Annotated in this window: 47 protein-coding genes and 1 pseudogene; 25 read left to right on the forward strand and 23 right to left on the reverse strand. The window is 70.5% G+C overall.

Annotated features, from left to right (window positions below):
* From ACFXMF_RS19530 to ACFXMF_RS19555, 6 genes are all read right to left on the reverse strand, one after another.
* A partial coding sequence (locus tag ACFXMF_RS19530; RefSeq protein WP_380020698.1) for a ferredoxin reductase occupies positions 1–589 on the reverse strand: 589 nt, incomplete at its 3' end.
* Positions 590–1,020: 431 nt separating this feature from the next.
* The gene (locus ACFXMF_RS19535; RefSeq protein ID WP_379989041.1) at positions 1,021–1,887 is read right to left on the reverse strand and encodes an alpha/beta fold hydrolase; all 867 of its coding nucleotides are present in this window, start codon (positions 1,885–1,887) and stop codon (positions 1,021–1,023) included.
* 50 nt (positions 1,888–1,937) lie between these two features.
* Positions 1,938–2,813, reverse strand: coding sequence for a VOC family protein (locus ACFXMF_RS19540; protein ID WP_360313470.1), 876 nt, complete (start codon positions 2,811–2,813; stop codon positions 1,938–1,940).
* Between the two features lie 21 nt (positions 2,814–2,834).
* The gene (locus ACFXMF_RS19545; protein WP_360313468.1) at positions 2,835–3,371 is read right to left on the reverse strand and encodes an aromatic-ring-hydroxylating dioxygenase subunit beta; all 537 of its coding nucleotides are present in this window, start codon (positions 3,369–3,371) and stop codon (positions 2,835–2,837) included.
* Complete coding sequence (locus ACFXMF_RS19550) at positions 3,364–4,659, reverse strand: Rieske 2Fe-2S domain-containing protein (protein WP_360313466.1); 1,296 nt, start codon at positions 4,657–4,659, stop codon at positions 3,364–3,366. Before ACFXMF_RS19550 ends, ACFXMF_RS19545 begins: the two co-directional genes overlap by 8 nt.
* Positions 4,660–4,695: 36 nt before the next feature.
* Positions 4,696–5,010 carry a hypothetical protein gene (locus ACFXMF_RS19555; RefSeq protein WP_379989042.1) on the reverse strand — a complete coding sequence of 105 codons (315 nt, stop codon included), beginning with the start codon at positions 5,008–5,010 and terminating at the stop codon, positions 4,696–4,698.
* A gap of 303 nt (positions 5,011–5,313) precedes the next feature.
* Here ACFXMF_RS19555 and ACFXMF_RS19560 point away from each other — a divergent pair, with 303 nt between their 5' ends.
* The 3 genes from ACFXMF_RS19560 to ACFXMF_RS19570 all read left to right on the forward strand — a co-directional run bounded on the left by ACFXMF_RS19560 (position 5,314) and on the right by ACFXMF_RS19570 (position 7,419).
* On the forward strand, positions 5,314–6,177 hold the full coding sequence (locus ACFXMF_RS19560; RefSeq protein ID WP_360313463.1) for a helix-turn-helix transcriptional regulator: 864 nt from the start codon (positions 5,314–5,316) through the stop codon (positions 6,175–6,177).
* A 120-nt stretch (positions 6,178–6,297) separates the two neighbouring features.
* Complete coding sequence (locus ACFXMF_RS19565) at positions 6,298–6,627, forward strand: S8 family serine peptidase (RefSeq protein WP_379989069.1); 330 nt, start codon at positions 6,298–6,300, stop codon at positions 6,625–6,627.
* A gap of 585 nt (positions 6,628–7,212) precedes the next feature.
* Positions 7,213–7,419: a hypothetical protein gene (locus ACFXMF_RS19570; protein WP_360313461.1), complete on the forward strand. Its 207-nt coding sequence runs from the start codon at positions 7,213–7,215 to the stop codon at positions 7,417–7,419.
* Positions 7,420–7,549: 130 nt separating this feature from the next.
* On the opposite strand, the gene dmpG is transcribed toward ACFXMF_RS19570, so the two are convergent.
* Genes dmpG through ACFXMF_RS19585 form a run of 3 tightly spaced genes read right to left on the reverse strand, consistent with a single transcriptional unit; the run spans position 7,550 to position 10,373 of the window.
* On the reverse strand, positions 7,550–8,554 hold the full coding sequence (dmpG, locus tag ACFXMF_RS19575; protein ID WP_360313459.1) for a 4-hydroxy-2-oxovalerate aldolase: 1,005 nt from the start codon (positions 8,552–8,554) through the stop codon (positions 7,550–7,552).
* Positions 8,551–9,552, reverse strand: a complete 1,002-nt coding sequence (locus ACFXMF_RS19580; protein WP_360313457.1) for an acetaldehyde dehydrogenase (acetylating) — start codon at positions 9,550–9,552, stop codon at positions 8,551–8,553. Before ACFXMF_RS19580 ends, dmpG begins: the two co-directional genes overlap by 4 nt.
* On the reverse strand, positions 9,549–10,373 hold the full coding sequence (locus ACFXMF_RS19585) for a 2-keto-4-pentenoate hydratase (protein WP_379989043.1): 825 nt from the start codon (positions 10,371–10,373) through the stop codon (positions 9,549–9,551). The genes ACFXMF_RS19580 and ACFXMF_RS19585 overlap by 4 nt, the downstream gene beginning before the upstream one ends.
* 69 nt (positions 10,374–10,442) lie before the next feature.
* Here ACFXMF_RS19585 and ACFXMF_RS19590 point away from each other — a divergent pair, with 69 nt between their 5' ends.
* Both ACFXMF_RS19590 and ACFXMF_RS19595 read left to right on the forward strand, forming a co-directional pair.
* Positions 10,443–11,204: an IclR family transcriptional regulator gene (locus tag ACFXMF_RS19590; RefSeq protein WP_379989044.1), complete on the forward strand. Its 762-nt coding sequence runs from the start codon at positions 10,443–10,445 to the stop codon at positions 11,202–11,204.
* A 273-nt stretch (positions 11,205–11,477) separates the two neighbouring features.
* Positions 11,478–11,939, forward strand: a complete 462-nt coding sequence (locus ACFXMF_RS19595; RefSeq protein WP_379989046.1) for a Tn3 family transposase — start codon at positions 11,478–11,480, stop codon at positions 11,937–11,939.
* A 219-nt stretch (positions 11,940–12,158) separates the two neighbouring features.
* On the opposite strand, the gene ACFXMF_RS19600 is transcribed toward ACFXMF_RS19595, so the two are convergent.
* Positions 12,159–13,127, reverse strand: a complete 969-nt coding sequence (locus tag ACFXMF_RS19600; RefSeq protein ID WP_360313449.1) for an NAD(P)-dependent oxidoreductase — start codon at positions 13,125–13,127, stop codon at positions 12,159–12,161.
* Between the two features lie 14 nt (positions 13,128–13,141).
* Here ACFXMF_RS19600 and ACFXMF_RS19605 point away from each other — a divergent pair, with 14 nt between their 5' ends.
* Positions 13,142–13,699 carry a CGNR zinc finger domain-containing protein gene (locus ACFXMF_RS19605; RefSeq protein ID WP_379989047.1) on the forward strand — a complete coding sequence of 186 codons (558 nt, stop codon included), beginning with the start codon at positions 13,142–13,144 and terminating at the stop codon, positions 13,697–13,699.
* 242 nt (positions 13,700–13,941) lie between these two features.
* Here the strand turns inward: ACFXMF_RS19605 and ACFXMF_RS19610 are convergent, their stop codons facing one another.
* Positions 13,942–14,235 (reverse strand): DUF1330 domain-containing protein, encoded by a 294-nt coding sequence (locus ACFXMF_RS19610; protein WP_379989048.1) that lies wholly within the window; start codon positions 14,233–14,235, stop codon positions 13,942–13,944.
* 188 nt (positions 14,236–14,423) lie between these two features.
* Between ACFXMF_RS19610 and ACFXMF_RS19615 the strand changes: the two genes are divergently transcribed.
* A complete protein-coding gene (locus ACFXMF_RS19615) occupies positions 14,424–15,326 on the forward strand; it encodes a LysR family transcriptional regulator (RefSeq protein WP_379989049.1) in 903 nt (300 codons plus the stop codon).
* 645 nt (positions 15,327–15,971) lie between these two features.
* The gene (locus ACFXMF_RS19620) at positions 15,972–16,181 is read left to right on the forward strand and encodes a hypothetical protein (protein ID WP_379989050.1); all 210 of its coding nucleotides are present in this window, start codon (positions 15,972–15,974) and stop codon (positions 16,179–16,181) included.
* A gap of 96 nt (positions 16,182–16,277) precedes the next feature.
* Here ACFXMF_RS19620 and ACFXMF_RS19625 read toward each other — a convergent pair whose 3' ends face one another.
* The 3 genes from ACFXMF_RS19625 to ACFXMF_RS19635 form a co-directional block, all read right to left on the reverse strand.
* Positions 16,278–17,024, reverse strand: a complete 747-nt coding sequence (locus tag ACFXMF_RS19625) for an HAD family phosphatase (RefSeq protein WP_360315300.1) — start codon at positions 17,022–17,024, stop codon at positions 16,278–16,280.
* Between the two features lie 328 nt (positions 17,025–17,352).
* On the reverse strand, positions 17,353–17,589 hold the full coding sequence (locus tag ACFXMF_RS19630) for a hypothetical protein (protein ID WP_379989051.1): 237 nt from the start codon (positions 17,587–17,589) through the stop codon (positions 17,353–17,355).
* Positions 17,590–17,847: 258 nt separating this feature from the next.
* Positions 17,848–18,513, reverse strand: coding sequence for a ScbR family autoregulator-binding transcription factor (locus ACFXMF_RS19635; RefSeq protein ID WP_379989052.1), 666 nt, complete (start codon positions 18,511–18,513; stop codon positions 17,848–17,850).
* A 181-nt stretch (positions 18,514–18,694) separates the two neighbouring features.
* Here ACFXMF_RS19635 and ACFXMF_RS19640 point away from each other — a divergent pair, with 181 nt between their 5' ends.
* Together ACFXMF_RS19640 and ACFXMF_RS19645 are read left to right on the forward strand one after the other, a co-directional pair.
* Positions 18,695–19,618 (forward strand): ScbA/BarX family gamma-butyrolactone biosynthesis protein, encoded by a 924-nt coding sequence (locus tag ACFXMF_RS19640; RefSeq protein ID WP_379989053.1) that lies wholly within the window; start codon positions 18,695–18,697, stop codon positions 19,616–19,618.
* Positions 19,619–20,818: 1,200 nt separating this feature from the next.
* Positions 20,819–21,289, forward strand: coding sequence for a hypothetical protein (locus tag ACFXMF_RS19645; protein WP_380017986.1), 471 nt, complete (start codon positions 20,819–20,821; stop codon positions 21,287–21,289).
* A gap of 535 nt (positions 21,290–21,824) precedes the next feature.
* Here the strand turns inward: ACFXMF_RS19645 and ACFXMF_RS19650 are convergent.
* Complete coding sequence (locus ACFXMF_RS19650) at positions 21,825–23,543, reverse strand: hydrogenase maturation protein (protein WP_379989055.1); 1,719 nt, start codon at positions 23,541–23,543, stop codon at positions 21,825–21,827.
* Positions 23,544–24,301: 758 nt separating this feature from the next.
* On the opposite strand from ACFXMF_RS19650, the gene ACFXMF_RS19655 reads away from it, so the two are divergent.
* From ACFXMF_RS19655 to ACFXMF_RS19680, 6 genes are all read left to right on the forward strand, one after another.
* Positions 24,302–24,631, forward strand: a complete 330-nt coding sequence (locus ACFXMF_RS19655) for a hypothetical protein (RefSeq protein WP_360315312.1) — start codon at positions 24,302–24,304, stop codon at positions 24,629–24,631.
* A gap of 117 nt (positions 24,632–24,748) precedes the next feature.
* The gene (locus tag ACFXMF_RS19660) at positions 24,749–25,228 is read left to right on the forward strand and encodes a PfkB family carbohydrate kinase (RefSeq protein ID WP_379989056.1); all 480 of its coding nucleotides are present in this window, start codon (positions 24,749–24,751) and stop codon (positions 25,226–25,228) included.
* A 39-nt stretch (positions 25,229–25,267) separates the two neighbouring features.
* A complete protein-coding gene (locus tag ACFXMF_RS19665; RefSeq protein ID WP_379989058.1) occupies positions 25,268–26,101 on the forward strand; it encodes a hypothetical protein in 834 nt (277 codons plus the stop codon).
* A gap of 4 nt (positions 26,102–26,105) precedes the next feature.
* The gene (locus ACFXMF_RS19670) at positions 26,106–26,483 is read left to right on the forward strand and encodes a GntR family transcriptional regulator (protein WP_379989059.1); all 378 of its coding nucleotides are present in this window, start codon (positions 26,106–26,108) and stop codon (positions 26,481–26,483) included.
* A 104-nt stretch (positions 26,484–26,587) separates the two neighbouring features.
* Positions 26,588–26,887 carry a hypothetical protein gene (locus tag ACFXMF_RS19675; RefSeq protein WP_379989061.1) on the forward strand — a complete coding sequence of 100 codons (300 nt, stop codon included), beginning with the start codon at positions 26,588–26,590 and terminating at the stop codon, positions 26,885–26,887.
* A 270-nt stretch (positions 26,888–27,157) separates the two neighbouring features.
* Positions 27,158–29,182 carry an AAA family ATPase gene (locus ACFXMF_RS19680; protein WP_360315322.1) on the forward strand — a complete coding sequence of 675 codons (2,025 nt, stop codon included), beginning with the start codon at positions 27,158–27,160 and terminating at the stop codon, positions 29,180–29,182.
* A gap of 70 nt (positions 29,183–29,252) precedes the next feature.
* On the opposite strand, the gene ACFXMF_RS19685 is transcribed toward ACFXMF_RS19680, so the two are convergent.
* The 3 genes from ACFXMF_RS19685 to ACFXMF_RS19695 form a co-directional block, all read right to left on the reverse strand.
* The gene (locus tag ACFXMF_RS19685) at positions 29,253–29,570 is read right to left on the reverse strand and encodes a hypothetical protein (protein ID WP_379989063.1); all 318 of its coding nucleotides are present in this window, start codon (positions 29,568–29,570) and stop codon (positions 29,253–29,255) included.
* Positions 29,571–30,225: 655 nt separating this feature from the next.
* Entirely contained in the window at positions 30,226–30,567 is a 342-nt protein-coding gene (locus ACFXMF_RS19690) for a fic family toxin-antitoxin system, toxin component (protein WP_379989065.1), read from the reverse strand.
* A gap of 32 nt (positions 30,568–30,599) precedes the next feature.
* Positions 30,600–30,812: a hypothetical protein gene (locus ACFXMF_RS19695; protein WP_360315326.1), complete on the reverse strand. Its 213-nt coding sequence runs from the start codon at positions 30,810–30,812 to the stop codon at positions 30,600–30,602.
* A gap of 365 nt (positions 30,813–31,177) precedes the next feature.
* Between ACFXMF_RS19695 and ACFXMF_RS19700 the strand changes: the two genes are divergently transcribed.
* Entirely contained in the window at positions 31,178–32,089 is a 912-nt protein-coding gene (locus ACFXMF_RS19700; RefSeq protein ID WP_379989067.1) for a hypothetical protein, read from the forward strand.
* A gap of 727 nt (positions 32,090–32,816) precedes the next feature.
* On the opposite strand, the gene ACFXMF_RS19705 is transcribed toward ACFXMF_RS19700, so the two are convergent.
* Together ACFXMF_RS19705 and ACFXMF_RS19710 are read right to left on the reverse strand one after the other, a co-directional pair.
* On the reverse strand, positions 32,817–33,170 hold the full coding sequence (locus ACFXMF_RS19705) for a VOC family protein (protein WP_379992606.1): 354 nt from the start codon (positions 33,168–33,170) through the stop codon (positions 32,817–32,819).
* Positions 33,171–34,125: 955 nt separating this feature from the next.
* Entirely contained in the window at positions 34,126–34,842 is a 717-nt protein-coding gene (locus ACFXMF_RS19710) for a chitinase (RefSeq protein WP_379992607.1), read from the reverse strand.
* 375 nt (positions 34,843–35,217) lie between these two features.
* Between ACFXMF_RS19710 and ACFXMF_RS19715 the strand changes: the two are divergent.
* The 8 genes and pseudogenes from ACFXMF_RS19715 to ACFXMF_RS19750 all read left to right on the forward strand — a co-directional run.
* Positions 35,218–35,496, forward strand: a pseudogene (locus ACFXMF_RS19715) (peroxiredoxin); the annotation flags it as partial.
* A 590-nt stretch (positions 35,497–36,086) separates the two neighbouring features.
* Positions 36,087–36,749 carry a hemopexin repeat-containing protein gene (locus tag ACFXMF_RS19720; RefSeq protein ID WP_379992608.1) on the forward strand — a complete coding sequence of 221 codons (663 nt, stop codon included), beginning with the start codon at positions 36,087–36,089 and terminating at the stop codon, positions 36,747–36,749.
* Between the two features lie 925 nt (positions 36,750–37,674).
* Positions 37,675–39,243, forward strand: coding sequence for an alpha/beta hydrolase (locus ACFXMF_RS19725; protein ID WP_379990344.1), 1,569 nt, complete (start codon positions 37,675–37,677; stop codon positions 39,241–39,243).
* Positions 39,244–39,915: 672 nt separating this feature from the next.
* Positions 39,916–42,735, forward strand: a complete 2,820-nt coding sequence (locus ACFXMF_RS19730; RefSeq protein ID WP_379990345.1) for a hypothetical protein — start codon at positions 39,916–39,918, stop codon at positions 42,733–42,735.
* An 83-nt stretch (positions 42,736–42,818) separates the two neighbouring features.
* Entirely contained in the window at positions 42,819–46,742 is a 3,924-nt protein-coding gene (locus ACFXMF_RS19735) for a hypothetical protein (protein ID WP_379990346.1), read from the forward strand.
* A gap of 361 nt (positions 46,743–47,103) precedes the next feature.
* A complete protein-coding gene (locus tag ACFXMF_RS19740; RefSeq protein ID WP_360315344.1) occupies positions 47,104–47,916 on the forward strand; it encodes a hypothetical protein in 813 nt (270 codons plus the stop codon).
* A gap of 658 nt (positions 47,917–48,574) precedes the next feature.
* Positions 48,575–49,354, forward strand: coding sequence for a calcium-binding protein (locus ACFXMF_RS19745; RefSeq protein ID WP_379990347.1), 780 nt, complete (start codon positions 48,575–48,577; stop codon positions 49,352–49,354).
* Between the two features lie 361 nt (positions 49,355–49,715).
* Complete coding sequence (locus ACFXMF_RS19750) at positions 49,716–53,129, forward strand: BTAD domain-containing putative transcriptional regulator (protein ID WP_379990348.1); 3,414 nt, start codon at positions 49,716–49,718, stop codon at positions 53,127–53,129.
* Here ACFXMF_RS19750 and ACFXMF_RS19755 read toward each other — a convergent pair.
* The 3 genes from ACFXMF_RS19755 to ACFXMF_RS19765 all read right to left on the reverse strand — a co-directional run bounded on the left by ACFXMF_RS19755 (position 53,110) and on the right by ACFXMF_RS19765 (position 56,910).
* Positions 53,110–53,994 (reverse strand): hypothetical protein, encoded by an 885-nt coding sequence (locus ACFXMF_RS19755; protein WP_379990349.1) that lies wholly within the window; start codon positions 53,992–53,994, stop codon positions 53,110–53,112. The genes ACFXMF_RS19750 and ACFXMF_RS19755 overlap by 20 nt on opposite strands.
* 40 nt (positions 53,995–54,034) lie before the next feature.
* Positions 54,035–55,960: a serine/threonine-protein kinase gene (locus tag ACFXMF_RS19760; RefSeq protein WP_379990350.1), complete on the reverse strand. Its 1,926-nt coding sequence runs from the start codon at positions 55,958–55,960 to the stop codon at positions 54,035–54,037.
* A gap of 461 nt (positions 55,961–56,421) precedes the next feature.
* A complete protein-coding gene (locus ACFXMF_RS19765; RefSeq protein WP_379990351.1) occupies positions 56,422–56,910 on the reverse strand; it encodes an SHOCT domain-containing protein in 489 nt (162 codons plus the stop codon).
* Between the last annotated feature and the right edge of the window lie 761 nt (positions 56,911–57,671).

Genomic DNA, 57,671 nt, shown 5'->3' on the forward strand with positions numbered 1-57,671 from the left:
AGGAACGACCCTCCCCGGCGCCGTGGCGCGAGCCCGGGCCACAGGTGTAGATCGCGGTGTCTTGGCAGGGGTCACCGAGTGCCGTGTCGAGGTCCATCGGCCCGGCCTCGTCGGCGGGATGCACGTGCACCCGCGAGGAGTCGAGCTCGTCGAGGAACGCCATCGAGGCCCGGCTGCGGCCGCCGTAGGTGAGCTTCCAGTCCAGTCCTCGGTACTCCGCGTCCCGAATCATCGGTATCAGCGGGGTGATGCCGATGCCGCCGGCCACGAAGCGGATGCGCGAAGGCGGGTCGAACGGGAAGTGGTTGCGAGGACCCGCCACGTCGATCAGTGCGCCGACGCGCAACCGGTCGTGGATGAACCGGGAACCGCCTCGGCCATCGGCCTCCCGCAGGACGCCGATGCGGTAGGACTTCCGGTCGTCCGGGTCACCGCACAGCGAATACTGCCGGACCGAGCCGTCGCCGACCGTCAGGTCGATGTGTGCCCCCGGTTGCCATCCGGGCAGGTCCTGCCCGATCGGATCCACCAGGATGAGGGAGACGACCCCCGCAGCCTCCCATCGGATCTGTCTCACCAACAACTGCATGATTCTTTCCTCCATTTCCCTGCTCAGAAGGTCACACCGATGGGATCGAGCCGCCGTCGACACGCAATGCGGTGCCGGTGATACAGCCCGCGCGAACTCGCCGATAAGGCAACCGCCGCCGCGTACTCGGGGGGATCTCCGCAGCGGCCCGGCGGGATGGAGACGATCCTCGCCCGGGCGGCAGCGTCTGCGGAGATGCCCTCACGCTCCGCGCGGGAAGCATCCAGCCGGGGGATACGGGGAGTGTCGATCCGGCCCGGCACCACGACGTCGGCGGTGACGCCGTGGGGAGCCGCTTCCCGCGCGCGAGCCTTGTTCCATCCGATCAGGGTCGACCGGAGCGCGTTCGGGAGCCTGCGGTCGAGGGCCGCGTAACTACGCCGCCGGACAGGTCCCGCGGTGTCGCCACAGAGGTGGTCGGATGCGGTGGTTCAGGCGAGGAGGAACTCGGTGACGACCGAGTCGTGTTCCTCGGGCTTCTCCCACTGCGGCCAGTGGCCGGCGTCCGCGATGCAGGCGTACTGCGCGTCGGGGATGAGCGAGGCGAGCTTGCGGCCGAACTCCGGACCGGTGCCGGGGTTGTGGTCGCTCCAGAGCACCAGGGTCGACTGTCGGATCCGGCCGAGCATCTGCGGGGTGATGCGGTGTGGAGAGTCGGACCGGAAGCTGTTCTGCATGACGTTCGTAAGGCCCTCGCGGGTTTCGGGGCGCTGGTAGAAGAACTGCCGCAGCGTGACGAGTTCCTCGGTGACGCGGTCCGGCTCGGCCATCAGCCACTCGAGCCGTTTGCGGACCGTCTCGCGGGTCGGGTCGCCGATCGCGGCGAGCGAGCGCGCCCGAAGGGCGTCGCCGGCCGCGAGCCGCTCCGGCGTGACGCGCCCATCCTCGACCTCGGCGCCGGCGGTCGTGTTGAGGATGATCTTTCCGACGCGGTCGGGGTAGTGCAGTGCCGCCCACATGCTCACCCAGCCACCCAGGGACTCGCCTTCGAGGTGGGCGGTGTCGGCACCGATCGAGTCCATCAGGTCGATGAGCTGTTCGGCGTAGGTCGGCACCATCTCGGTGGTGAACGGTCGGCCCGAGGAGAAGCCGTGCCACAGCAGGTCGATGGCGATGACGTGGAAATGCTTGCTCAACCGCATGATGTTGCGGCTGTACGCCTCGGCGTGGCCGCCGTTCCCGTGCATGAGGATGAGCGGCTCCCCCTCGCCGGCCTCGATGACACGGGTCTTGAACTCCTTGCCTCGGTACCCGATCGAGGCACCGACCAGGTCGTTCCACATGCTGTTCACGGACATCGGTCCGCCTCTCTTGCTGCGAGAACTCGACGATCGACCCGTCGAGTCGGTCAGTAACGCTGGTGTCCCCACACCTTGTCGCCGGTGTGGTTGGTGGAAATGTGCGTCGCGGGGTCGATCAGCAGACCGCCTGCGCCGTACTCGAGCCTGAAGCCGGACGGCGTCTCGAGGTAGGAAGAGATCATCCGGTCGTTGACGTGCCGACCGAGTCCGACCACCGGCTTGGCACCCGAGGCGTATACGCGATCCAGCGCTCGGCCGACCATGTCGATGTGCGTCGGCTCGAGCATCAGGTGGCTGACCGAGGGCGCCGCAGGGTCACCCTGGATCAGGGCGAGGCTGTGATGGCGCTCGTTGACGTGCAGAAAGTTGATCAGCCGCGGCGGCGCGATCAGGTAGTCACTGAGCCCGAATCCGAGGACGTCGCGGTAGAACTCGTTGCAGGCATCGAACTCGACGGTGCGGAGCACGATGTGGCCCACCCCGAGCGTGCCGGCGACGAACTCCACTCCCGCGGGTGAGTGGAACGGATCCGGATCGGCGCTCGGACCCCAGTAGAACTCCACCCGGTTGCCGTCCGGATCGTGGCTGCTGTAAAGCTCCGCGACCCCACGGTGTCGAGCCACCTGCGGCGTCTCCTCGACCACGTCGAAGCCGTGCGTCGTGAGATGGTCGACCAGCGCCGCGAGTGCGTCATGTGACGCGGTCTCCCAGCCGAGGTACGCGAGTCCCTCCTCGGCGCCTGCCGCGACGGCGATCCGCCACGAGCGCTCGTCCATGCGAAGGCGCAGTTCCGTCTCGGCCGCGTCGGCCGTGGATACGTCTTGGAGTCCGAGAATGCCTGTGCCGAATGTTCGCCAGTCCTCGAGTCGGGCGCTGGTGAATCCGACGTAACCGAGCGCGCGAATATATCGGTCCTGTTTCATGACGGGTCCCCTATCCAACGATCAGACGATGTCGGTCATGTCATAGGGCTGCACGTCGGCGTCGAGAACCACCGCGTGGCGGAGGATCTCGAAGCCCTCGCCCTTCCCGGCCAGGAGGTCGTCGTACGTGCCGGCGGCGTGGACCCGGGAGTGTCCGTCGAGGCCGGTGCGAACCAACACCACACTCGCCTTCACGTTGAGAGTGCCGTCGCTCTCGACGAAGACGCGCAGGTTGCCGATCAGATGGACTCGGGGCTTCCGCTGCATGCGCCAGTACCCGGACACGTAGGCCGCACGGACCTGAAGCGCGACGATCCCGCGCTCCTTCGTCAGGTACAGGCCCGTGTCGGTGTTCTCCCGATCCGTCACGGAGTACTCGGCGTTCTTGTGGAAAAGCCCCAGCCAGTCGCGGTAACGGTCCTCGTCCAGGCACGCCGCCCAATCGGCGTAGAAGGCACGCACCCGTTCCAGCAGGGCCGGGTCGTATGTGCGAGTGCCACTGGTCGGCGCCGTCGGCGGCTGCAGCACCTCATGCTCGAATACTTGCTGCTCACTCATGGACGAACCCCTTTTCCAACACGATGGGCTCTTCGTTGATGTAGGAATTCCAGAGCTTGTGGAAGCACCGCAGCGAGTACTCGTCGAACTTGTCGCCGACCTTGCCCGGCTTGAGACCGCGGCCCATGTGGGAGGTCTCGAGGCTGGTGCCCTGCAGTCCGCTCTGAGCGCGTACCGCCGCCTCGAGGTCGTCGGCGGTGATCTTGCCCCAGGAGCCCTGGGAATCGGCGCCGGTCTCCAGGCGGCGCCGGCGCTCCGCCGCCGACTCGCCGACCTTGCCCAGCACGATGAGTTCCACGACCGTGCTGTCCAGGCCGAGGGGAGTCGCAACCTCCAGGAAGATGCTGCTGCCGTCGGCGTCGTACTGCAGGTCGAAGTTCGGGAAGACCGCGAAGATCGTGTTGCCGTGACGGACGTCCCGCTCCCACGCCGCCAGTCGGGCTTCCTGTTCCTGGGCGGTATGGCCGCGACTGGCGGAGTCCTCGACCGTCAGCGTGAGGTTCTCACCCAGTTCGGCGGACAGGCCGGCGGCGTACTTCTCGATGTTGAAGCCGCCGTACGCCGGGAACGTCAGCATCGAGTGGCCGCTGGCCAGCTCGTAATTCTTGCCGGGTTGCATACCGCCGCGGCCGTCGGCAATCATGCGGTGCAGGAACTGCGGGTGATAGTTGTCCCGGAAGTTGTCGGTCCACAGCTTCCAATTGCCCGGGTAGTCCCATCGGGCACGACCGATGACCTCGGTGCCGTCCATGAATTCCCGGAGGTACCGCGCCGCCTCGCCCAGATAATCCTCGAAGTTCTCGACGGCCGGGTCGATGGCGGCGAAAACGAGTCCGGCGAACTCCGCGACCTTGACCGGTGTCAAGCCGTACTCGGATTTGTCGAGGCCCTCACCATAGGCCCGCGGGAACGGCACCCCGACGAGGTCGCCTTTGTCGCTGAAAGTCCAGGCGTGATACATGCACTTCACCGAACCCGGGCACGTGCCCTTGGCGCCGAGGAGTACCTCGACGCCGCGGTGGGTGCATGCGTTGTGGAAACCGCGAATGACCCCGTCGGTGCCGCGCCACACCGCAACCGGTTCTCCGGCGATCCTGGCCGTCCGGTAGCTGCCCGCCTCGGGGAGCTCGGAGGTATGGCAAATGAGCTGCCAGGTACGCCGGAAGATCTTGACCCGCTCCTCCTCGTAGAGGCCGGGATCGGTGTAGTTCCTCCGGGGCACGAGCATGGGCGAGGTGCGCGTGTGCTCGTCGACGGGTGGCGTCGGATGTTCTGCCTGCGCGGTCATGGGTTTGTCTCCCTTCGAGACAGTCGCATCGGGCTGTCACACATGTCCGAACCTCGCCGGGGCATCCGCGAGCGACGGTCCGGCCTCGAGCTCGAATGCGAGGTGGTTCGGCCGAGAACGAACTGCGGAGCGTGCGTCGAGCAGTTCGAGATCGTGGTGGGTGTTGCCGTTCGTGTAAGAGAACCCGCGTTCGCCTTGGCGATGGTGCACGCCCGCACCCGCGATATCGCGATTGAAAGCGCTGACGTTCACGAGATTCACCCGGAGCAGGTCGACGTGTCCGAGCCGCCGCGCACGAAAATGCGACGAACGGTCCAGGCTGTGCCCGAGGGTTTCTGCGATTGATGTCATGTGTGCTCACTTCAAGATCTCGCTCGGCGAAGACGGTGCTGTTTCCTTGCGCCGAGGATCCGGGACGGATTCGATCGTTCTGTGGTCGCGTAGACCGCGGTCGGTGCCCGGATCTCGTGTGCAGACAGATCTCGTCAGTTCAGGCGCCGAGGCGGTTGTGGTGCCGCACCGGAATCACCGGAAACTGGGTGGCTTTAGTGTGGCGGGAATTGCCCGCCGCGTGGCAGAGCCGGTCGTTACGCGGTCCAAGTAACGCGTACTGGCAGTACGTGTTCGGCCATCGCGGGCGTACAGTTTCGGACCATGGCAGCCGAAGACAGTGACCTGGGAGGTTTCCTCCGCTCCCGCCGTGCACGCGTGAACCCGACAAGCTTCAACGGTGCGACCGGCATCGGGCGGCGAGTACCCGGGCTCCGACGGGAAGAGGTGGCCGCGCTCGCCGGCATCAGCGTCGAGTACTACGCCCGCCTGGAACGCGGTCAGAAAGTGCGTGTCTCCGAGGCCGTCCTGGGCGCCATCGCGCGCGCCCTCGGCCTCAACGATCTCGAGGCCACGCACCTCCACGACCTCGCGCACTCCGTGGAGAAGATTCCGACGGCCGCCAGGGCACAGGATCACCACGGCGATGCCGTACGCCCGGCACTACAGGTGATCACCGATGCGCTCGGTCCGCTGCCGGCGTGGATCACCAACTACCGCATGGACTTCCTTGCCGGGAACCGCGAGGCCCGCGCGGTCTACGCGCCCCTGTTCACCAACCCCGAAGACAAGGGCAACCGGGCACGCTTCATCTTCCTCAACCCGGTCAGCCGAGCCTTCGAGTGCCGATGGGAGCGTGTCGCCGACGAGACAGTGGGAGCGCTCCGGTGGTACGCCACACGTCATCCCGACGATCTCGAACTCTCCAAGCTCATCCTCGATCTCAACTTGCGCAGCCCGGAGTTCAGGTCCCGCTGGGACGATCACAACATCGTCCACCATCGCTCGGGAGACGTGCATGTGAACCATCCGGCCATCGGTGACCTCAAGCTCCCCTACGAGCGCCTCGACGTCACACACGACCCGGGCTTGAGCCTGTTCATCCACGTGGTGGAAGCCGGTTCGACCCTCGCACGAAGGCTCGCCGCCTTGGTTGCCGACGGCTTCCCGGCATCCCCGGGAGTGTAGGTCGCGGACAGGCACGGCATCGGGTCCTCACCTCGATGCACGGGACGTCTTCGTGCGGATCACTCTCTCGGCGTCGCGACATCGAGTCGGGCCGACGCGCGACGCCCCCGCCGAGGCCGCATTTCACACGGAGGATTCGACACCGCCTCGCTCGAATCCGCCGCCCGACACGCCCTGCACCAGGGAAAGTTGATCATCGTCGCGAGCGGAAACGCCGGACGGGGAAGGGAGACCGTCGGCTACCCGGGTTCGTGTCCTGCGGTGGTTGCCGTCGCAGGCGTCGAGAGCACCGGCGACGGGACAGGCAGGACCGAGGCCCGGGACGTCGCGACACACGGCGCCGAAGTCGCACTCGGCGCGCCCGCCGCACCCGCACCCGCACCCGCACAGGCGATTCCGGTCGCGTGCGATCGGATTGCGGGTTGTGCACGCGGTGTCGATGCCGGGTGATTCGCCGGCTACGGTGGGGGCGGCGGCGTCTGCGCGCCCCGGGGGTTGTGATGGCCGAGCTCCGTCCGCCGTGGGACGCGCCGCGGGTGCCGCTACTCGCCGCGCGTGGCGATGTCGGGGATCTGGTGCGGATCGGACGGTTGGCGCGGAACTGGCGGCGGCGCGACATGGGTTCGATCGTGGGTTGCTCCGCGTCGGGGGTCTCCCGGTTGGAGTCGGGCGCGTCTACGGGCGTAAACGGACTCCCGGTTGGAGTCGGGCGGCGGGGACCGGGCGAACGCCCTGGAGCTGATGGCCGACGCATCCCCACACCCCGGCGCGACGTCGGCCCCGGGCGGGCGCCCTCGCACACGCCGCGGTCCCGTCCCGGCGCGGCCACGCCGTCGCCCGGGCCCGGCGGCCGGGCAGCCCAGCGGGGCACACCGACACACGGCGTCGCATCCGCGGGGACGACAGGCACGGCCGTGGCCCGCCGCCCCCACGAAGCACAAGGAGTCCTCGTGATGGAAACCCTGAGTGTCGTACATGCCGGAATGACCACACCGGGCGAGAAGACATCCCTCTCCGCGGCGGACCGACCCGACGATGACCACCCACCGCGCGGACATCGAACGGGACGCGCTGCGGGCGCTGGACACCAACACCGAGCCGTACCTGGCGATCATCACCCACGTCGTCGGCCGATCCATCCCGGTCGGGTGGTGTCGGCGCGCCCGACGCGGCCTCGCCCGCGAACACCGCGTCCAGCCGCTCGCGGTGACGCGGGCGATCCCGTCACGCAGGTTCTTGTAGTCCTGCACGGTGGTCACGGTGTCACCGCGCGATGTCCCGGAAGTCCCCGGTAACGTCCGTCCGTCGGCGCGTGTACCTTGCGAACACCGTTGCGCACCTTCGGTTTCGCGCTCCGGGGCCGTGCGGGCCGTCAGGCGGACAGGGTCAGGGCGATGTCGACGATCATGTCCTCCTGGCCGCCCACCAAACCTCGCCGGCCGCACTCCATGAGGAGGTCGCGCACGTCCACGCCGTAGCGCGCGGAGGCGGCTTCGGCATGGCGCAGGAAGGACGAGTAGACGCCCGCGTAGCCCAGGGTGAGGGTTTCGCGATCGACCCGGACCGGGCGGTCCTGGAGCGGACGGACCAGGTCGTCGGCCGCGTCCTGGAGGGCGAACAGGTCACAGCCGTGGGCGAAGCCGGACAGGTCGGCGACCGCGATGAACGCCTCCAGCGGGCAGTTTCCGGCGCCCGCACCGTGCCCGGCCAGCGAGGCGTCCACGCGGAAGCAGCCGTTCTCCACCGCGACCACCGAATTTGCCACCGAGAGCGAGAGGTTCTCGTGGGCGTGGATCCCGATCTCGGTCTCCGGCCGCAGCACGTCCCGATACGCCCGCACCCGGGCGGCGACGTCGTTCATGGTGAGCCGGCCGCCGGAGTCGGTGACGTAGACGCAGTGCGCGCCGTACGACTCCATCAGCCGGGCCTGTTCGGCAAGTGCCTCCGGCGGGGCCATGTGCGAGAGCATCAGGAATCCGGAGACGTCCATGCCGAGTTCGCGCGCCGCGGCGATGTGCTGCGCGGAGATGTCGGCCTCGGTGCAGTGCGTGGCGACGCGGACCGAGCGGACCCCCAGGTCGTAGGCGCGTCGCAGGTCGTGGATGGTGCCGACGCCGGGCAGCAGCAGGGTGGTCAGTCGGGCGCGCTCCAGCACGGAGGCGGCGGCTTCGATCCAGGCCCAGTCGCTGTGTGAGCCGGGGCCGTAGTTGAGCGAGCCGCCGGCGAGGCCGTCGCCGTGCGCCACTTCGATGGCGTCCACACCGGCCCGGTCGAGGGCGGCGACGATTCGCGCGACGTCCGCAGGGGTGATCCGGTGCCGGACGGCGTGCATGCCGTCCCGCAGGGTGACGTCCTGGACGAGGATCGGGGTGCTCACGAGGCGGCCTCCACGTGCCGGCGGGTGGTGCCGCGGCCGTTGTCGGCGTCCGGGCCGCGGGCCGCGTCGCGGGCCGCCATCCGTTCGCCGACGCGGAGCGCGGCCGAGGTCATGATGTCGAGGTTTCCGGCGTAGGCGGGCAGGTAGTGGGCGGCGCCCTCGACCTCCAGGAATACCGAGACCTGGTGGGTGGGGCGGTCCGTGCCAAAAGCCAGCAGGGTCTCCACCGGTAGGTCGGCGGGGACGGGGGTCACCTGGACCTCCTGCTTGAGCCGGTAGCCGGGCACGTATTCGGCGACGGCGGCGACCATCGTGGCCACCGACTCCCGGATCTCCTCCACCGTGTCGGGGCCGGGCGCGTGGACCAGCGCCAGAACGGTGTCGCGCATGATCAGCGGGGGCTCGGCGGGGTTGAGGACGATGATCGCCTTGCCGCGCCGGGCGCCGCCGACCTCGACGATCGCGGCCGAGGTGGTCTCGGTGAACTCGTCGATGTTGGCGCGCGTGCCCGGTCCGGCGGACTTCGAGGCGATGGAGGCCACGATCTCGGCGTAGGCGACCGGGGCCACTGCGCCGATCGCCGCGACCACCGGAATGGTGGCCTGGCCGCCGCAGGTGACCATGTTGACGTTGTCGGCGTCGAGATGCTGTTCGAGGTTGACCGCAGGGACGACGTACGGTCCCAGCGCCGCGGGCGTGAGGTCGATCAGCCGCTTGCCGTACGGCCGCAGCCGGGCCGCGTTGTGGACGTGCGCCTTGGCCGAGGTGGCGTCGAAGACGATCCCGATCTCGTCGAATCCGGGCATCGCGATCAGCCCCTCGACCCCGTCGTGGGTGGTCGGTACGCCGAGCCGGCGGGCCCGGGCCAGGCCGTCGGAGTCGGCGTCGATGCCGACCATCGCACCCATCTCCAGGTGTTCGGCGGTGCGCAGCACCTTGATCATCAAATCGGTGCCGATGTTGCCCGATCCGATGACGGCGACCTTGGTCCTGGTCATGAACCCTCCTCGTCGAAGTCCGGGCCGAAGTCGATCGCGACCGCGCCGAGCCCGGTGATGTCGGCGCGGACGTTGTCCCCGGGCGCCACGGGGTGCATCGGCCCCAGCGCTCCGGAGAGCACGAGTTGCCCGGCGCGCAGCGGATCGCCGAGGTCGCGGGCCTGCCGGGCCAGCCAGGCCACCGCCTCGATCGGGTCGCCCAGGCAGGCGGCGCCGGTGCCGGCGGAGACCACCTCTCCCCCGGCCGTCATGGTCATCCGCACCTCGCGCGGCACGAGTTCGTCGAGGCTCTTGCGGACCGTGCCCAGGACGTACGCGCCCGACGAGGCGTTGTCGGCCACGGTGTCGGCGAAGCGGATGTCCCAGTCGCGCACCCGGCTGCCGCAGATCTCCAGGGCCGCGACCGCGTAGTCGATGGCATCACGCACCTGGTCGAGGCCGAGCGGCCCGTCGGCGAGATCGGCGCCCAGTACGAATGCCACCTCCGCCTCGACCCGGGGTTGCAGCACCGTGCGGTACGGGATCACCTGGCCGTCGGCGTGGCCCATGTCGTCGAAGAGCACTCCGAAGTCGGGCCGGTCGACGCCCAGTTGCCGCTGGACGGCGGTGGAGGTGAGGCCGATCTTGCGGCCGACGACCCGGGCGCCGCGGGCCAGCCGGTCGGCGACGACGCGACGCTGGACGCCGTACGCCGCGGCCAGGTCGCCCGGACCGATGAGGTCGCGGACCGGGGCGCAGGGAATGCCGGTCTCGGCGGCCTCGAGCAGCCGTTCGGCGGCGGCTCGCACCGCGTCTTCGTCGTAGGGGGAAGTACTGGTCATGCCGGCATCGTCGCGGCCGCCGAGAGGCCACCACAATCGAAGCGTCTCGCTCAGCGATACACTGGGCGGATGCCCGCCGCCCCCGACCGCAACAGCGTCCTGAGCAAGGCGACCGCCATCCTGGAGGCGTTCACCGTCCACGACCGCGCCGTCCCGCTCGCGGAGTTGGTGCGCCGTACGGGCCTGCACAAGGCCACCGTGCACCGGCTCACCGGGGAGTTGGTGGCGCTGCGACTGCTGGACCGGCTGCCGGGGGGCTATCGGCTCAGCGGCGCCTTGTTCGAGCTCGGCATGCGGGCATCGGTCGAACGCGGATTGCTCGAATTGGCCATGCCGTTCCTCCAGGACCTGTACGAACGCACCCACGAGATCGTCCACCTCGGCGTGCGCGAGGGCACCGACGTCGTGTACATCGCCAAGATCGGCGGACATCGCCAGGCGCGCAGCCCCTCCCGGGTCGGCGGCCGGATGCCGATGCACTGCACCGCGATCGGCAAGGCGCTGCTCGCGTACGGCGACGACGACCTGCGGCGCACCGTGCTCGCCGGGCCGCCGGAGCGGCGCACCCCACACACCGTGGTCGCGCCGGGGCTGCTGTGCCGGCAGTTGCACGCCGTGCTGGAAAACGGCGTCGCGTTCGAGTACGAGGAGTCCGCAGTCGGCCTGGTGTGCGTGGCCGCGCCCGTCCTGGGCCCGGACGACGAACCCATCGCGGCGATCAGCGTGGCCGGGCCCAGCCCCCGCTTCCGCCCCGAGACCCACATTGCCGCGCTACGCGCTGCGGCAACCGCCTTGGGCGGCGTCCTCGCGCGCCGGGGCGCGCTGTCCTGACCCGTACCTGCCCGCAATCCGCCCGGGACGGCGGACCGTACGGAATTCGGACGGTCCGCCCCGGGCGGATGGGACGCACTCGGGGACCCTTGGGCGCGGCTGGTGTTCAGACGTTCCGGACGAAGCCCGCGACGAGCCGGTCGAATTGGGACACCAGCGGCGGGATGGTGGCGATCGTGCGCCGGTATGGCGAGCCGTGGATCAAGGTCTCGCCCGGCCGAAGCAGGAGGAGCCCGAGTACGTGGCCGCGATCAAATCCGAGATCGAGCGGCGTTGGGGAACGATCGATCTCTTGGATATCCTCGACACGCCGAGTTCCTGTCCGAGTTCACCTCGGTGGCAACCCGGGAGAACCTGCCGCGTGCCGTACTGCGCCGCTGGCTGCTGGTGCTGTTCGGGCTGGGGACGAGCATGGGCATCGAACGGGTGGCGGTGACCGGCAGGCACGGCGAGTCGGAGTCGACGCTGCGGCGGGTGCGGCACGTGTTCGTCAACCGGGCGAACCCGTGCGCGGGGTTGGTGAGGCTGGTGAACGCCACGTTCGCCGTCCGGAACGAGTCGTGGTGGGGCACCGGGGCCGCGGGGGTGTCCGACCGCCGCAGGTTCGGGTCCTGGTCCTCGAACCTGATGACCCGGTGGCACCAGCTGTACTACGGCCCCGGGGTGCTCATCCACTGGCACGTCGAGCGCAAGTCGGTGTGCGTGTACTCGCAGCTCGGCACGGTCACGCCGTGACGGTGACCGGGTATCACCACGCTCATCGGCAGCGGAATCAAAAGGGCCGTCGATCAACTGATTGCTGCCGCTCCGATCCCGGCCCGGGGACCCCACCCCCGCTGCGTTGCCAATCGACCGTCGATTTCGGACTGGACGGCCATGAGCGCAACAAGGCGGAGCGCCGCCGGCTCCTTGGGCCAGGGGCGCCGTTCTTCGATGGAGACCACAGGGTCTCGCCTATCGACGCTGCTGCTGCGCGATGGAGGCCCAGTCGTCCTCGCCGTGTCCGGCGGCGATGGCTTGCTCGAAGACCCCACGCAGCAGCTCACCCGTGGGCAGCGGGACGTCGTGTTCCTGCGCCGCAGCAAGGGCGAGGTGGAGGTCCTTGCGACCGAGGACGGTCGTGAACCCGGCCGGCCGGTAGCGGCGCTCGGCGATCAGCGCGCCATAGGAGGAGTACACCGGACCCGGGAACAGCGTCGAGGTCAGCAGCTCCACGAGGTGCCCGGAATCCACCCCGGTGCTCTCGGCGAGACTGATCGCCTCACCGAGGGATTGGATCGAACAGGCAATGAGGTAGTTGCCGAGGATCTTGACGAGGTTGGCCTGTTCCGGCTGGTCACCGAGGCGCCAGGTGCGGGAGCCGATCACGTTGAAGAACGGCTGCACCCGGTCGATCAGGGCGGGGGCGCCCGCGGCGAGAACATTGAGGGCCCCGGCTTCGGCGACGGGCACCCTGCCGAAAACCGGGGCCGCGACATAGCCGACACCGTGCTCGGCATGGATTTCGGCGGCACGACGGGCCAAGCGCGTACTCACCGTTGCCAGGTTGACGTGAACAGTGCCGGCCGGAGTGTCGGCGAGGACGCCGGGGTCGAGAAGGGTCTGGGCAACGGCCTGGTCGTTCGAGAGAACCGAGAAGACCACCGGTGCCTGGAGCGCATCGGAGACGGAAGCTGCTCGTCGGGCACCGGCGGCGACCAGCTCGTCCGCGGGCCCGTCGGAGCGGTTCCATACGGTGACCTCGTGGCCGGCCCGCAAGAGGTTGCGTGCGATGGGACGTCCCATCGCACCGAGGCCGATGACGGCGACGTCGCTCATGCGAATCTCCCCTTCGTTGAACCGTCTGAGACGGTTCAGATTCTGGCATGGGGATACGATCGTGTCGAACCGGCTGAGACGGTTCACTGGAGTGTTGATGGTCACGATGGAGGTCCGACATGAGCAAGGAAGCGCGGCGAGCCTTCCGGCTGGACAACGAGGTCCTGGCGTTCCGCTTCACCGCGACGGTCAGCGATCGCGCGAGCGACACTCCCGTGGAACGACTGCACGACCCCGCCCGGTTGGGGCTGTGGCTGGACGTCAACGGACTTGGCACAGGCAGCGAACTCACCTCGGCCGAACTGAGCCGGGCCCTTGAACTCCGTGAGACCATCTACCGAATCGGCGCCGCAACCGCACAGCGAACCAGCCCTGACGCCTCCGACATCGACACGATCAATGCCTCGGCCGCCGCTGGACACGCCACCATCGCCCTTGAAGGTGGCAACGCCCACTGGCGCCTGACCGAGACGGCTCCCGTCGCCGATGCCCTGGGCGTCTTGGCCAATGATGCGATCCAGGCCATCGGAGGCCCCCATCGCAGCCACATCAAGACCTGCGAGGGCTCCGGGTGTGCCGGCCTCTTCCTCGACACCAGCCGTGGAGCGAACCGCCGCTGGTGCTCCATGAACACCTGCGGCAACAAAGTCAAGAAGTCCCGCCTCGCCGCACGCTAGGCGCGGGCTCGCCGGGTTCGTACTCGCGCGAGCCTCGGCAGGGCTCGCGGACGGCACCATCCGCGAGGACGTCGGGCACCTGGACCGGATGCGGGCCTGGTTGGGTCGGCCGCCGTGGGATATGGAGCCAGCCGACGCCGACGGATGGTTCGGGAAGGTGCTGCGGGGTTCGCCGAGCGGCACCCGCCCGGCTCGCGCTCAGGCGCTGACCCCGGATGCTCCGCGACGGCCGGGCCCGCCGGTCAGTCGATGCTGTCGATGATGCGGAAGTCGCGCTCGACGCCGGCGGGGAGGGCCACCAGGGCCTTCTGGTATGCCTCGCTCTCGTATGCCGCGACGGCCTGTTCGAAGCTGTCGAACTCGATCAGGACGACGCGTTGCGTGATTCCGGCCTCGTGGGCGACGACTCGACTGCCGAGGGACAGGGTGCGCCCGCCCCCGGCCCGGACAGCCGGACCGGCCAGCTTGTCGTAGGCGGTCAGCGCCTCAGGGTCGGAAATGGCGGGGTAGACACTGACCCAGTAGCCCTTGGCCATGGAAACCTCCTGTGTTCGGCCGGACGCGTCCGACTTCGAATCGACACTCGGATCGATCGATCCCGCCGACCGGTACTGCGGTCGGTTGAATCGTCATATGCGCAGGTTAGGGCTCGATGTGCCATCGAGGGAAAGACCGGTGCGGTATAGACTCAGAACGGATCGTTATCAATCGGCAGGGAGGGCACGTGGCGCCGGATACGGTGAGCCTGCGCTACTTCCTGGTGCTGGCCCAGGAGTTGAACTTCACCCGCGCGGCCGCACGGATCGGAATCGCACAGCCCGCACTCAGCGCCCGGATGCGCCGATTGGAGGCGGAACTCGGTACGGCCCTGCTGGTCCGCAACACGCGTAGCGTCGTATTGACCACGGCCGGTGCGGCTTTGGCGGAGTCCGCGCCGCCCGCGCTGGCGGCACTGGACCGGGCGTGGGACACCGCCCGGAGCGCGGCGGCCGGTGAACTGGGCACGCTGCGCATCGGATACAGCCTCAGCACCGGGGCCGAGACGGCACCGGCCCTGGTGGACAGGCTCATTCGCGGCAACAGCGGACTCGAGGTCGGCGCGGTCCCGATGGCGACACCGGAGATCTCCCCCGCGGTCGCCGACGGCCGCATCGATGCCGGGATCACCCGCGGCGAACAGCCGGGCCGTGGTGTGCGCCGGTTCCTGCTGCGGCGTGAGCGCGTGGGGGTCCAGCTGGCGCAGCACCATCCGTTGGCCGAACACCCGGAGATCGAGATCGCCGAAGCGGCCACGTATCCGCTGCGACTCCCGGACCGTACGGCCAACCCCGTGATCCACGATCAGCTGTCCGCACTGTTCCGGGACGCCCGACCGCACCCCCGATTCCACACGCCCGCAGTCTCGTTCGACATGTCTCAGCGCGACCTGTGCGACGGGGTCACCCTCGCCCCGGCCGGCGAAGCCGCGGCCACGGCACAACCGGCCGATCTCACCTGGCGACCGCTGCGGGGCGCGCCCGGCCTGACGATCCACCTGGTCCTCCCACGCGAGCAGTCGCCACTACACCGCCGCATCCGTGACGTCGCCAAAACCCTGGCGCACGAGCTGCACTGGCTGCCGGACTGACGCGCAAGAAACAAAGCGAGACGGACGCCTGCGGTGGCGAGGCCGAAGACCCTGCGCCCGGCGGACTTCGCGGTGATGACGACGACTGCGGTCTTGCCGAATGTCCGACAACGACCTCGCTACGCCGGCGGGTCGGCATCCGATGATGGCCACGGGTCCGGTCCCCGAGTCGTACACCGCGGCGAAGACCACGAACTTGCCCAACGGACCCTTGGATGTCAGTCAGGCAAGTTCGCTCCGGAGTACTTGCCTGACTTGCCTGACTTGCCTGACCCCTGCCGGGCACCCTGGATGATTGATCAGGACGAGGAACCATCGCTCTCAGGCTCGGGCACCTCGCCCTGGTCGTCGCGACGCGACCTCGTTCGACGCAGTTCGACTGCCGGGGTAATTGCAGAGCTCAGAGCACTGCGGACGCCGGCAACCACCGAGAGGACATCCGCCACAGCGGGTCCCATCGGACAGAGTGCTCCGGCCTCTCGAAAAAGCCATGGCGAGGCTATGGACCACCGGAGGCGTGTCCGCCATCGCCATGAGCCAATTCCGTGCCGGGCCAACGCGATTCGTGCGCGGCACGTGCTCGAAGTTCGGTCTACCGGCAGCCGACGTAAGTCCTGACGTCGACGGGCCGAGGAAGCCGTCCGCGTGAGCGCTCCCTTGGGAGTGGGCGTTCCGCTTACGGCTCATGATGCCCCGGCACCTCTCCGCCCTTCTCCCGAACGCGGCCAACTCTTCGACCAGATCCTCTGGTTCGGAGAAGGCTTCTGCCGCGCGCACGCGGTCTCGTTCGCGGTGCCCGCCTTGCAGAGCGCGTGGCTCATGGTCGGCCACCCCGCGGCGCTGTACGCGGGGTAGCTCGAGCATGACCCGGGGATGTGGCCGCGCCGGGAAGCGGTCGGTCCTGCCGCGCCGGGCGGCGCCGTCGGGCGCGTCGGCGCTACCGCCGCGTGGTCACCGCGCCACGGCGGCTGCGGTTGCCCGGATTGCCCCGCCGGCCGCCGGTACGTACGACTCCGGCAGGCTCTCGCGGGTCGTGGCCCAGTGGAGGAGGTCGGCGTCGGCCAGCGTGGGCACCCACAGGTCGACGAGCGCCAGTTCCTCGTCGCGAGGGTCGGGACCCACACCCAGGACGCGCAGGCCCGCACGCGTCGCGGAGAGGATGCCGCAGTACGAGTCCTCCACCGCCAGGGTCACGGCGGGAGCGGCGCCGCAGGCTCGGGTGGCCGCGAGGTAGAGGTCCGGGTCGGGCTTGGGGCGAAGGTCCCCGTCCGGGACCAGGATGTCGACGAAGCGCGGGAGCAGTCCGGCGTGGGACAGCCCCGACTCCACCACGTCACGGGGACAGTTGCTCGCCACGGCAAGGGGTGCGAAGTGCGAGACCAGGCCCACGAATTCGGTCGCTCCGGGAATCGTCACGGGATCGGCCGCGACCAACTTGCGGAAGTGGTCGAGGAGTTGCTCCGTCACTTGGTCGGCACGGTCGGCCGACAGGCCCGCCACTTCGGACATGACCCGTCCGCATTCGGTGAAATGCAAACCTTTGGTGCGTTCGCCGAAGTCGCTCGGAGTCGTGACGCCGTATCCGCGAAGGACGAGTTCGCGCGCCTCCACCCAGTGGCATTCGCTGTCCATCAGGGTTCCGTCGCAGTCGAAAACGATGGCCGCCGGGGTCCAGGAGAGAAGGGAGTTGCCTGTCATCGATGAGCCGTCCGATCGAGAGGAGCGGGCCCCGAAGGCGCCCGCGCGAAGTCCAGAGGCGGCGGTGCGGGCACGTTCCTCCGAAGGGGCTCCCGCGTACGACGCCGGCCCGAAACATAACGATCATTACGCTAAGTCGAATACGCTTTGTATTCAAATATCCACATTGCGTCAGCGTGTCGCGGGTCGGCGTCGGCCTACCGGCCCCGGCCCCGGCCCCGGCCCCGGCCCCGATGCGAGCCGTCGAGCATGCGCGACACCGAGCGTTCCATCGCCTCGCGGGTGGCCGGGTCACCGAAAGCCGGCCCGTCCCCGAACCGGGTCATCGTCACATCGCCCCGTGCGACGCCGATGCCGGCAACGCGCCGAGGTCGAGGCGGCACCACGGGCGGACGTCGGCGTGCATGGTGCGGCGCATCATCCGCAGGGCCGCTCGGGCCGGTTCGGCGTCGATGTGGTCGACGGCGTCCTGTGCCACCGCCACCCGAAAACGTCGGATGTGGGCGTCGCACCGGGTCGCGGACTCCAGCGGGGTCTGATGGAAGTCCTTCCGGGAGCGCGGCATCACGGTCGACCGAGTCGCCCCCGGAACGGTGTGGACCCCGCTGATTCCCGCGACGTACCCCCGGGAACGGGATCACCTCCTTCGGACAACGGACTCCCGTGGGCCGCGCCGCGCACCCGGAAGAGATCGCGGCCTCCACGTGTTTCCTCGCGTCGAACCGGCTCTCCGGCTACTACTCGGGAGAGGTCCCGGCGGCCATCGGAGGAGGGACGTTGCCCGGCCGAACCGGGCACCGGCCCCACAACCCGTGATCCCCGGCTATTCGGCCTCCACGCGAATCCTCGGTGCGGCTTCGCCCTCGGCGGCGCCCGTCGCGCCGGCCAGGGCCTCCTCCGCGCGCCCCGGATCGGCAAGCAGGGCGGGCAGGAGCAGGCGCCACAGATCGGTCAGGTCGTCCTCGATGTCGGCACGGCCGGAGAGCGCGTCGGAGACGGTGTGCATACCGAAGAAGGCGTGGATGATCGAGCGGGCGGCCGCCGCCGGATCGACGCGCTCCGCCAACTCGCCCTCCTTCCGCGCCCGATCCAACAGCGCGCGGGCGTGGGCGATCCAGCCCACGAAGGGAGTCGGCAGTATCGCGTCGATGGCGTAGCGTTCTCCCCACAGCCGCGCTCCGCCGCGGACCACCGGATCGTCGCGATAGGCCCGGGCCACCGCGAAGCTCAGCCGCACCAGGCCCTCCAACGCGGGCGCGTCCGCCGGGCTTTGCCGTTCGATCAGCTCCGGCCAAGTGGCGAAGTGCGCCTCGACGACCGCGCGGGCGAGGGCGTCCTTGTTGGAGAAGTGGAAATAGATGGCGCCGCTGGTGAGCCCGGACGCGTTGCCGATGTCACTGATGCTCGTCCCGGCGAAGCCCCGCTCGTGGAACAGACGTGCCGCCGTCTCCAAAAGGGATTGGCGAGTCGTTCCTGCCCGTGCCTGCACGTGCCACCTCCGGCTCGGATATCTGCGTGGAAACTGGTGCTGTCGCGGCTCGTGTCCGCGGATGCCCGACGCCACACGACAGCACGTCGATCGCCGGCTGTTCCAGGCGCGTTCGATGCCGCGCGATGCACGGCGAGAAGACGACGTGCACCTTCCCGACCTGTGGGTTCTGCTTGTATTCATGACTACCTTTGGCGGCGGCGCGGCGTCCTCGGGGCTCTCGGTGAGACCGCTGAGCTGGTCGCGCACCGTGGCACGAGAGTCGGTACACCGGACCTCGGTGGCCGAGGTGTTGCTGACCGATGTGGTGCGCCTCGCGGAGGCGTCCTTTTTGACGGCGGCCCAATGGCCTCGCTCGCATCCCACGTTCCGGCCGGTCGGCGACGGCGGACACAGTCGGCTGATGATCGTGGAAACCCTTCGCCAACTGGGGATCTTCATCCCGTCGCAGTTCTTCTCGGTGCCCTTGGAAGCGCACTTTCTGATCAAGGACCTTTTCTACGGTGTCGACATCGCCATGGAGCCGCGTTTGCAGAGCGGCGCCACCGATATCACCTGTTTGGCGGAGGTCGACGACCTGCGCCCCGCCCACGACGGGCACGGACTGAGGGGGCTGCGACTGCGCATTCGCCTCTCGGCCGGCGTCACGACCTTCGCTCGCGCGGGAGGCAATGCGCGATTTCTGGACGCGGGTACGTACGCGGCTCTGCGCGGCGCGTACCCGAGACCGCAAGCGCCTCGACCGCGCCGTAGACCGACGCCGGAGGCGGTGGACGCGGTCCTGCCCCGCGACGTGCTGCTCGCACACAGCGACGGCGGGACCCTGGAGCTGGATCCGGCCGACCACCTGCATCCGTTCTTCTTCGACCACACCGGCGACCACGTGCCCGGAATGGTGCTCGTCGAGGCCGCCCGGCAGGCGATCGCGTTCCTGAGCGACGGCGAGTTGTTGCGGCCGACCGCGTTTCGACTGCGTACCCCGCACTTCACCGAGTTCGATCCGCCGGCCCGGGTCGAGTGCCTCCTGCACCGCGGTCGGCAGGCATCGTTTCGTTTCCGGCAGGGAGCGAGCCATACGGCCGCGGGCGCACTGCGCTACCGATGAGGCGCCGCCCGACACCGCGTGACCGCCTCGCCACCGGGAACGGGTGCCGAGGCACCATTCCCGGCTTCGAAACAGGGTCACGGCGGCCGTACGTCACGGGAATCGCCGGGCCCCGGAATGATTAACGCACCTGCGTTAACGTCCGCGACATGGAAAACGCGGCGGCCACCCGGCTCTGCGGGAAGCCCGTCGGCCACGGGCTAAAAAAGCTCGACGCGCGTGCCCTGAACCTGCCGGGTGGCACTCTCTCGCACTGGCGCGCCCTCCGACACCGGCAATCTCTCGCCCGGCTTCGCCACGTGCGCGCTCGCCGAACGCGAGCTGCGCCAAGGCGCCGACTCCGGCTCCGACTCCGACTCCGTACCGGCCCCGCCGGCAGGCCCGGGCATACGACCGAGCAAGCCCACGGGGCCGAGCCCGACGCCATCGCATTCGACGTCGAAGCAGCCCTGTTCGCGGGGCGGCCGTCGTTTCTCACCACGCCGCCGAACACCGCGACGAGGCAGGGCCGACGCGGCCCTGCCCATCGCCCGGCCCGTCACCGCAGCCAGGCGTGCGGTGACGGGAACGACCCCGGGCCGCACCGCCCCGGCACCGACGTCGAACGCCGGCTCGGCGAAGGCGAGATGCGCGATACCGGCATCCATTCGAACCGCCGACGCCCCGACGCCGTCGTGACTCGGCAGCCCACGCCTACCTCGCACCGATCGTCGTACGGGCTCGGCCGTGTCCTCCCGCCGCCGAGCCACGCCGCCTCGGTCCGGTGGGCCGGGAATCGGGGTGGGCTCTCGTGCGGCTGCATTCTCGGCGGATTCGCTCACGTCGTCGGATTCCGGACGGTATGACAGAGCGGATGCGACGGACGAGGGCTGAGGAGGGGTGGGGTGGCAGGCGTGCGCGCGGTTCTGTTCGTGCTGCTCGGCGGTGCGGTTCTGGTGACCTGGTGGCGGAGCAGGTATCCCGGAGGGTGGGCTTTCGCCTTCGGCGCGGGTTACGCGAGCGATCGGGAGGATCTGGCCCGGGCACGGCGGGAGTTGCGTGGCGTGGAGAAGGCGCTCGGCAGGTTGGAGACGGCCGCGCGGAAACGGGTCGAGGCGGAGAGCGCCCGGCACGACCGGCGGCTGGACACGCTGGAGCGCGGTCGAGGATCTTCGCGACCCGGGCCTGGGCGTGCACCGGAAGGAGCGAGTCGGGGAACTCGTGTTGTACGAGCACGCGGTGGTCTCGTCCCGCGCGGGGACGATTCCGCTCGCCGGCCTCCAGACACGCTTCGAGTCCGGAGCACTGACCCATTCCGTCTACCTGACGCGGCCCGATGGCAGGGTGCACCGGGCCAAGTACCCCCATCGTCATGCACCCGGTTCGGTGGAGGAGGCGGAGAACGTGCGGCTCTTCGACGAGGAACGGGTGCGCGACTTCGCGGTGGCGATCCAGAACGCCGTGGCGGCCGAGAACGATTTCCGGTCCCACCTGCCCGCGTGGCTCGAACGGAGGCAGGAAGAGTTGGACGAGGCCCGGCAGGACACCGCGGATCTGGAGGAGGCCCGTCGGCATCTGTCGCAGGTACTGACCGGTCGAGGCCGCGACAGCCGTCGGAAGGAGGCCCTGGCCGGGCTGAGCGAAGCGTGTGACCGGTGGCAGGAACTCACGGGGTGCCGGCCGTCCAGGTAACGGGACCCCGCGCCCGGACGCCCCGCCGGAGGCGGAATCCGGCCGAATACGCTTGCGAGGGGACGACGGATTCCCGCACGCCGCAATCGGTGGTCCCGCCGGCAACGACGTGGCGTCCATCCGGCGGGCGATACCGCCGCCGAAGTCGCGGACGGCGCCGTGCAGACGCGACGGTATTCGCGCCCGCCCGGCTGCCCCACCCTGCCCGACACCACACCCAGGGCACCGGCCGGGCGCGACCACGCGGTACAACACCGACGCCCCTCGGCGCCGCCCTCTCGCATACCGGTGGCCGCGTTCCGGTCCGGCTGGAAATGGGCGGTCGACATCGCGGAACGCCTGCTCCCCTGCCGCCGGCATACGGCCCGTCGACATCAACAGGTCCGCGATCGAGGCAGGTTCCACCGCTCAGCCGTCCTTGCAGCGACGGCCCCGCCCCGGCAGACGTCCCCGTCGGGGCTCGGCGGCACGCCTCGCCCCAAAGCGCCGAGGAGCACGTCGACGGCTGCCGGAGGTCAGGAAGCGGGCCTGCGGGTCAGCACGGTGGAGCGCAGAGCCGGGTGAGGTGGTCGGGGGTATGCAGCGGTCGGGTCTTGAGCACGAAGGCCCGGCGCAGCTCCGGGTAGCGTTCGCCCGGGCCGCCACGGAAGTTGCGGGCCATTTCATCGAGTTCGGCGGCGCGGTAGGACGCCAGCGGGCGGGTGCCCTCGTTCTCCTCGAGCCGTTGCTTCTTGCGACCCAGGCGGGCGGCTGTCGAGTCGGATGCGGCCAGTTCGGCGGCGTGACGGGCCACCCGGGTGCGGAACCCGGCCGGAGTGTCCCGGATCGAGGCTTCGATCAGGCCCAGGGACTCGGCCCGGGACGCGCTCAGCGGGAGGGCCTCGGTGGTCAATCGGTGGGCGGTCTCGGCGCCGACACGGCGGGGCAGGGTGTAGGTCCAGTACTCCGATCCGTGCAGGCCCATCAGCCGATAGTGCGGGTTGAGGACGGCCGCTTCGCGGCACCAGACCTCGTCGGCGGCCAGAGCCAGCATCAGGCCGCCGGCCGCCGCGCTGCCGGGCAGGGCGGCGACGGTGAGCCGGTCGGTCGTGGTCAGGACGGCCTCGACCAGATCGTTCATGGCGGTGATGTTGGACCATGACTCGGACACGGGGTCGGTGGCGGCTTCGATCACGCCGAGGTGGATGCCGTTCGAGAAAATGTCCCGCTCGGGGCCGAGCACGAGCACCGAGGTGGGCCGGGTGCAAGCGGCGCGGTAGGCGGCCAGCAGGCGTCGGCACTGGCTCGTGCTCATGGCGCCGCCGGGGAAGGAGAACTCCAGGAAGCCGACCGGTCCTTCCTCGGTGTAGCGGATCTGCGCGTACGTGGCGCGGTACGCGGCCTGCTCGGGGGACACCGGCACGTCCGGGACATCGGCCAGGTGCGCTGCCAGGACGTCTGCCGCCGGGAGCTTCCAGGCCGGTGGCGAGCCCTTCGCGCGGCTTCGTCGCAGTTCGGGGATCCAGACCGCGCCGTCGGTGGTGGCTCGGCAGATCGCCCCGTCGCGGGTGGCCAGGATCCGCCCCGGGGTCCCATCGCGGAGTTCGTCCTCGGGGTGACCGCCATGCAGGTAGTAGGCGGTGCCGTGGAGTTCGTCCAGGACTCCCGGGCGGGAGTCCGCCGCACGCAGTTTGCGCAGCACGGTCCGGGTGTCGTCGACGGCCCAGTCGATCCGGCGGTGGCTCTGGTCGTGGTACGGGCGCAGCCGGCCTCGGGCGTCCGGGGCGGAGGGATCGAGCGCCACGGGAGTCCGGTCCGGGTCGGCGAATCGTTCCACCGCAAGCAGCACTGCCTGAACCGCCGCCTCCGCGACCTCGCCGCGGTACAGGTCGCTCTTCGCCACTCCGGTCGGCATGCGGAACGGTACGGAGGCCCATGCGTCGCCGGCGTCCATCTCGGCGGCCGCCTGGAGCACGGTGACACCCCACTCCCGCGCTTCGTCGTGGAGCGCCCAGTCGAGGGACGAGGGGCCGCGGTCGCCGAGCGGTCCGGGGTGCACGATCAGGACGGGCCGGGCGGACCAGATGTCCTCCGGCACGGCGGTGGTCAACATGGGTGCGAGGACCAGGTCGGGGCTCGTCCGGTCCACCCCCTCCCGCAGTGCGTGCTCGCCGAGCGCGAGTTGCACGCAGACGGTATGGCCCAGGTCCCGCAGGACCGTGTGCAGGCGCTGGGTCAGACTGTTGAACGCGTCGGCGATCAGCAGGATGCGCAAGGGAACCTCTCCTTCGATGCCGGTGCGGTCGGCACTTCCTGCCCGCGCCTGCGGACAGCCTGACTCCCGGGGCACATCGGCGGGTCGAGGTGCCGCCGACCCGACCGGGGGCGTCCCTGCGGGAAGGGTGCTTCCGTGCAAGGCCCCAGGGTCTCGGACGACCCGCCGGCCATCACCGGGCGAAGGTGGGCCGCGCGGCTGCCGCCGCCGACCTTGTGCTGCGGTCCCACCGCAACGCCCGCAGCGGACATCCGACCGGCCACCCGCCGCGTGGGTCGTGCCACGGGACGCCCGAAGCCCGAGGACGTCGCCCGGGACGCTTCCGGGGCCGCACGCGTCGCAGCCGCGCCCGGACCGGCGGCGGTATGCGAGCGGTACGCGGCGTTCATGTCGATCACCGCAGACAGGCCCGACACCCTCGATCCCGCCTTCGCACCGGGAAGTCGGACCGCCGACCTGCGCGAGATCGTCCTGGACGACGCCCGCAGGGACGAACGCATGGCGCAGACGACCACCGTCACCGCCCGCCCCGTGCCCGGCAGGTCTTCGGGAGCGCCTCGGGCACCCGGCTGCTCCCCCGCGTCCTGGACAAGACGATCGAGACGAAGATGTCGGTGCCCGAGGCAAACCCGAAGGCGACCACTCCCCGGACCATCGCACTCCTGGGCGGGGAGGGGCCCTTCCGGGAGATCAGGACCACGTTCCTGGCGTGCGTCCTCGTCCCGGTGCCCGCCGCACCCGACGCTCCGGTCACGGTCGTGACCGGCGAACTGGGCCACGTGGGTGGTGTCCACGGCCTCGGTGACCGCCGTTCGTTCCCCGACGTGCGCGGTGAAGGCGTCGACGACGCGCCGCGAGCTCCCTTCGACACAACGATCGGTGTTCCGCCGGCCCTGCCCCGGCAGGTAGACGGCGGTGACGAGGGCGAGGAAGCGGGTGATTTCCTCGGCGGTCAAGAGATTTCGGATGCACCCCCACCTTCGATGGGCGACGTCGAGCGTGGGCCCGCCGTCCCCGGGACACTCGAAGGCAAGCCCCGAGAGCGCGAGTTCGTCGAAGCTCCGGCGTCGCCCGGCTATACGTGGTGACGGGACGCGCGAAGTGGGCGGCGTGTCGGTACCGGGTGTCGTCATGCCTCCTCGATAGCGCCCCCCGGTGTTCGAGCCCGGCGTGTCCCGCCCGGCGACATCACGTGTCGCGCCGACTTGCCCCGTTCGGAGCATCACCCCGCGGCCGCGGTGTACGCGGGTTCGGCACGTCGACGACCGCCCGACCGGCACACCTACTCCGAGGACCACCGGCCGGCCACCACCCCGGACATGGCGGTGGTCGGCTCCCTCGACGTCGGCCTCACCCGCCACAGGGCACGGCTGCCGAGCCCGGGCGAGACCGTGTCCGGCCGCAACCTGCTGCGGCCGACCGGCGGCAAGGGCGTGAACCGGGCGGTCGCGGCCGCCCGACTGGGCCGCCGGGTCGCGATGTTCGGCCGGGTGGGCACCGACCCGGCCGGCTCGTGGCCCCGGGAGGCCGAGGAAGCCGAGCAGGTCGAGCAGGTCGAGCAGGATGTCGGTGTCGCCGATCGCGGCGTCCAACGCGGCCCCGGCGGCGCGGAGTTCGTCGACCGCGCGGCGCGGGTGAGGCAGCCGCCGCCGACCGCCTCGTCGTTGACTTGTCGCAAGCCTTGACGCACCATGTTGAGGCAAGAGGTGAGACAAGGAGGCGTCATGCCGAAAGGAACGACTCCGAACAGTGCCCGGTCGATGCGCCCGGCGGATCTCGAGCGGGCCGGCGTGTGGCTGGCCGGGCACGGCCTGGCCGACGTCCGGCCGACACCCTTGCTGGCCATGCGTCTGGCGGTCCGGCGAGGTACCCGTCTGGCCGCCCACGTCCTGCCGGCGGCGTTCATCATCGTCGCGGCCCTCATCCACGTCACCCACCGGCCCGACGACACCGCGGCCGACGGGTCCTGGCCCTACCGCCACTGGTCGTTGCTCGCCCTGACGGCGGCGGCGGCCGGGCTGGTACTGGCCCAGTCGCTGCTGGACCGGTGGGTACGGCGGGTCGACCGGCGGGCCGGCGCGACGTTGCCGCGGCGGGCCGCCCACCCGGTCCGGCTCGGCTGGCGCACCGTTCTCGGCGGGCCGCGCGCCGCGTTCGCGGTCGCCACGTTCGCCGGCGCGACGGCACTGGCGATCGCCGCCCTGACGATGCGGGACTCCACCGCGCGCTACGCGGCGCTCGTCCTGCTCATCGCCCTGTGCGGGGTCGCGGTCGGCATGGTCGTGCAGTTGCGCCATATCCTGACGCACCCGGTCGTGGCCGACGACGAGGTCTCGCTGACCGCCGACCTCATCATGCGGGTCGAGGACGCCCGCGAGGTCGCCGCGCCCACCGTGGTGTGGTGCCTGCCGATCGCGTCGGTGTTCGACACCGCGCTCGGCTGGTGGAACGCCGCCTGGCTCGTCTTCGTCGTCCTGGGCGCCGGCACGCTCGCCCTGATCACGGCGCGGACCGCACCGAGCGGCACGGTGGCGCGGCACGCCACGAGCGGCCGGTGAACCGGTGATCGTCATCGACTCGGCCTCGCCCGTCCCGCCGTTCGAGCAGCTCCGTGCGCAGCTCGCCCGGCAGATCCGAAGCCACACACTGGCCGTGGGCACCCGCCTGCCGACCATCCGCCGTCTGGCCGCCGACCTCGGCCTGGCCGCCAACACCGTCGGCCGGGCCTACCGGGAGCTGGAGGAGGCAGGGCTGATCGAGACCCGCCGAGCCGCCGGCTCGTTCGTGGCCGCGGCCGGCGAGAAGGGACGCGAACAGGCACGCCGCGCCGCCGCCGAGTACGCCGCCGTCATCGCCGGCGCCGGCATCGACACCGACGAGGCCATCCGCATCGTCCGAGCCGCGCTGACCAACGGCACCACGACACCATCCTCGCCGTAACCGGCCGGATCCGCCGACGAGGTGACGTCCACCGCCGGCACCGACGGGTCCCGTCGGCGCCGGTCAACGTGTTCACCACCCATGCGGGCGCTACGGTGCCGGGCGTGAGCGAGACGACCGTGCACCGGATCAAGGTGACACTGCGGGAGATCCGTGTGGGCTCAGCCCTCTGCTTCACCGAACTTCCCTACGAGTTCGCGATGCCGGTCTGCGGCTTGTTTCGCTTGGACGGGGTCGACGGTCGATCCCGGCATGCCACCCAAGCGCTCGACCCACGCCGCGACGCGCAGGTGCTCCCGCCGGGCATGCTCCCGGCAAGCGAGGCAGGTGACTTTGTCCGGGCGCGGCGAGGTCATCGCGTAAGCCACTCGCACTCCGCATCGACATCGAGAAGGACGCAATAGTCCACTCCGATCGCGGCAGTAACCAAACGTCCGAGGAATTCACCCGACCACTGAGCCGTCACGACATTCGCCAGTCGGTCGGACGCGCCGGAGTGTGCCGGGGAAATTCGATGGGGCTTGGGCGGCCGAGGCCGACAAGTAAGTCAAGCCTTACTTTTATGGAGACTTATTTGCATAGTGGTGGGCCGAGCCAGGAGGTGGACGACTTTGCCACAGTTGAATGAATGTTCCGCATGGCAGGTCGAGGTGGAGCAGGCCCATGTATCGGCTATGTACAGGCTGCTCGACGAACGAGTGGCGGACGTGCGGGCCCGGTTGCATGACGTGCTGAAGTCGTCGGCCGACAGCGTGGGAGGGATGTACGCGCGCGATGTCGCCGCAGAGCGCCTGACAGGGCATGTCAACCGGCTCGCAGGGGCCGAGGAGGGGCTGGTGTTCGGCCGGATCGACGGCGCGGACGGCACCGTCCTGCGCATCGGACGGCTGGGCCTGCACGTGGACGACCGGGAGCTGCCGCTGCTCGTCGACTGGCGGGCGGAAGCGGCGCGGCCCTTCTATACGGCGACGACGGTCCATCCGATGGGGCTGCGGCGGCGCCGCCACCTGCGGGTGGAAGAACGCGTTGTGCGTGCGGTGAGTGACGAGTTGCTGGACGGATCCGCGCCTACAGCCGGCGACATCGTCGGCGACGGCCCGTTGACGGAGGCGCTGGAGGCGCGGCGGACGGGGCGGATGCGTGCAGCAGTGGCAACGTTGCAGGCGGAGCAGGACGCGATTGTTCGTTCCCCTCATCGAGGGGTGACGGTGGTCGAGGGCGGACCGGGCACGGGCAAGACCGTCGTGGCGCTACACCGGGCGGCGTACGTGCTGTATACGTTCCCGCGCGCCGCCAGGAGCGGTGTCCTGGTGCTCGGGCCGACCGCGCGGTTCCTCGACTACGTCTCGCGTGTACTCCCCTCGCTCGGGGAGAACGATGTAGTCCTGGCGACGTGCGGGGAGCTTGCCGGAGTGGTGCCCGCCGCTGTGGAGCCGTCCGATGTTGCACGGCTCAAGGGCAGCTCCGTCATGGCTGAGGCGCTCAAGGACCTGGTGCGCTCCCGCCAGGCGCCTCCGGGCTCCCGGGCCGCCGTACGTGTGGGGCAGGAGTGGGTGCGTTTGACGAGCGGGGATGTCGCGGCGGCCCGCGCGTCTGCGGTGGCGAGCGGCTTGGCGCACAACCGTGCGCGGGAGGTGTTCAAGGAGCACCTGATCGGCACGGTCACAAGCACGCTGGAGCGTGCTGCCACCGAGGCCCTCGCGCACATCGACGCCGAGATCACCGACGGCACGAGCCTCGACCTCGATGCCGCGGCCGAGGCCGACCTGCGGGCTCTCGGCTTCGATGGCGTGGCAACCGTCGATCCGGCCGAGTTGTTCGATGCGGAGGCGCTGCGCGCGAACCTCATGGGCGACGCCCACACCGAGGGTGTGGTGGAGTCCTTATGGCCACGGCTGCCGCCCGAGACGGTGGTTCGGGACCTGCTCACGGATGCCCTCACCGCAGCCGTACACCTGCCGTCACTCACCGATGACGAACGCGCTCTGCTGCGCTCGGCCGACGCTCCGTGGACCGATGCCGATGTGGCGCTGCTGGACGAGGCGGCGAACCTGGTGGACGGGCCGACGGGCCGGACGTTCGGGCACATCGTCGTCGACGAGGCCCAGGAACTGACCGCCATGCAATGGCGGATGGTGCTGCGCCGATGCCCGGCCAGGTCGATGACGCTGGTGGGCGATTTTGCCCAAGCGGGCCCCGCGACGACAGCGAGCGGCTGGGCCCAGGCGCTGGGACCGCATCTCGGCACCCGGTTCACCGTGCACACACTGACGGTCAGCTACCGCACGACCAAGGAGATCCTGGCCGCCACCCGGGCCCTGCTCGCGCGGATCGCCCCCGGCAGCACGCCGAGCCGGTCCATCCGCCACGGCGAGCCTCCCCGCAGCCTCACCGCATCTCCGCACACTCTCGCCGCGACCGTGGCCGGGGAGCTCCGGGCCCAGGCCGCCGCCAATCCGGGCGACCTGCCGGCCGTGATCTGCGCGGACGCTCGACTCGACGAGCTGGCGTCGGCCGGCATCACGGAGTGGGCGCGGCTCGTACCCGCATCCGAGGCGCGCGGCCTGGAGTTCGATATGAGCATTGTTGTCGGCCCACAGGAGATTATCGAGGCCCGCCCCAGCGGCGAACGTGATCTGTATGTCGCTTTCACACGTGCCACCAAGAGGCTCTGTTTGATCGCCGTCCGCCCCGGGTGAACACCACGCCTCATGACGGCCCTTGAGGGCGTCACGACTTACTGACCTTTGCGGATCCGATGGTCGTCGTTCATTGCGTCAGGGAGGTTGCCGCGACGAAGCCGTTGACGAGTGCGGGGCGATGCTGGATGCGCCGCAGGCCTCGGCGGGCGACGGTGACGAACTCGTCGAGGGTACGGGCGCCGAGGTCGGCCGGAGGTCCGTTCTTCAGCTGCGCCCAACTGCCCTCGACCGGGTAGAGGTCGGGAGAGTACGGCGGCAGGACGACCGGGTCGGCCAGTCGACCAATACGATCGGTGGCCGAAGGTCCGGTCGACGTGGAGGCGGCCTGGCGCTGGTGGGACGGGCAAGGCCGCCCCGCCGTCCGCGACTTCGGCCTCGCGGTCACCGTCGATACGAGCGCCGACGGGGCCGTTGTCGGTCAACAGGCGTGGTATGGCGAGCGGAACCACCTGCTCGCCGTGCAAAGGATCACCGCGATGCAGGACATGTGGCCGTGCATCCGGCCCGTGTCCATGAAGCGGGCGGGTGCGGCGCGGGCCTGGTCGGCCGTGGCGTCGTCTCGGGCAACAGCGTCGACGAGTTCGAGGGGGCGAGCAATTCGATCGCCCCATCTGCGGCTTCGTCCAGGCGCGGGCAGGAGTGGCAGTGGGATCGCCTGCACCGTGGCGTACGCACCGGGGGCCGCCCCGGTCCGCGACGGCATGCCACCCGACGTCCGGCAACATTTCGACGCGGGCAGGGACCGGATCACCGCGGATCCGTACGGCCCCGGCTCCTCCGCGATCGGCGGCCATCGCGACTGTCCCCACGTCTCGCGGACAGCGTGCAGGCGCTCGCGAGAGTCCCCGATTCCGGTTCGCGTTCCAGGAGCCGAGCCGAGGTGAGGTGAGGCGAGGTGAGGCGACCGTCGACCAGGGCTGCCGACCCGAGGTCGACCGGTGGACGCACACCGCGGAACCGTCCACCACATCCACTTCATGGCGTTCCCGATCGTGTCCCCGCTGGTGGCCCGACAACCGAAGACGGATTCGAGGGACGACTCAGTCGGTGGTGTCCCACGTCTTGAGGACCGCCGCGACGCTCGCCGCGGTGGAGGACGCGCTGGTCAACTCGTCGGCGAGCGCGGTGACTCCGGCCTGGGTGAGCTTGATCGACAAGCCGCATGCCGCGAGGTAGCCGTGGGCCACCGCGACGGCCACACGCAGGTTCGAGTGCTCCAGCCAGCGCATGCGGCCCAGGCTGTGCGCGAGCGCTGCGGCCTTGGCGTAGGGGCCGTGGTAGACGTCCTGTCCGGCGATCACCGCCCGATGCCGTTCCACGGCCGCGACCGGGACCCCGTAGTCGTCCGGGGCCGGATCGTCGCGCCCCGCGCGACGTGCCACCTCGAGGATCCACGCCAGATCCACGCCCACACTCACCCGCGTGCCTCGATCTCGTCCAGCAGGTCGCCGTAGCCGTCCAGGACCTCCTGGGCGCCCGCGAGGAACACCTCGCGCAGACGCTCGTTGTCCGTGCGGATCAACTGTTCGACGTACTCGTTCACCGGCATGCGCCGTGTCTCCGCAGCCTGCCGCGCCATTTCCGCCGCGGCCTCCTCCAACCGGAGGTTCACCTGTGTCTTCGCCATGACCCGCAAGCTACCACCTGATAGCAGCACGGGGAATCGGGAACGAGACACCTCGGCCCCGAACGCACACGTGTCACCACGGTTTCACGCTTGCGGCTCGACGAAGATCACCCCACGATGCGCTCGGCGTGCCCGGTCCGTGAGCCCGCACGCACGACGAACGGGGACGGTGAACGGCGATGCGATCGTCATCGGGAATCCCGGTACTACTGTTGGCCGTCGCCCTGAGCGGGACACTCGGCGCGTGCACACGCACGGAGGACGGCAACGGCGTCGAGGACGGCGTGACGATGGTGGCGGTGCCGGTGAGGCGGGCGACGCCGAGAGCCTCGCGACGGAGGGCGGCGCGGACACGGCCGGCGTCGGTGGGGCGCCTCGGGCGCACAGGCGCGGCCGGAGCGCCCGGGAGACCACGTGCGCCGCAGCCGTTACCTACCGCGAGCGCGAAGAAGACCTCGAAGTACCCCGCGCGCAAGGCGTCGCGCGGTTCGGACCCGGTCCCGTACATCAACCAGGGCGCGGAGGGGATCGGGCTGTTCGGCATCGAGGGGTCCAAGCCCGGCGCCGCTGCGGCGGGCGTGTTCCTGAGCCACCGCGTCGTCAGGCCCGACCAGTCCGGCTACGGCCGGATCCTGGGTCAGGCGATGTTCAACAGCAAACGCCTGTACGCCGCCATCGTCACCCTGGGCCTGGACCACGGGGACATCGTCGTCGCGCCCGCCCAGCGACTGCCCGCCGAGCGCGAACACCCCCACGACGAGAAGGCCCTGCGCGAGCAGTTGCGGTTCATCCACGACCGCATCGTGGTCAAGTCCAACGAACAGATCCTGGCCGACCCGGAGGCCATGGAACTGCCCGCCGAACTGGGCTCCGACCAGATCATCATCGGCTACGCGTTCAACGCCCGGATCGACGGGAAGCCCAACACGAGCCTCGACAAGGCCAACCGGCTCAACCGCAGGATCGTCGAGATCCTGAACGTGGCCCCGGCCAAGGCGGGTGCCAAGGGCCTGGTCGCCCCGAACGACCAGCCCGACGTCATCCTCAGCAGCTCGGCATTCGAACGGAAGCTGTACAAGAACCACTACCTGGCTCCCCTGCCGGCCCGCCTCGGTGTCCAGGACGACCCGAGGATCGACGCGGTCGACTACCTCGTCTCCTGCACGATGGACCCGTGGGTGACCGACACCTCGGAGGGTGACTTCATCGGCAAGGTCCTGCGCCCGGCGGTGGCCGCGGGTGTCCGCAAGGCGATCGCCGAGATCTTCCACAAGTAGACCCCACACTCCGGACCCGTGCCCGCCGCCGGGATCGGTCGGCGGCGGGCACGGGTCCGGGCGACGGACGTCCGGGTCGGGTCGCAACGGTGTGGGCGCGGCGGAGGCAATGGAGGTCCCCGACGTCGGCACGGTTCCGAGGGCCTGGGCCGCCCCCGCGCTTGGGCGGGGGCGATGAACAGCACAACCCCACCGCAGACGACGCACCACCCAAGTGCGGCGCACGGCCCTCCCCCATCGATGCCCGGCTCGCCGCCGAGCAGAGCGGAGGCCCCACCTGGCCCACGTACGTGGGAGACCACGAAGTGGGGTGGAAGGAACCGCAGTCCGACGGCCGCCACGTCCTGATGCGATCCGTCGATCCCGCCACGCCGCAGGAGGTGCTGCCCCACGGAGCCTGAAACGTACGCAGCCGGGTCATCGACTACGGGGCGGGACTGGCCGGCCCTGCCCGGCAGAAACGGCAAGCCCACGACCGTCGTCTTCTCCGACTTCGACGACCAACGCCCGTACTCCCACCGGCTCGGTCCGCCGGGCCGGAACGCGGACCGACTCGGTTCCGTCCGCCGTACGCGGTGACTCCATCGGCCGGAGCAGGTCAGGCTGGGAAACGGCCATCGCGTCACCTCTCAACGAGCTTCGCTACTCGCAGAGTTGCGCAATGGCCGCCCCATGACCAGAGACATGCCGAGATCGCCGCCACGCCACTCGGCCCGACACCGTCCGCTCAGCTCTTCCGCTCACCCAGGACACAGAATTCGTTGCCCTCCGGGTCGAGGAGGGTCACCCAGTGCTGCTCGTCCTGCATAGTGCCGGCGCGCCGGGCACCGAGGGAGAGCAGCCGGGCGACCTCGGCCTCCTGGTCGTCGGGACGGAAGTCGGGGTGGAGGCGGTTCTTCGACGTCTTGCCCTCGGGGACAGGCACGAAGAGCAGCCCCGGCATCCGGTCCGGCTCGGGCCGGATCTCGATGATCTCCTCGGATTCGTCGACCACTACCCAGCCGAGAGCCTCGGCCCACCAGCGCCCGAGGACGATGGGGTCGGAGGAGTCGACGATGATCTGTTCCCATTCGAGTGCCATGGGCGTGAGCATAAACAGGGTCGGCCGACTGCCGGGGCTGGGGGGTGACGGGCGTCGACTGCGGTCCGGTGTGCGGATCGCGTCCCCCGGTGGGGTGTAGCGGCGCGATGTGGTGGCAGCAAGTCGCGAGAAGTGATCGCTGCTACACCACTCCAGCGGACACCACCGTTGCCGGCATGTGGTGGGGAGTTGGCGATGTTGTTCTCGGCGCTGTCGGTGAACTGCACGCGGTACCGGGGGCCACGTGGTCTCCTCAGTGTGGGGGTGGGCCGGTCACCAGGCTGCCGTCGGCGTCGACGACACACACCGGTGTTGTCGCCCCGCCGGACGCGTCCCATGGCCTCCTCGGCCTCCGCGTGGCCCTCGGGCGGCAACGCCCAGTCCAGGACCACGCAATGCACCAGGTGCTCAAGGGGGTGTCGTGCGCGACCTCGTCGAAACCGAGGCCGGATCGAGGACCGCGCGGGGGTCGGCCCCCGGTTCGGCCGCCGGTGTGCCTCTCCGCGCTTCGGTCCTCCGGAAGCGCCGCGCGGATACCGCTCAACGTCCCCGGCAACGCGACGACTTCCCCCCGCACCACGTGCGTCCACTCCGCATCGACCATGGCAACCCGCGTGCCGGCGCCACCGCGAAGGTCGGTGGACGGCGCGGGTGGGGCGTGCCGATGTCGGCGTTCCCGCGTCGGCATCGCGCCCCGTGACGGCGGGGCCCGCCCTCGGCGACGATCCGACGCAGGTGCGTGGGCGGGCCCGGCGGGGCTCCGTCGAGGGCGCGCGGTCGACACGGCAGGGGCCGAATCCGGCGGACCTCGCGGCGGCGCGAGAGCGCGGCCCGGTCCGGTCCCGGTGGCCGGCGGCTCGGTTCCCACGACAATGCGACCGGCAGACACCGTGCGGGCGTTGCGGCGCTCCGCGGCGCGGAGTCGATGGTGCGGGGCGGGGTCGTCGGTCGGTCTTCAGCAGGAGAGGTTGCCGCCGCCGACGTCGGTGCCCAGGATGTCGACGAACTGCTTGTACAGGTTGATGCGGTCGTCGCGCTGGTCGGGGTTCTTGCCGTCGCATTCCAGGGCGCCGTTGATGCTGCGGATGGTCTCGCCGAATCCCTTGTCGTCGACCATCGCGTCGTGCGGGGTCGTGCGTCCGGCGCCGCTCTGGGTGTTCCAGAACCACAGGCCGGTTTTCCAGGATGTGGCCGGGTTCTTCTCGACCTGCCACGGGTCGTGCAGGAGGTCGATGCCGAGGGCGTCGCCGGCGGCCTTGTAGTTGAAGTTCCAGCTGAGTTGCAGCGGGCCGCGGCCGTAGTACGCGGATTGTCCGGCCGGGCATCCGTAGGGCTGTGATTGGTCGCAGTAGTGCGGGTAGTCGGCGGTGTTCTGCTCGACGACGTACCTCAGGCCGCCGGTCTCGTGAGCGACGTTGGCGAGGAAGGCCGCCGCCTCGCGCCTGCGGACGGCGTCGCTGCCGGAGGCGGCGAACCTCGGGTAGGCGCCGAGGGCGTCGACCAGGCCCTTGTGGGTGTAGAAGGGGTTCCGGTTCGGGAACATCCTCTCGAACTGGGCCTTGCCGACCACGAAGGAGTCGGCGGCGGACGCCGGTGTCGTCGGTACGGTCGCGAAGAAAGTGCCGACGACGGCAACCACGGTCGCCGTCGACAGGGCACGGAAGAACTTCATGGATCCTCGGATCGGAAGTGGGCGAGTAGCGCTCCGGGAGCGAAGCGGCGGCATCATCATGACCACCGGATCCGGGTCGATCGCACGAACACGCTGAAATACCACCCGTTTGCTTCGCGCTCACCCAACCGCCCACAGAAGCCGCACACTTCCCGAGTCTCGAGGCCGTCTCGGGTGCCCGAGCGAGATCGGGCCCGACGGGAGGACACCCGAGAGGGCGTTACGTCCGTATTCGGCAGCAGCCTTGTCCTGGTTGGGCCAGGGAGCCTTGGCGGGCAAGACGCCCGAGGCGAATGTGGGTGGCGTTCATGCTCGAATCCCCGGTGAGCGGGCCGAGTTGTCGTTCCGTTCGCGAACCCTGAATGCATGGTCCCCGTGTCGTGGCCGGCACGCGCCGAGACCCCGAACCGGAAGACCGGCCCCGAGGAACCGATCGCCGCCGCCCACTCCGCCTGCTTCTGCACGGGTCTCGCCCACTGCCCGACCGGTGCCGACACGCCACCCACCAAACTCGACACCAAGGCCGACGTCACCTTCCAGCCGGGCACCGGCGTCACCGGCACCCACCTGACCGTCGTCGGCCGGGTGACCGGACCGGACCAAGGCGCCTGCACCCAGGGCGGCGAAGCCGACCGGCCCGTCGACCGGGCCCTTGGCCGGAGTCGGGATCAGTCCCACGGCCACCCTCGCCCGAGGCCGGATCCGAACCGAACGAGCACACGCTCCGACCGGCCCCGCGCGGTTGCCGCCCCGTCGAATGATCCAACTCCGCACGGGGCCAAAGGGCTTCGCCCGGGCACGCCTCGCGTCGGCGCGTCGCCGAGGGCGGCCGGCGCGCCTTGGGCGACCGCCGTTCCGCGTAGCCCACGGCGCCATCGGGGCGCTTCCCGCCGGACCCGATCCCCGGCGTGCCCGCACCAGCCGTCCCGCCGGCTTCGGTGGCACCACCGGGCGGCGTCGGACCGGGCCGCCGCTCACCCGCCCGCCGGCCCGCGATCGCCAATGTCGGAAGGCCGGACCCCGACCGAACGGCAAGGTGTCATGTGCACTCCCGTCGGGCAATACGGCGGCGGCCAGGCACGAAGTGATGGACCGGGTGCCACTCCTTCGGGTGATCCGGGCATGTTCGACCGGCTGGTGGAGCAGGCCCGTAATGGGTCGTTCGCCGTACCCGGGCCCGGACGTCCGGGTCACCCGCGGCGGCGGCCCGGTTCGTCCGTCACGGCAATCCCGGAGGTATGCGCATGACAACCGATGTACAGGAGAGCTTCTACCGTCGGATCGACGCGGTTCTGCGGTCCCGGAACGACGGGCACATCGCCTGGTTCCTCAAGGACCGGCAGTACGTGCGTTACGACCTGAAGGCCGACAAGGGGGTGAGCGGGCCGAAGGAGATCGCCGGGAACTGGCCGGGCCTGCCGGACTCCTTCACCCGCGGCGTCGACGCCGCGCTGAACCGCCGGGACAAGCCGACCGTCGGCTACCTGTTCAAGGACGACCAGTACGTGCGCTACGACCTGGAAGCCGACGCCACCGCACCGGGATACCCCAAGAGCATCGCGGACGGCTGGGCGGCCCTGCCGGCGCCGTTCAAGCTCGGCATCGATGCCGCGGTCAACCACCAGAGCGACCCGGAGATCGCCTGGCTGTTCAAGGACAACCAGTACGTCCGCTACAACGTCGCCCAGGACAAACTCCTGGCCGGCCCCAAGCCGATCAAGGGCAACTGGCAGGGCCTGCCCGACTCCTTCACCCGCCGCATCGACGCCGCCGCACCCCACGCCACCAACCCCACCAAGGTCTACCTCTTCAAGGACGACCAGTACGTCCGCTACGACTTGCAGGCCGATCACACCGACCCCGGCTACCCCAAGGCCATCCGCGGCAACTGGCCCTTCTTCGACTGAGACCGGGGAACACGGGCGGTGACGGCCGTGGAGACCGCCGCCACCGCCCGACCGGGACCGCACCACGAGCTCGAACCACCGCCCGCAGCGCGAGAACCCCACCGCCGACCGCAGGGACTGCGGCGCGCGTAACAGGCAGGTCCGACACCACCGACCGGCCCCCTCCCCGGCCTTTCAATGGACGCCGCCGCCTACCGGGACCAACTGGAGTCCGAGGACTACTGGTTTCGAGACGATCCACCTTTGGGTCGACCGTCGTCCGAACACTCTCGCCGGCCCCCGCTCGCCACGAGAACTCGGGGGCCGGCGGGGACCGGGCACGGTCGGCGCCGGCCGGCACCACGCCGACGCCGACCACGCACCCGGGGCCGGGACGGCCCGGACGATCGGCGGAAGGGTACGGGCCGGACTCTCGGTCGCGGTACTCGACCCGGAAGCCCCCTCTCCGGCCTCGGCGTGGGGCTGCGGCGCCGGAGCGTTCGTCGGCTCCCGTTCGGTGAACCCGCGCCCCGCCCGGGCGGGGCAGGTTGGTGGCGAGACTCCAGATGGCCCTGGCCGGCGGCATCGCCGGGTCGGCGGTTGCCACCAATCGGGTCGTTCCGTCCGGCCCCACCAGCCCAGCGTCGCGTCGGCGGCCCACCAGGTCTCGGTGCGGCCGTCGCGGAACGTGCGGGGCACCGCGCGCCAGTGGCCGGGATCCCGCCGTCCGCCCCAGGTCGGGATGCGGGCGCGGCGTCGACGGGAGAGTGGGCCTGTTCGGCGTGTGCCCGGATCCCGCGCCGTGGCTTCATTTTCGATCGAGGTCGACGGGCCGACCCGGATGCCCGTGGACGCGGGCGCAACGGAGTCGGCCGGCCGAGTGCCCTCGTACCGGCTTCACTTCGGGGGTAACGCGGCGCTCCATCCTTCTCTATGGTCTAGACCTATGACAAGACGATTAGGCGATGCCATCCGCGGGGTTGTGGTAATCGCGCTCACGGCCACGCTGACCGCCGCCATCCCGGCCGAGGCCGCCCCTGCACGACCGCCGACGCTCACCTGGACGACCTGTCCGCCCGATCCCAACGGCGCGCCCGTCGACCCGCGACTACGATGCACGACGCTGCGCGTACCGATGGACTACCGCGCCCCGGCCGGCCGGACCATCGAGATCGCGGTGTCCCGACTGGCCACGGCCAAGCCGGGACTGCGCCGCGGCATCCTGCTGCACAACGCGGGCGGCCCCGGCGCGGCGAGCCTGAACCGGCCGAGCACGTCGGTCGGCCTCTATCCGCGGGACGTCCTGGACCGCTTCGACCTGATCGGCTTCGACCCGCGCGGTCTCGGCCACAGCACGCCGATCACGTGTGGACGCACCACCCAAATCACCAATGAGCGCCTCTTCCCGTTCCCGGCCCCGGACGGATCGATCGCGGACAACGTGGACTTCGCCCGTGAGCTGGCGCGAGACTGTCTCGCCAACGGCGGCGCGCTGCTGCCACACGTGACCACGGCCAACACCGCGCGAGACATGGACCGGATCCGGATCGCCCTCGGCGAACGCAAGCTCTCCTACCTCAGCGCTTCCTACGGCAGCTACCTGGGAGCGGTGTACGCCGAACTCTTCCCCGACCGCACCGACCGGATCGTCCTCGACGCCAACGTCGACCCCAACGTCACGTGGCACGAACGATGGGCGTCCTGGGACCACGGATTCGACACGCGGTTCGGGGACTTCGCCGCCTGGGCGGCCGAACGGCACGACACCCTCGGCCTCGGAGCCACACCTGCCGCCGTACGCCGTGGCTACCTCGACATGGTCGAGCGTCTCGATCGCTCCCCGGTGCAACACCCCGGAGCGGGTCTTGTCACCGGCAACCTCTTCCGAGCCATCTATCAGGCGTACTCCTACCACACCCTCCAGTTCCCGGAAGTCGCCGCGTGGTGGCGGTTCCTCGCCGGCACCGGGCCGCCTCCCCAGTGGGGCGAGTGGCCGAGCACGCCCGGTATCCCCCGGGACAACGACACGGCCGTACTGCTCGCGGTGACCTGTGGAGACAGCCGCGCCCCGCGCGACATCGCCCACTACCGGCGCGAAGTCACGGTCAACCGGGCCCTGTTCCCGATCCTGGGCGGCATGGGTACCAACATCTGGCCATGCGCGTTCTGGCCGGACCCGGTCGAGCCGGCGGTGCGGATCACCGACCGCGGCACGACCGACATCCTCCTGCTCCAGACCACCCGGGATCCGGCCACGCCCTATCCGGGTGCGCTGAGCATGCGCTCCGCCCTGGGCAAGCGGGCGCGCATGATCACCGTGGACGGCGGAAACCACGGCGCCTACGACCCCGAGGCGCCGTCCTGCGCGGTCACCCGAGCGCACGACTTCCTGAGCACCGGAGCCCTGCCCGCGCGCGACCTCTTCTGCTTCCACGACCCGGCTCCCGCACAGGACGGGAACCGGCTTCCCTACGCCACCCTGCACGCGAATCGCCCACGGATCGGCCCCTTCTGACCCCAACTCCCCGAGTCCGCCTGCCACGTGCCCTCGACCGGGAATCCGAGCGGCTCCGCCGGGGGCACGACGCGGCGGAGGCGGCCGACGACATCGTCCGGGGCGTCGGCCTCCGCCGTCGTCGGCCCACGCACCATGGACCAACCGGTGGATCCGAGGGACGGTGCTGTGGATCGGCGTGATCCTGGCCGGCATCGGCTCGGTCACCGCCGCGCCGATCCCCCGGTCCTGCGCCGAGTCGGCGACGAACGACCCGTCCCGGAGATCCCGATCGGCGTCCGACCCCGCGGGCGCGCCCTCCCCGGACGCCGGGCCCGCAGGCGCACACGTCACCTCGGCCGCGCCGACCGGGACCCGGCCCGGCGGTCACCGCTGCGCGCCCCGGCGGCGTTGTCCACACGCCTTCCACCGAGCCGTGCGGCTTCTCCCCCGACGCCGGAACGGCCTGCCCCGCTCGCTCGTCGTGACGCCATGAGCAGGTCCCCCGTCGCTCGTCGACCGAGAAGGTTCCTGAACGCCACGGTGGACGCGGCGGCATCCGGGCGCGCGCGGCCGGCTCACAAGATGCGTGTGGGGGGCGGGTTTGTCAGGCTGGAGAGAGGTCACGCGCGCCGCGGCGGCCGACGAGCGGCGAGGTGCGTCCCCGGCCGGTCGATCGGAAGGCGGGCAGTCATGACTGCCGACCCGTTCAGCATCCTGCGCATCGAGGACATGCTCGTCCTGGACGTCGAGGTGGTCAACCTCGAACGCGAGGGGGCACGGCTGGTTCGCGAGGACCCCGACGCACCGGCGTTGCTGCTGGTGCGGCTGCCCTCCCAGCACGTGAACGAAAGCGTGCTGTCCAACGGGCAGTTCCCGGAGACCGTGGCCGCCTTCGCGGCGGCACCGAGCACGTTGGTGTTCCTGCTCCCGGACGGGGAGGACGGCATCGACCTGACCATCGACGCACTGCTGGACTGGAACCGGTTGACCCCGTCGATCGCCCCGGCCAACCAGCCGCTGGACGACCCGAACCAAGCGACCGTGATCGGCGGACTCCCACGTACCGCCATCGAGTTCCCCACCCGCGTGCTGCTGGGCCACGACCACGACGGTTCGCCGTTCGCGTGGTCGGAGCCACTGACCGAACCGGTCACGCTCGACGGGCGGGCCGAACTGTGGCACGTCGAACTGCACGGCGACAACGGCGGGCCGGCGCACCTGAAGGCGTTCTCCACGCCGTCCCGACGCCCCGAGCGCACCGGCATGCCGCTGGGCCGTTTCATGCCCGGCGAGTTGCTCGTCCGCTCCAGCCTCGACGCGTTCGTCGACGTGGACGGGACTTCGCTGCGCCGGCCCCTGCTGGCCGACCCGTTCATGCTCACGCCGCTGGGCGCGACGGTGCACATCAGCGGCTCCTGGCCCAAGGCGCCGGAGTTCCTCGGGCTGAGTCTGGCCGGCTACGAGCAGATCTCCTCGCTCGGACGCGACGAGTTCGTACACACCGTGCGCCAGGGCTTCCTCAGCAGCGGTCACCGGGCGTCCCTCGTGGAGACCACCAAGCGGTCCTACGACGACCCGGGCGACCTCACCTCGGTCGCCTACCTGCGCAAGGAGGCGCACATCGTGGTGGACCAAGCCGAGGTCACCTACGGTGCGGAGGCCGGCTACGACCGGCACGAGGGACGGCAACTGCCGTTCCGGTCGATCCGGCTCACCGACCTGGTCACGCCGGCGATCGATCCGGGGGAGGGCGCGTTCTGGGTGACCGTCGGCGGCGTGCCGTTCCCGTTCCACGCCACCGCGACCGATGCCGAGGACCGGCACGTGAGCATGGACATGCCGCTCGTGTTCGCCTCCGTCGATGCCCTGGACCGGATGGCGCAGGTCTACAACGACCCGGCCACCGCCGACCGCGCGAACCTGGGGCTGGGCGGACAGACGGTCGCCCTGGCCGAGAACCCGAGCGCCGACGGCAGCACCGGCATGCCCGTAACCTCGGCGCGCTTCGCCCTGACACCGGCGTCCGGGCACCCGGCCCGGGCGCTGCCCGCCATGGTCGACGCGGTGGCGCGGGTGCCCGCAGTCGAGCAACTCACCGGTCTGGCCACCGAAACCGCCGTGCGGCTGCACGACGCCTACCTCGAACAGGGCCTGGACGGCCAGCCCACCGGCGCGTTCCTGCAACTGGTCGACGCGCTGCCGATGAACCTGTCCGCCGAGAAGGCGGGCGGTCTGGCCAAACCCAGCATGGCCGTGCAGGCCGTCACCACCCGCGCGGGGCTGCTCGCACCACAGTTCCTCGGCGCGGCGGGCGACGCGGTGGGAGTCGACGCCGCCGCGTTGACGCGGATCTTCGGCGGCACGAAACTGCTGGGGCCCATCGATCTGGCCGCCCTGCTCGCGGACGTCCCGGCGACCTCCGTCGCGGAGTTGCGCGACCTCGGCGAGGACGAGATCCGCCGCCGGCTCGACGGTGTCTCCCAGGAACTGCTGCCGGTGCCGCTCATGCGGATCGGAAATCTGCCCGACGGGTCCGGCTCCGAACTACGGTACGTATGGAAACCCCGGCTGAGGAACGACCTGCCGCTGCTGGATCTGGGCGACGCGGCGCTCGTCCTGGAGGCGACCACCGTGCGTTCGCCGGACGCCCTGAGCAAGTCCGCGGTGCGCGGCGAACTCAGGCGCTTCGCCTTCGAGTTCGCCGACATCGTGCGCGTCGACTTCGAACGCCTGACGTTCACCGCGCGCCCGGGCAACAAGCCGGACGTCACCGCCGCGGGCGTCGCGCTCACGTTCAGGAACGACCTCGAATTCGTCAACCGGCTCCGCGAGGCGCTGCCCGCGAACGTGTTCGGCACCGGCGCGTTCGTCGACGTGACCACCTCCGGCGTCACCGCCGGCTATTCGCTGACCCTGCCGACGCTCTCCCTGGGCCTGTTCAACCTGAGCAACGTCGCCCTGTCCGCACGCCTGACCATCCCCTTCGACGATCGACCGGCGCGGTTCCGGTTCGCCGTCTGCGAACGGCAGAACCCGTTCAACATCAGCGTGTCGCTGTTCGGCGGCGGCGGCTTCTTCGCTCTCGAAGTGAGCACCCGCGGCATCGAACAGATCGAGGGTTCCCTGGAATTCGGCGGCAACGCCTCGCTCGACCTCGGCGTGGCCAGCGGCGGCGTGCACCTGATGGCGGGGATCGCGTTCCAGATGACCGGCGACGCGGTCGCGCTCACCGGATACCTGCGCTGCGGCGGCTACCTGTCCGTATTGGGCATCGTCAGCGTCACGGTCGAGTTCTACCTGGCCCTCGCCTACCACAAGAACAACGGGATCTGCGAAGTGGTCGGCCAGGGCAGCGTCACCGTGAGCGTCCGCGTGGCGTTCTTCAGCAAATCCGTGAGCCTGTCGCTGGAGCGCCGCTTCGCCGGATCCGCCGGCGACCCGTCGTTCGCGGACTGCGTGGATCCCGACGACTGGGACGAGTACTGCCTGGCCTTCGCCCCGACCCCGTGAACCCGCGCCGCGGCCGGACCGATCCGCCGCGCCCACTCGATCCGAACCGCACCCCCGGGTGACCCCGCCAGGAAGGCAGGCCCATGACGACCACCCAACACATCCAGTGGATCGTCCTGCCGGCCGGTCTGTCCTCCGACGGCACGCAGGCCCGCCTGTCCGTGTTCGTGGGACCTCGGCTGGCGAGTGACGGGCCCGGCACGCTCGCGGCGTTCCCGGACTTCCTGGACTGGCCGGCGCGGGTGACCGACGCCACGTTCGCCCTCGCCCTGGCGGACGCGTCCGGCACCCCCGACGGCGAGACTCCGCTCGTACCGCTCACGCGCACCGGGCCGCCGCCCGATTCCGCGTTGTGGCAACTGTTCTTCCCCGCCGACACCCCGGTGGAGCAGTTCGAGTTCGACGACCACCGGCAGAACACCATGGTGACCTACCCGGCCCGCGAACTCGCCGACACGACACGCCGGTCGTTCGCGGACACCGCGGCCGAGTCACCCGACAGCATGCCTCCGAGCCGACACATGAGCAGCCTGGCCGGGTTTGCCGCCGCCGCCGACATGCCGAGCACCATGCTGGGCATGCGCGAGAACATCGTCACGCAACTCGCCGCCGCCGACCGGCTGAACGTCGAGCAACCGGGCGAACTGGTCCGGCCGGACCTGAGCCCCCGGGAGGCGTTCCTCGCCTTCCACGAACCGCAGCCGCAGGTCCCCGGCCTGCTCGCGGACGGTGGCCCGCACATCGCGCCCTCACCGGAGGTACCGCGCGTCGACTTCCACCAATTGATGTCCTCGCTCGGCGACCACCCCACGCTGCTGCGACGCCTGGGGCTGGTACTGGACTTCGTCACGCCGGTCGGGCAGTTGCCGGCCGCGAGCGGCGAACTGACCGTCTTCCTCGTACCCGGCTGGGAACCGCTGCTCGGGCCGGACGCGTCGCACGATCACGCCGCCGCGACGCGCTACGCCCTGGCCCCGGGCCAGGGATTCTGCGCCGCCGCGGAGGGCGCCGACGCGTTCGGGCCGCCGGCGCGCGGACTCCTGGCCCTGCCGGAGGACCAGTACGCCATCGAGCAGGCCGACATCGACGGCGTCACCCTCAAGTTGCTGGCCGCCGCCGTGGCGACCGGCACGGACGATGAGGCCGAGGCCGCGCCGCCGACGGTACGCACCAAGGGGCTCACACTCGTGCTCGACGACCGCACCCAGCACGTGCACGACACCTTCCAGCGGGCCGCCGAGCGGCAGGACACGCTCGCCGGGGACGCCACGGTGGTGCTCACCGCCGAGGACCTCGTGCGCGGACACCGCCTGGACGTCTTCGACGAGCGTCGGCAGCAGTGGTTCTCGCTGCACGAGCGCGAAGTCACCTACGATCGGGCGGGCAGCCCCGGCGACCACCTGGACACCGCGTCCGACGAAGGATTCTTCCAGCTCAGCCTGGCCACGCCCACCGCCGCGCCGGGCGCCGGGCCGCGCGTACACGTGCACGAACACATGATCACCTGGGACGGGTGGGCGTTGTCCGCACCGCACCCGGGCAAGGCCGTGGCGAACGGGGACGGCCCCGAGCGCGTCCCCAACGCGGCGGCCACGACACTGCCGTTGGAGATCGAGAGCCGGGTGCGGCCGGGCTCGCTGCCGCGCCTGAGGTTCGGGAACTCCTACCGGGTCCGGGTGCGCACCGTGGACTTGGCGGGCAACGGGCCGACCCTGGAGGAGGCCGACGGACTCCTCGATCAGGACGTCCTGGTGCTGCCCGCCTCGGGCGGACCGGTCTTCCGCAGGTTCGAGGCGGTCCCCGCGCCGCTGCTGTTGCCGCGTGTCGCGTTCACCGAGGGAACCTCGGCACACCGCCTGGTGATTCGCAGTACCGCCGATCTTTCCCCGGCGCAGTACGCCGAGACGTTCAACGCCTCGCCGTTGGTCTCCGGCGGGACCCATGAGCCGTATCACGAGGTCGACGAGCGGCACGTGGTCGCGCCCAAGGCGTCGCTGGAATGCGTCGAGCGGCACGGCAGGCTCGACGAGGCGATCGGCGCGGGCGACGCCGACGCCCGCCGGCGGCTGTACCGGATCGCGTCGCGGGAGAGCGGCTCGCTCGACGACGCCTCACTGCCCGGCATGGCGTCCGTGACCTATCCGTCGGCGACCCCGGACGGGGCATCGGGCCACTACGTGTTGTGCACGGGCGAGACGGTCGAACTGCCGTATCTGCCCGACCCGCTCGCCGATGGTGTGGTCTTCCACGAGCTCCCGGGCATGCCGGAGCGTCAGGCGTTCGAGGTGCCCTGGAACGGAGCGGCCTGGCATGCCCCGCAATCGTTGCGCCTGTGCATCCGGGAGGGCAGCGGGGCACCCGTCTTCGACCCGTCGACCCGGGTGCTGACCGTGCTCCTGCCGAAGGCGACGGTGGCCACCGTGCGGGTGTGCTCGCGGGTCAAGGTCAACGAGAAGACGATGGGCATGCTCAAGTGGTGCCGGGACGCGCTGGAGCCCGATCGATTCGAGAGCGTGATGGTCGCCGCCCGGGCCAACCGGCACTGGATGTTGACCCCGTGGCACGAGGTGACGCTCGTACACGCCGTGCAACGTCCCCTGACCGCACCGGTGTTGACGCTGCTCGACGAGTCCGACCGACCGCTCGGGGCGACCGGCGAACATCTGGTCGGCTCGCTGGAGCTGAGCGCGGCGAGTACCGAACGCATCGACATGATCGCTTCGTGGAGCGAGAACGTGGACGACCTCACCATGCCGGGCCCGAGCGTCCTCGACGTCACCGCCCCGGTCTTCCGGCTGCCGCTCGCCGCCGCCGTCCCGCTCGACCCGGTCGCGACCGAGAACTCACCGAGCACCCTCGACGGTGACACCCTGACGTTCGACACCGCGGTGGCCGAGGAGCTCGCCTTCTCGGTGCCGCCGGACCAGCCGGCGGCGACACCGGTGCCGGCCAAGTGCGAGTTCGGCGACACCAAGCACCGCGAGGTGACCTTCACCCCCGTGGCGACCTCCCGGTTCGGCGACTGTTTCCCGCCGGAGTTCGCCCAGGACACCGACCGGGAACTGCTGAGCGTGCACGGCGATCCCGTCACGCACACCGTGCGCAGCAGCGCCAAACCTGCGGCGCCGCACGTGTCGGGCACCTTCCTCACCCTCGGGTTCGAGACCTCCGGAAGCCTGCCGGACGGCCTGGTCAGACGGCGGCGCGGCGGCGGCTTTCGGGTCTATCTGTCGCGGCCCTGGTACTCGTCGGGGGACGGCGAGCTGCTCGCCGTGGTGTTGGGCGTGGAAGGGGACGAACAGCCGCCCCAGGCGCACCCGTTCATCACCCTGATGGGACGCGACCCGATCCGCGCCTCCGCACCGGTGTTCCTCCCGTCCGCGAGCAACTTCCCCGGCGCACAAATCACTTCGGACGTGGCACTGCCCGAGGTCTTCGACGGATTCACCGTCACCGCGGCCGGGTTCGAGCCCACCTTCGACGGACCGTCCGGCCGCTGGTTCTGCGACATCGACGTCGACACCGGGGACGGCTACCTCCCCTTCCTGCGGCCCGCGTTCGCCCGCCTGCAACAGCGCTCCCTGGAAGGTTGCCAACTGTCCCCGATCGTCCTCGCCGACACCCTGCGGCTGCTGCCCGAGCGCACCCTCACCGTCACCGGCACCGACCCGCTGACCGTGCAACTCACCGGGCCGACCTACCACGACGACAACAGCCCGCCCACCGTGCGAGCCGGCCTCCAACTGCGCGACCCCGCCGTCCCCGACCCCGTCCTGGGTTGGCTCGACCTCGACGAGACCGTCACCGAACTCTCCGCCGACGACGACACCAGCCTGTCCCCCACCTACTCCGCCGAAATCCCCCTCCCCAGCCCGCTCCCGGACCAGCCCCTGCGTCTGCTCGTCGTCGAAAGGGCCGTCATGCGCTCCGACTTCGCCCTCGACGAGTTCGGCCCCACCGAGGAAAGCCCGGTCTACGCGGACGCGGTGGAGCTGCGATCCGGATAGGCCCCGGCACACCGGCCGGTCGCTCGCGCGGGCACCGGCACGCGCGGGGGGCGGCATCGGGCCTGCGGGGCACGCTCGCGCGAGTGAGGCTCTCGGCCCTCAGCCGGCGTGAGGCTGCATCGTCGGGTGCCGCGGAGGATTCCCTGACCCATGGGACCTGTGGGACCCGTGGGACCCGTGGCCGGGTCGACCGCCGTGAGCGTCCGCAGCCTGCATCACATGACGAGATCGGGCCGCGGTCGGCGGCGGCATCATCCGAATGGCACGTTAGGTCGACGCGACAGCGGTAACCGGGCATTACGCGGCTCCGCCTTTTCGGACGCCGACCCACCACGTGGAAACCGTTGGACGGAGACGGCCGATGCCGGATGTATCAGTGGACGAGAAGCAGCGGATCAAGAACCTCAACGCCCGCATGGCGAACGTGGACCAGAATCTGTCCGCGGAATGCACCGTCATCGCCGGGGGCCTGGGACTGCTCGGGCTGGGGCCGCAGGCCGGGGCGTTCGCGGTGGGCGCCGGGCTGTTCCGGCTGCTGGCGAGCTACCGGCAGTCGGTGGCCAACGATCCGTCGCGCGACGACTTCGACCAGGTGTGGATCAGTGCGGCGGAAGTCGACGAGAGTGCGCTGCCCGCCGACGAGCCCGTGCGGTCGCTGCACCGCGCGGGCGCGCACGTCCTCGTTCTCTCGGATCAATTGTGGGCGCTGCTCACGGCGATGGAGCGCCATGAGGGCGCGGTCGGCGCGGGGGACACGAATGCCGCGGACACCCAGGCGGACGCGGTCCGCCGGAATGCGAACGCGTGCGCATCCACGCAGGACGCACTCGCGGGGTTCGGGTCGGACCTCAACAACATCTGGGCCACCGTGCACGCCACGAACGGGTTCGATTGGAACGGGATCTCCGTCGACGACGCCCGACAACTGTTCACCGCGTCCTGGGGTGACCCGCCCGCCTCACCGGAAGCACCGCTCCAGGCGCTCATCGGCTGTGTAACGGGCACCGCGGACGATGTACTCACGCCGTTCGCGGACACGGGCCTGTCGGACCCCATCCTCGGGATGACCGAGCGTCCCGCCGAACCGACCGTCCTGTTCGACGACGGCTCCGCCACGGACTTGGCGGACCTGTCCGCCGCCCTGCGCAACCTCGTCACCGACTCCAACGCGTGACGAAGGCACCGACGCGGACGACATGCCGGGGAGCGACAGTCGGCGTCGGTGCCCAGGTTCGATGTGGGTGCCATGCCCGCCGGTGGGGAAGTCGGCTCCGACACACGGGTTGCGGAGTGTTCCACCGGCAGCGTGCCGGTTCGCCGACCGGCTGCTCCCGACAGGACAGACCTCGTGCTCTCGGGGGAACGCGGGCACATCACTCGACCGCCCGCCGTGACAACCCTCCTGCTCCTGCTCGTGGCCCCTGCGACATCGCGCCGGCCACCGCCCCCTCCCGGTACGGCCGCAGGTTCGAGGGGTCGGCGTTGGGTCCTCCGAAAGCGCCGGGCAACTTGCAGGCCGCTTGAACCGGCTTGAAGCGCCCGTTGCACCGCGGTGCGTTCCGGATCCACGGCGGCAGGGCGACCGTCTCGGACCGGTGACCGGCCTGCGATCCGACACGTAGCCGCCCGGACCACGACCGCCGGCATGCGGGCCGGCGCAATCGAGCCGCAAGACGGGCAGCGGATGCTTGTTGCGTGAGCCGAGGACCGCGCCCCACCGTCTGCGAACGCGCTGGTGGGGGATGGGCGTTGTCCGTCCTCGGCGGCACCCGTCCCAGATCCACCGGGTCCTGCTCGGCACCCGGAGCGGGTCGATCATCCTTTGGAGAATCATGCGCGTCCGCGCTTTCACCGCTGCCCTGTCGGGAACTCTGACCGTTTGCGCCTTCGGCGTCGCGCCGGCGCACGCCGGTCCCCTCAGCCCCACGACGATCATGGCCGTCACGGTCAACAATGGTCAGCCCATCGTGGTCGGCACCGCCACGAAGACCGTCAGCGCCGCCGTGCTCGGTACCAACGACTCCGGGATCGGCGCCGGGATCGTCTCCCTCTGGCACGGCGCCACCGACTACACGCACCGGGACGCCACCCTCTCGGATCCGAACCTGGGCGTGTGCTTCTCCCCCGGCGCCTTGGGGCACTGCACATCGACGATCGACATCACCCCGGCCCCGGGCACCGACAAGGCGCTGTACAGCAACTCCCTCGCCGGAACGTGGAAGGTGGCGACCTTCGTGTGGGGCAACAACCATCAGTTGGGCTACTCGTACCAGTACTCCACCGTCCAGGTGCTGAGGCAGGCGAAGCTGTCGGCCGACGCCGCTCCCGAGCCGGCGCACGTAGGCCAGACGATCAACGTCTCCGGCAGGCTCACCCGCGCAAACTGGGAGACCGGCACGGACGCGGGCTATGCAAACCAGCCTGTGAAGCTCCAGTTCCACAAGACGGGGAGCACCGGCTTCGTCACTCTCAAGACGGTGACGACCGGTTCGGGGGGCGTCCTCAACACCACGGTCGAGGTGTCCGCCAACGGCTCCTACCGGTTCGCGTTCGCCGGCGACGCCACCACCTCCGCGGTTCAGTCGGTCGAAGACGTCGTCAACCTCGATTAGCAGCCGGCCGCAACGGCCGTCTTGCCATCCACCGATGCAGGGCGCCGTCGGCGGGGCGGCCGCCCCGCCGCAGTTGCCGACACCGCGCATCATCGAATGTCTCCGCCCGTGACGCCGAGGATCTGCCCGGCCGCTCCGAAGCCGTCATCCGTATCGCCCTGACCCCGAGCCCCACGGTCCGCCGCCGCACCGGCGAGAACACCGCATTCCGGCGCGATCCGACACCTCCTGCCGAACAGCGCGTTTCGGCGGTGGACACCGGGAGGGAACGACCTCCGGCAGCTCGCTGCCCCGTGCTCGAAACGGTCGCAGCCGTTGGCTCCTGTGGCGTGTCACCATGTGTGGATCACGACAGGGGGCGATGATGCGAGACGGGCTGCAGATCAGCGTGTTGGGCGAGGTGAGAGCCACGTTCCAGGACCAGGTCGTGGATCTGGGAGGGCTTCGGCAGCGCGCGGTGCTGGCCCTCCTGCTGGTGGCCCGGGGCGGGATCATCACCAGTGACCGGCTGGTCGACGGGGTGTGGGGCGGGTCGCCGCCACCGAGGGCGCAAGGCGCGCTGCACGCGTACGTCTCGCATCTGCGACGCCGGCTCGAACCCGGACGGGAGGCCAGGTCCCGCAGCGGCTTCATCGTCAGCGAGGGCTCCGGCTACGTCTTGCGGATACCGGACGAAGCAGTCGACGCGTGGCGCTTCGAACAGTCACTGCGGCATGCCGCCACGATCACCGACCCGGCCGAGGCGGTGGCGGTTCTCGAGGGCGGACTGGCACTGTGGCGAGGACCGGCGTTCGCCGAGTACTCGGCGGAGCTGTGGGCCCGGGGGGAAACGGCACGGCTGGCGGAGTTGCGCGAGGTGGCTCGTGAGCGGCTGCTCGCCGCACGTCTCGAACGTGGTGAGGACGCGGTCCTCGTGCCGGAGATCGAGGCACTGATCGCACAGGACCATCTACGCGAGGAACGCTGGCGTCTGCTCGCCCTCGCCCTCTATCGCTCGCACCGGCAGGGCGACGCGCTCAGCGCGTTGCGGCGCGCCAGACAGGTCCTTGCCGAGGAACTCGGGACCGATCCCGGCCTCGCGCTGCGCACCCTCGAAGCGGACGTTCTCGCCCAATCGCCCGCGCTCGACCGGCCTGCGGCTCCCGGATTCGCACACCGAGAGGCACCGGCTGCGGCCCCGGTGGGGACGCGAATACGGCCGGCCGCAGCCCGATCGGCTTCCCAGGGCGCGGATGTCCTGGTGGACCGGGACCGGCAGTTGACCGAACTGGGCGACTGCCTGGCCGGTGCGCTGAAGGGCAGGGCCGGCCTGGTCCTCGTGGAGGGCCCGGCCGGTATCGGCAAGAGCCGCCTGCTCGCCGAGGTTCGCCGGCTGGCCGCCGAACACGAGGTGCTGACGCTGACCGCACGCGGCAGCCAGCGGGAGAAGGACTACGGCTACGGTGCCGTGCGCCAACTCCTCGAACGCCTGGTCGTCAGACGCGGCGGCGAACTGATGACCGGAGCCGCCGCCGCGTCCACCGCGGTCTTCGACCCCGACGCAGCCGACCACGGCCACCATCCCGACAGCTACGCGGTCCTGAACGGCCTCCACCAGCTGACCCTCAGGCTCGCCGCCGAACGCCCCCTCCTCCTGGCCATCGACGACCTGCAGTGGTGCGACACCGGCTCGCTCCGCTTTCTGGCCCATCTCGCGGGCCGCCTCGAAGGACTCCCCATCCTCATCGCCGTAACCCTGCGTACCGGCGAACCGCACCACGACGGGGAGCTGTTGGCCGAACTCGCCGACAACGCCGCCGCCCTGCGGATCCATCCCACTCCGCTCACGCCGGCGGGCGTCGCCGATGTGGTCCGCGACGCGCTGGGCGAGCCTCCCGACGCGACGTTCGCCAACGCCTGCCATCGGGCCACGTCCGGCAACCCCCTGCTCCTGCGCCAGTTGGTACGGGCGCTCCAGTCACGCGGCATCCGGCCCGAGGCCGCCGAGGCCGGCACCGTCATCTCCGTAGGGTCCAGGGCCGTCTCCCAGCTCGTCCTCAGCCGCCTCGCCCGACTGCCCGCCGACGCGACGGCCGCGGCCCAGACGGTCGCCGTCCTCGGCGACGGCGCGACACTGCCCGACGTCGCCGCCGTCATGGACGTGTCCGAGAACGAGGCGGCGGACGCCATCGCGCCCTTGGTCCGCGCCGAAATCATCCGCGACCACTACCCGTTCGGCTTCGTTCACCCCCTCGTGGGAGACGCCGTCTACCGGGACCTGCCGCCCGGCGAAAGACAACTGCGGCACGAGCGGGCCGCCCGCATCCTGCACGCCACAGCCTCACCCCCCGAGCAGACGGCGGCCCACCTGCTGCTCACCCCGCACCGCGGCGACCCCTGGGTCGTCGACATGCTGTGCACAGCCGCCCGGGAAGCCGCGGGCCGCGGTGCCGCCGACGCCGCCGCCACCTACCTCACCCGCGCTCTGCGGGAGCCGCCCAGTCCCGCCCGACAGCCCGAGGTACTCCTCGAACTCGGCCGCGCCGAGACCCTCGGCAACGGCCCCGCCGCCGTGGAACACCTGCGTCAGGCCTACGAGACGCTGACCGACCCGCCGCGCCGGGCCGCTGCGGCGCTGCTCCTCTCCCGGATCCTGGTCTTCGCCGGCAGGCAGGGTCAGGCGACCGAGTTCGCCCAGCGTGCCGCGGCCCGGCTGCCCGCCGAACTGAAGGACGAACGGCAGGGCCTGCTGGCACTGGAGCGGATGAGCGCCTACATGCACGGCCTGGACCGGCAGCCGTGGCGCAGCCCGCAGGACCGCGTCGTCGACGGCGGCGGGTCCGGCGCCCGGATGCTCGCCGCCTACCTGTCCTGGGAAGCGGCCCAGGACGGGAGTGAACGCAGCGGGGCCGTAGCGCTCGCCCGCTCCGCCGTCGCCGACCGGGTACTGCTGGATGCCGGGGAAGAGCTGCTCTGGTACGCCGCCGCCGTCGTCCTGCACCTGGCGGACGAGGAGGTCGGAGAGCTGTGGGGCGCGGCACTGGCCCGCGCCGACGAGCGCGGCTCGCTGTTCTCCGTCCTCTCGACCCACATGTGGCGGGGTTTCACACAGTGGGACCAGGGAGATCTCCGAGGGGCGCTGAAGTCCCTCACGATCTCCGTGGAGCAGCACCAGACCTGGGGCCTCGCACCCGGTGCCTCGCGAGGCTGGGACATCCTGACGGGAGTTCTGCTGGATCTGGGCGACACCGCAGGTGCCCGCGCGTGCGTGGATCGCATGCGCGCCTTGGCCGGGGATACCGAGGGCGACCTCCTCACCAGGGAGACGCAGGCCAGGGTGCTCATCGCGGAAGGGCGTCATGACGAAGCGCTCGCCGGCTTGGACGCCGTCCGGCAGCTGCGGCCGTCCGTGGTCAACCACGCCTGGCGGCCGTGGGCGCCGCTGCGCGTCCAGGCGCTGGCGGGTGTCGGCGAACGGGCCGAGGCGGAGACCCTTGCCGGGGAGCAACTCGCGCTGGCCCGCCGCTGGGGCGCGCCGAGCATGGTGGGTCGGTCCTTGCGAATGCTGGGCGAGCTGCGCGGTGCCCACGGGGTGCCCGAACTCCGGGAGGCGGTGACGCTGCTCGCCCCCGGACCCGCCCGTCTCGAACATGCCCGTGCCCTGTACTCCCTGGCGGTTCACGGCCCCTCCCGGGAGGCCGAGGCCGCCTTGCGCCAGGCGTACCCCATCGCTGAGCGCTGCGAGGCCGCCGGCCTCCTCCGGTCGATCGGCGACCTCATGGGCAGGCGTAGGTGAAGGTGGCCGACGCGTCTGTCGGGTCGGGCGACAGGATCTCCAGGGTGGCGGTCGCCTGCACGGTCCCGTGACCCTCGAAGGTCCAGCGCAGGACGACGTCCGTCCGGTGCGCGTCCTGGGCGACCCGCTGCCGGAGAATGCCGGAAACCGTGCCGTCGCTGCGCTTCCAGCGGTAGTTCACCGTGCCTTCACGGCCGTTGGTGTGCAGGGTGCCGACGACCGCGGCGGTGCCGTCGCAGGCCGGACCTGCGGCATCGGTGTGGACGGTGGCTCCGGTCACGGCGAGCGCTGGCGCGGGTGCGTACCGCTGCCAGGCGAGGTAGGCCACCACCGCGATCAGTACGACCGCCGGCAACAGCCAGCCGCCGAGGACGCCCCTGCGCGGTCGACGTCGGCGTGGGAGGTCCTGCGGCCTCGGGGCCCGGGACGCGGTGCCGTGCCAGACGCTCGCCATCCGGCCGTCGGCGGTGTCCGTCAGGGTGGGCACTCCGGGGCCGAAGCGGGGCGCCTCCTCCGACCCCGGTACGACGGGTACCGGAGCGTGGGGTGGGGCGGCGAGGGCAGCGGGCGTCAGTCGTACGGTGCCGACCTCGTCCGCGTGCGGAAGGCGCACCGTTGCCCCAGGTGAGACCGGTACCGGAGCGTGGGGTGGGGCGGCCAGGGCAGCGGGCGTCAGTCGTACGGTGCCGACCTCGTCCGCGTGCGGAAGGCGCACCGTTGCCCCAGGTGAGACCGGTACCGGAGCGTGGGACGTGGCGGCCAGGGCAGCGGGCGTCAGTCGTACGGTGCCGACCTCGTCCGCGTGCGGAAGTCGCACGGTGCTTTCCTCGGGGCTGTCCTGAGGCGTTTCCTGAGGTGTCGTCATCCGGCACCCTCTCCTTCGTACGGCGTGGATCCCCGGACTCTCAGCGGGGCGGGTTGCAGCCGGAGGGCGCCGAGACGGTCACGAAGGCACCGTTGCCGGAATCGGCGGCGGGGCTGGTCGAGACCTTGACACCGAGGTAGGGCGAGCGTTCCGGGGTGATGAACCTGTGGGTGTACCTGCCGGGGACCTGTGTGCGCCCCTTGGGAAGGGCGACCGCGTCGGTGGCGACCACCGTGCCGACCGCCCTGGCGGAGGAACCGGTGAACCAGGTCAGGTTGAGCGTTCCGTCGGCGGCCCCGTCGGTCAGTACGGTCACGGAAGCCACCAGGACGCACCCGGAGCCCAGCGGACCGCTCGCGTCGATCTTCACGGAGACGACATGGAGTCCCGGCGCCGGGGTCGTGGGCGGCACGGTGGTTCCCCCGCCCGAGGTACTGCCGCCGCTCGTTCCCCCCGAGGTGCTGGTGCCCCCGCCGCTCGTTCCCCCCGAGGTGCTGGTGCCCCCGCCGGACGATCCGCCCGACGGTCCGCCCGATCCGCCCGACGGCCCGCCCGAGATGCCTCCCCCGGTGGAGCCGGAACCGGACGAGTCGCCGCCTCCCCCGCCACTCGACGAACCACCGGGGAGGTCGTTCGGGCCCGCGGGGCCGTCCGTGCCCGGCGGCGCCTCGCCCTGGGCTGACGGCTCGTCAGTCGCCTCCTGAGCCGAAGCGGACACACCGGGTGCTCCGGTCGCCGACGGCTCGTCGCTCGCGGCTGTGCTCGCGGAAGCACTGCCGGATGGGGAACCGGACGGGGAACCGGACGTCGAGGGGCCGGACATCGCCACCGGTTGGTTCACCGGGTGATCGCTGCCCACGGCCACCGCGGTCATGGCGAACCCACCGAGCAGCAGCGTGCCGGCGGCCGCCCCGGCCAAAGCCTTTCCTTTGCGGCTCAGCGGCGGACGACTGCGTTTGCCCCGTTCCAGGCCGCGCCCGGGGCTGGGGGTGACGCTTGAGCCGGGGCCGAGGTCGGTGGTGGCCAGCGCGGTGATGCCCGAGGCGCCGCCGGGGTTCGCCCAGGGGAACAGCAGGGGTAGCAGGGCCGCCAGTGCGGCGAGTTTGCGCTGCCCCCGTTCCTCCCAGTCCTCGCCGTAGGCGGCTGTCGCCACGGCTTCGAGTTCGGCTACGAAGTCCGCAGCGGTTGCCGGACGTTTCCCGGGCGTCTTGGCGAGACCGCTGCGGATCAACGGGCGCACTCGCTCGGGGGCGAGTGCGTCCGGGACGGGCGCCCCCATGTGCTGCATCGCCAGTTCCTTGACGGTGTCGCCGGCGTACGGCTTGGCGCCGGTGAGGCACTCGAAGAACGTGGCGGTCGCCGCGTACACATCCGTCGCGGGACTCGCCGGCCGGCCGGTCCACTGCTCGGGCGCCATGTACATGGGGGTACCGGCCGATTCCCCGGCTTCCCCACTGGGCACCGCGATGCCGAAGTCGACCAGCTTGGACGTCCCGTCGGCGGCGATCAGGACGTTGTCGGGCTTGTAGTCGCGGTGCACCACCCCCACCGCATGGGCGGCGGCAAGGCCGAGCAGCGATCCCTTGAGCACGGCGAGTGCCGCCTCGGGCTCGGTGGCGCCCTCCTGCTTGAGCAGCGCGCGGAGCGGAATACCGTCCACCAGCTCCATGACGATCGCCGCACCGAAGGACGTCTCCACGTACTCGTAGAACTCGACCACATGGGGGGACCGAAGGGTGCCCAGCAGCTTGGCCTCGGCACGGAACCCGGCGAGGAACGTGCCGTCGCCACGCAGCCGTTCCGAGAGGAACTTGATCGCCACCGGCGACCCGGTCCCGTCATGTCGGGCGAGCATCACCCGGCCACTCGCGCCCGAACCCAGCTCCCTCGACGGCGTGTACCCGGGAACCATCCACGGGTCCGCGCCGGGTCCGTCGGCCGCGGGGAAGACCTGCGGCCCGCTCATGCGACACGTCCGGCCGCGGCGAGGCCGCCAAGGAGCCCCTCGGACACGTGGGAGCCGCACACGCGCGGGCCGTGAACGGGCGCTCCCTGAAGCACGCCGCCGCGGTGGGCACCGACGACCGCCGGATTCAGCATTTCTTTCGTCCTCCTTCTGTCGGATGTACGTGAGCTGCTCTCCGTGCACATGCTTCGCTCTCGGTCTTGCGGCTCACTTGCATCCGCTCCGGAACGTCCGGAATTCCGGACGGTTCGGCTCGGTGGGCATGCCCTGATCGGCGCTTGTGGTTGCATTCCCGCCCCGGCACTTATTGCTGCGTTCCGGTCACGATCCGGAAATGATCGTGCAGGGCATATTCCGGGCGCAGTCAACATTGCGACGTCCGTCTTTCGGCGTACGGTGACAGGGCCGAACCGGCGATGGCCGGTACCGGCGCCACGGTCCGCCGTGGGAGGCGGAGCCCGTCAACGCCTGCCCAGGATCCTTGCCTTGCCCCGCTCGAATTCCGCAGGCGTCAGGGCACCCGAGATCAGCAGCGCCTGCAGCCGTTCGAGTCGCACGAGTGGATCGCCGGTCGGTGCCGGAGGCTCGCCCGCAGAGGCCCGGTGGGGCCGCAGGAGGCGGAACATGCCCGCAGTGCGCCCGGCCGGCACGGTGTAGGGGCGGGCGGGGCGACGTCCGGCGATCCCGTTGTCCGGCGCGAACGGATCGAAAGCGCCGCCCCGGAGGCCGGACGCGAGCAGAAAGGCGCTCAGCATTCCCGTGATTGAAGATATCGGCAGCGCGAACGCCCATCGAGTGCTTTCCGCAGGGCATTCACGCTTCGACACGTAAACCCCACCACCCGACGAACAACTACCGATGCGTGTCAGTTGATACAAACTGTACCCGGCGACTGCCAACGAGATGAGGAGAAAAAGGCCACCGATACCGGCGCGTAGAAAGGATTTCATGATCCCGGACCCCCTTGAAAGCGTAACTTGCGAGCCGGCGAAGGACGCCGGCGTCCCGTCCACAGAACACGGGGGACGACACCTGGAGAGAAGAGATTCTTCGACGGCGCCATCGAATTGGCGACGCCGGGGAATGCGTACGCCGGCTTCGCGTACCTCTCCGCGGCGTGATGGACCTGGCCACGTAGCCGTTCACGAGACGGACCCTCGCGCCGCGCGGTCCCTCCCCCTTGAGATAGTGCAGGTCTGCGCCGACCGCGCTGTCCCACGGTGGGTCGATCAACCGCGCCGCCCTGGCGAAGAGACACTGCGGCAGACGCCGTCCTCCTTCCACGAGGAATTCCCGCAGTGAGACGGCCTCGGTGGCCGCGACGGTCATGCCCTGTCCGCGGAAGAGCCGGACGTCGCCTGCGTCGTTCCGGGCTTCGGCCGGGCCCCGTTCCGGTGGACGAACCCCCGACGCCAACTCTCCTCCGCCCCCTTGCGGTGGACTTGCGACCGACTAGCACCTCGGCCGGCCCGCCGGAGGCCGGGAACCTCCCGCCGGCCCGGACTTCCGCCGTCACCGACGAATGGGCGCCCGGCGGAATCCGCAACCACTTCGCACCGCCGGGTCCGCCCGAGGCTGCGCGGGGCGGGGGGCGCGCAACGCACGGGCCACGCAAGAACGATGCAAGGCGTGTGCCGGAACTTTGGTGACGAGCGGCGAGGGACCGTGTGCACCAGCGCCGGAGAGCATTTCGCCTGCCCCTCACGCAACC

Source organism: Embleya sp. NPDC059213, assembly GCF_042754445.1.
GTDB lineage: Bacteria > Actinomycetota > Actinomycetes > Streptomycetales > Streptomycetaceae > Embleya.

Excerpts from the sequence above, each read along its gene's own strand:
- ACFXMF_RS19535 (WP_379989041.1), bottom strand. The coding sequence starts at position 1,887 with ATGTCCGTGAACAGCATGTGGAACGACCTGGTCGGTGCCTCGATCGGG.
- ACFXMF_RS19540 (WP_360313470.1), bottom strand. The coding sequence starts at position 2,813 with ATGAAACAGGACCGATATATTCGCGCGCTCGGTTACGTCGGATTCACC.
- ACFXMF_RS19545 (WP_360313468.1), bottom strand. The coding sequence starts at position 3,371 with ATGAGTGAGCAGCAAGTATTCGAGCATGAGGTGCTGCAGCCGCCGACG.
- ACFXMF_RS19550 (WP_360313466.1), bottom strand. The coding sequence starts at position 4,659 with ATGACCGCGCAGGCAGAACATCCGACGCCACCCGTCGACGAGCACACG.
- ACFXMF_RS19555 (WP_379989042.1), bottom strand. The coding sequence starts at position 5,010 with ATGACATCAATCGCAGAAACCCTCGGGCACAGCCTGGACCGTTCGTCG.
- ACFXMF_RS19560 (WP_360313463.1), top strand. The coding sequence starts at position 5,314 with ATGGCAGCCGAAGACAGTGACCTGGGAGGTTTCCTCCGCTCCCGCCGT.
- ACFXMF_RS19570 (WP_360313461.1), top strand. The coding sequence starts at position 7,213 with ATGACCACCCACCGCGCGGACATCGAACGGGACGCGCTGCGGGCGCTG.
- ACFXMF_RS19580 (WP_360313457.1), bottom strand. The coding sequence starts at position 9,552 with ATGACCAGGACCAAGGTCGCCGTCATCGGATCGGGCAACATCGGCACC.
- ACFXMF_RS19585 (WP_379989043.1), bottom strand. The coding sequence starts at position 10,373 with ATGACCAGTACTTCCCCCTACGACGAAGACGCGGTGCGAGCCGCCGCC.
- ACFXMF_RS19590 (WP_379989044.1), top strand. The coding sequence starts at position 10,443 with ATGCCCGCCGCCCCCGACCGCAACAGCGTCCTGAGCAAGGCGACCGCC.
- ACFXMF_RS19605 (WP_379989047.1), top strand. The coding sequence starts at position 13,142 with ATGAGCAAGGAAGCGCGGCGAGCCTTCCGGCTGGACAACGAGGTCCTG.
- ACFXMF_RS19610 (WP_379989048.1), bottom strand. The coding sequence starts at position 14,235 with ATGGCCAAGGGCTACTGGGTCAGTGTCTACCCCGCCATTTCCGACCCT.
- ACFXMF_RS19625 (WP_360315300.1), bottom strand. The coding sequence starts at position 17,024 with ATGACAGGCAACTCCCTTCTCTCCTGGACCCCGGCGGCCATCGTTTTC.
- ACFXMF_RS19630 (WP_379989051.1), bottom strand. The coding sequence starts at position 17,589 with ATGCCGCGCTCCCGGAAGGACTTCCATCAGACCCCGCTGGAGTCCGCG.
- ACFXMF_RS19640 (WP_379989053.1), top strand. The coding sequence starts at position 18,695 with ATGACTACCTTTGGCGGCGGCGCGGCGTCCTCGGGGCTCTCGGTGAGA.
- ACFXMF_RS19665 (WP_379989058.1), top strand. The coding sequence starts at position 25,268 with ATGCCGAAAGGAACGACTCCGAACAGTGCCCGGTCGATGCGCCCGGCG.
- ACFXMF_RS19680 (WP_360315322.1), top strand. The coding sequence starts at position 27,158 with ATGTACAGGCTGCTCGACGAACGAGTGGCGGACGTGCGGGCCCGGTTG.
- ACFXMF_RS19695 (WP_360315326.1), bottom strand. The coding sequence starts at position 30,812 with ATGGCGAAGACACAGGTGAACCTCCGGTTGGAGGAGGCCGCGGCGGAA.
- ACFXMF_RS19705 (WP_379992606.1), bottom strand. The coding sequence starts at position 33,170 with ATGGCACTCGAATGGGAACAGATCATCGTCGACTCCTCCGACCCCATC.
- ACFXMF_RS19710 (WP_379992607.1), bottom strand. The coding sequence starts at position 34,842 with ATGAAGTTCTTCCGTGCCCTGTCGACGGCGACCGTGGTTGCCGTCGTC.
- ACFXMF_RS19720 (WP_379992608.1), top strand. The coding sequence starts at position 36,087 with ATGACAACCGATGTACAGGAGAGCTTCTACCGTCGGATCGACGCGGTT.
- ACFXMF_RS19725 (WP_379990344.1), top strand. The coding sequence starts at position 37,675 with ATGACAAGACGATTAGGCGATGCCATCCGCGGGGTTGTGGTAATCGCG.
- ACFXMF_RS19730 (WP_379990345.1), top strand. The coding sequence starts at position 39,916 with ATGACTGCCGACCCGTTCAGCATCCTGCGCATCGAGGACATGCTCGTC.
- ACFXMF_RS19735 (WP_379990346.1), top strand. The coding sequence starts at position 42,819 with ATGACGACCACCCAACACATCCAGTGGATCGTCCTGCCGGCCGGTCTG.
- ACFXMF_RS19740 (WP_360315344.1), top strand. The coding sequence starts at position 47,104 with ATGCCGGATGTATCAGTGGACGAGAAGCAGCGGATCAAGAACCTCAAC.
- ACFXMF_RS19745 (WP_379990347.1), top strand. The coding sequence starts at position 48,575 with ATGCGCGTCCGCGCTTTCACCGCTGCCCTGTCGGGAACTCTGACCGTT.
- ACFXMF_RS19750 (WP_379990348.1), top strand. The coding sequence starts at position 49,716 with ATGATGCGAGACGGGCTGCAGATCAGCGTGTTGGGCGAGGTGAGAGCC.
- ACFXMF_RS19755 (WP_379990349.1), bottom strand. The coding sequence starts at position 53,994 with ATGACGACACCTCAGGAAACGCCTCAGGACAGCCCCGAGGAAAGCACC.
- ACFXMF_RS19760 (WP_379990350.1), bottom strand. The coding sequence starts at position 55,960 with ATGAGCGGGCCGCAGGTCTTCCCCGCGGCCGACGGACCCGGCGCGGAC.
- ACFXMF_RS19765 (WP_379990351.1), bottom strand. The coding sequence starts at position 56,910 with ATGAAATCCTTTCTACGCGCCGGTATCGGTGGCCTTTTTCTCCTCATC.